A 57,671-nucleotide genomic window follows, 5' to 3' on the forward strand; every position below is an offset into this window, starting at 1 on the left:
CTGCTCAAAGGGCATGGTACTATCGGCCCCTATGGGATAAAGGTCATTGGAATTAAAAACAGCAATACTTTTTGGCTTCATTCTGGCCATAAATTTCTTGCGGTTCTTTATAAACAAGCTATTCTCAATTTGCTGATACTTCATTCTTATAATTTTGTGACCAAATTTAAGAAATAGGAAGTGTATTATCCACAAAGCGTTAAATGAATTTTAAAAGCTCCTCTTACCGTCCTACTAAATTCCAAAATAGCATATCTTCGCTCTATCATTTTGTGATATTACAAATGGTTTGCCACGGTATGTAACAATTTTAAGTACTCTCCAATATTATGAGTAAAAATCTACTCCTCCTATTTATAAGTACCTTTAGCCTAGGCTGGAGCCAAGTAAATATTTCTGCAGTTACTACGGAGGATTATTTAAATATCCTTAGAAGTAACATCTCTGGGGATAAGGCCTATGAGACCACGGCCTTCGTGGAGCAGTTTTGGCGTGTAGTAGGCAATGGGGGATACAACAAAAGTATCCATAAAATTGCAACCGATTTAGAGACCGCAGGATATGTCTTGGAAGAAAATGCCTCCAATATGGATCGCTTCACTTACAGGATTGAAAAAAGACCTTTACAGCTACCCACCTGGGAAATTGTAGATGCGGAGATTACCCTTATAGGAGACAAGGAGCCATTGCTTTCCTATACCTCCAACAGAAACATGGTTTACCTAAATTCGACTTCTACACCAAAAAATGGAATTACCACCGAAATAATCTATGTTAAGGACATAAATGACCTACAAAAGGAGTCCGTAAAGGGTAAAATTATTTTTACGGAATCCAATATTTTGGAAATATATAAGGAAGGTGTTTTAAAAAAGGGGGCAGTGGGCATTGTTAGTTACGATAATCCCGCCTATTTACAACCCGAAAAAAACGAAAATGCCATTCAATTTCGAAGCCTTCCCTATGATACAAAAAATACTTGGGGAATTGCGCTTTCCCATCAAGCCAAAGTAAGGTTGGTGTCGGCATTGGAAAAAGGCAAACTTATGGCCAATGTACATATTTCCACCAAAATATATCCCTCTGAAGAATTAACCATAGTGGCCAATATAAAGGGCTCCGAAATACCGGATGAGCGCATAGTCTTCAGTGCCCACGTGCAGGAGCCGGGCGCCAATGATAATGCCAGTGGTGTGGGTGTGCAATTGGAAATGGCAACAATTGCCGCCAAATTAATCGGGAATGAAAGTATTGATGCCCGGCGAACCATGACCTTCCTTTGGGGCGACGAAATTATATCCACCAAAAGGTATCTGCAAGAAAATGAAAAAAGGGCTGCCAAAATCAAGTGGGGCCTTAGTTTGGATATGGTTGGTGAAAATACAGCCATAACCGGAGGTTCGTTCCTAATCGAAAAAATGCCGGACCCCAGTGCCATCTGGACCAGAGGAAAAGATAAGCATACGGAATGGGGCGGTAAGTTACTTGGCTTGGAGGATATGAAACCCCATTACCTAAACGACTTTATGATCCATAGTTTCATGAAACAAGGTAAAGTGGCCCATTGGGAAGTAAATACCAATCCTTATGAAGGTGGCAGCGACCACACTCCATTTTTGGACAACAATATTCCCGGATTGTTGTTTTGGCATTTCACAGACCAGTTTTATCATACAGATAAAGATAGAATGGATAAGGTTTCACAAGAAACGCTTAAAAATGTGGGTATTGCATCATTGGCCAGTGCGTTGACCCTGGTAAATGGTGATTCCTATACAGCAATGGATATTGTTCAAATAGTGAAGGACGCGGCCACCAACCGTCTTGCTGAAGAGTTTTTGCTGAGTGAAAAATCTGTAAAAGGCGGGAATCCCGTGGAAAACGAGATTACTATTATAAAGGCTTGGGAAGATTGGTATATAAAAGCCATTGCATCTACAATAGACTTGGCATCCCCGGAAAACAAGGTAATTTTGGAAAAGGCTATTTTAGGGGCCCAAGCCATTATTGAAACCCAGTCAAAAGTGTTTATTGCGGAATTGGAAAAGTAGGATAGATGTGATATTTCCATATATCATGTAAAAGGCGGTAACGCCCTCCACCAATTACGGCTTAATTCCCCTGGGATATTTGGTCTATATGGACCATAATCCTCCAACACCATAGCAATGCGGCCCATAACCATAATATAAGTAGGTATGCGATAATAAGTAGCATTTTGGATTGGGTTATTTTTTGAATGTAGTACCAAGCTAACGCAGCAAACACGAATCCAAAGGACCATAACATCCCCACCATAATAACACTGGGCCACACCCAATCCCCACTCCAATCATCCAGTGAGGGATAAGATGCAAATAAAAAAGAAACCGGGTAATACAACAAACCTCCCAAAGCGCCCATGCTTACAAGGCCCAATATTGCAGTTATAAAAAAAGCAATTAAAGAGAATTTTATATTAAAAGACCAGTTTTTCCAGAATACCATCCAATTATTCCAATTTATATTACGGTTAGTTTCTAACGCATGGAAACCAATAAAAGTATGGATGCACTACCCTGAATTAAATAATTTAACACGAAAAAACTTTCATATAATACAGAAAATATGCTAAACATATTTTGATAGCAATACCTCTTATACCACCTTTTAATAGCGGAATTAAGCCGATTATCAGGACGCTTTGGGAATAGTGTATCAAGGAAAATATGCCGTTTCCCAACTATTATATCCACTGAACCAAGAAGATTTTCAAGTAATTTCCGATCTATTATTGTGGAATTCTTTAAATTGGTTCTAAATACTGTACATAAATTCAACAAAGTTTGTTAATAATTCGATTGTAGAGTAAATTTGCCATCAAAACAAATAAATAATGAGTGGATTTTTAAACTCTTCTATAGGCAGAAAGTACACTATGGCCCTTTCCGCCTTTTTTCTAATGATTTTTATCCTTCAACATTTTGCCATTAACATCCTATCCGTGTTTAGTCCGGATACCTTTAATGAAACCTCCCATTTTATGGGCACCAATGCCTTGGTTCAATATGCCTTGCAACCCGTACTGCTCTTTGGGGTGATCTATCACTTTGTAATGGGATTTGTGTTGGAAATAAAAAACAGGAACGCCCGTGCCATTAATTATGCCAAAAATAACGGTGCTGCCAATTCCACTTGGATGAGTAGGAATATGATCTGGAGCGGTGGCTTTATCCTTGTTTTCTTAATTATTCATTTCTTGGATTTCTGGTTTCCAGAAATCAACACTAAATATATACAAGGAGATATGTCCGGTCTATTGGCCGATGGGGAAGGTTTTCGTTATTATGAAGAACTTACCCATAAATTTGAACCTATATGGAGGGTTGCCCTTTATTGCTTAGGTTTCGTTTTTCTATCATTGCACCTACTACATGGCTTTAGTTCAGCATTTCAGTCTGTTGGTGCCAACAATAAATATGTAAAAGGGTTAAAAGGATTTGGAAAGGCATACGCTGTTTTAATTCCATTAGGATTTATTTTCATTGCACTTTTTCACCATTTTAACCATTAATAATACAATTCTATGTCTGTATTGGATTCTAAAATACCAAAAGGCCCATTAAAGGATAAATGGACTACCTATAAGGATAAAATAAACTTGGTAAATCCTGCCAATAAGCGAAACATCGACGTTATTGTTGTTGGTACCGGCCTTGCAGGGGGTTCTGCCGCGGCAACCCTAGCCGAGCTAGGCTATAGGGTTAAGGCGTTCTGCTATCAAGATTCACCACGTAGAGCGCATTCCATTGCTGCCCAAGGGGGTATAAATGCCGCAAAAAACTATCAAGGGGATGGCGATTCTATCTATCGTTTGTTTTATGATACAGTAAAGGGAGGGGATTACCGTTCCCGAGAGGCCAACGTGTACCGTTTGGCAGAGGTTTCGGCCAATATAATAGATCAATGTGTGGCACAGGGTGTCCCTTTTGCAAGGGATTATGGTGGATTATTGGACAACCGTTCTTTTGGTGGAGTATTGGTATCCCGAACGTTTTATGCCAAAGGGCAAACGGGCCAACAATTATTGTTAGGAGCCTATTCTGCCATGAACCGGCAGATTGCCCGTGGTAAAATTGAAATGTATAACAGGCATGAAATGCTCGATGTTGTAAAGGTGGATGGCAAAGCACGTGGTATTATTGCCCGTAACTTGGTTACCGGTGAAATAGAACGCCATTCGGCACACGCCGTAGTAATTGCATCGGGGGGTTATGGCAACGTATACTTCCTTTCTACCAATGCCATGGGGTCCAACGCCACAGCGGCTTGGAAAATACATAAAAAGGGGGCCTTTTTTGCCAACCCATGTTATACCCAAATTCACCCAACCTGTATCCCTCGGTCCGGAGATTATCAATCCAAATTGACCTTAATGTCCGAGTCATTGCGTAACGATGGCCGTATATGGGTTCCTAAAAACATGGAAGATGTATTGGCCATTAGGGAAGGAAAATTAAAACCAACCCAATTGAGCGAGGAACAAAGGGACTACTATTTGGAAAGAAGATATCCTGCTTTTGGAAACTTGGTACCACGTGATGTGGCTTCCAGAGCTGCAAAAGAAAGGTGTGATGCCGGTTACGGCGTTAATGCCACTGGAGAAGCCGTGTATCTGGATTTTAAATCCGCCATTGAAAGGTATGGCTTGGAACAAGCCAAAATCCATGGTATACAAAATCCAACCAAAGAAAAAATTACAGCACTTGGCGAAGCAGTAGTGGAGGAGAAATATGGGAACCTGTTTCAGATGTACGAAAAAATCGTAGACGAAAATCCATACAAGACCCCAATGATGATCTATCCCGCAACCCACTATACCATGGGGGGTGTTTGGGTAGATTACAATCTAATGACTACCGTAGAAGGCCTTTACTGTATTGGGGAAGCCAATTTTTCAGATCACGGTGCCAACCGTTTGGGAGCATCTGCCTTAATGCAAGGCTTGGCCGATGGTTATTTTGTGCTCCCGTACACTATAGGGGATTATCTTTCCCATGAAATTAGGACTGGAAAAATTCCTACAGATACGCCGGAATTTGATCAAGCCGAAAAGGAAGTAACGGATAGGATCAACTTCTTTGTCAACAACAATGGAACCCATTCAGTTGATTATTTCCATAAACGCTTGGGCAAAGTTATGTGGGACAAATGTGGTATGTCCCGTAACGCTGAAGGCCTAAAAGAAGCCATGTCAGAAATTAAGGCGATACGTGAAGAATTTTATAAGGAAGTAAAGGTTCCTGGATCAGCCAATGAAATGAATCCGGAATTGGAGAAAGCAGGACGCGTGGCGGATTTCTTGGAATTGGGCGAATTGTTTGCCAAGGATGCCTTAATGCGGGAGGAATCGTGTGGAGGACATTTCCGTGAAGAATCCGTGGAAATTGATGGAGAGCAAAAAGGAGAAGCAAAACGTAACGATAAAGATTATGCTTTTGTAGCTGCTTGGGAATTCAAAGGAGAACCTTCAGAGGCCGTTTTGCACAAGGAACAATTGGAATTTAAGGATATAGAATTAAAACAAAGAAGTTATAAATAGGCAAAAGACAATAGGCATTAGCCAAAAATAAATGGAGGTTGCCCATATGAATGAAGTAAGAACGTATAAAGACTTGCTGATCTGGCAAAAAGGAATAGATATCGTTAAGGAAATTTATTTATTATGCCAATAAATCCCAAATGACGAGTTATTCGGTTTACAAAGTCAAATTAAACGTTCCTCTATATCAATACCTTCAAATATTGCCGAAGGATGGGGTCGGAATTACACTGAGAATTATATTCAATTCTTAAAAATTTCAAGAGGATCTTTATTCGAATTGGAAACCCAATTAATAATTGCTAAAGAATTAAACTTTATTTCAACCGATAGTTATAATAGAATACAAGTTTTAATAACCGAAGAAAGTAAAATGTTAAACGCCTTCATTAAATCGATAGACAAGTAACTAATGCCTATTGGCTTTTGGCTAATAAACTATAAGAATGAATCTTACATTAAAAATTTGGAGACAGAAAGGACCACAGGACAAAGGTAAAATGGTCGAATATAAGGTGACCGAGATTTCAGAACATATGTCATTCCTTGAGATGATGGATGTTTTGAACGAACAGCTCACCAACAAAGGCGAAGAACCTGTTGCTTTTGACCATGACTGTCGCGAAGGTATTTGCGGTATGTGCTCCATGTACATCAACGGGGAAGCCCATGGTCCGGATAGAGGGGTTACTACCTGCCAATTACATATGCGAATGTTCAAGGATGGCGACACCATTACTATTGAGCCGTTTAGGGCAAAAGCCTTTCCGGTAATCAAGGATTTGGTGGTAGACCGTAGTTCCTTTGATCGGATTCAACAGGCCGGTGGTTTTATTTCCGTCAACACCTCTGGAAATACCCAGGATGCCAATGCCATTCCAATTGATAAGCACGCAGCGGATACGGCCATGGATGCCGCTACCTGTATTGGTTGTGGCGCCTGTGTAGCAAGTTGTAAAAATTCCTCGGCCATGTTGTTTGTTGGGGCAAAGGTATCCCAATATGCCCTACTCCCACAAGGACGTATTGAAGCTACGGACCGAGTGAAGAATATGGTCGCGCAAATGGATTTGGAAGGATTTGGAAACTGTACCAATACAGGGGCTTGTGAAGTAGAATGTCCTAAAGGAATATCCTTGGAAAACATTGCCCGTATGAACAGGGAGTTCTTTGCCGCAAGCATAAAAGGATAGTAGTATTAAAATATAATTTATATTCTACAGAAACAGACCCCATCCCTTTTCAGGAATGGGGTTTTTCTTTATCCAGTTCTGGAAAATCCAGTATCTTTAAATATGCCAAAAAAATATAAGGAAGAAAGGATAATCGTTCCGCGTTTTAATGAGGAGTCCGGTTTTTATACCACCCCTGAGCGTTCTAAGATCATGGGAAAAATTAGAGGTAAAAACACCATTCCCGAACTCAAATTTAGAAAAGCCCTATGGGCGGCAGGATATAGATATAGGGTAGATTACAAGAAATTGATTGGCAAACCGGACATTGTCCTAAATAAATATAAAACCGCCATCTTCATTGATGGCGAATATTGGCACGGGTATAATTGGGAGGAGCGGAAACAAAGGATTAAAACAAACAAAGAGTTCTGGATTCCAAAAATTGAACGCAATATTCAACGCGATAGGGAAGTAAACCAAGAATTACAACAAATGGGCTATACCGTATTCCGTTTTTGGGAACGGGAGATTAAGAAAGAATTGGATCTATGTCTAAATCAGGTAATTCAACATTTACAATCACAGCAAAACTAATTTGCCAATTACAAATTCAAACGCGCTCCAATGCCCAAATACAATCACAAAATATTCTCTAAGCTTCCTAATGTAAGAACTACGATTTTTACTACAATGGGGCAATTGGCTCAGAAACACGAGGCAATAAATCTTTCACAAGGGTTCCCCAATTTTGAGCCCGATCCTACCCTAATAGACTTGGTATCCCAAGCCATGAAACAAGGATACAATCAATATGCCCCTATGGCAGGGGTAATGGAACTTAGGGAAGGGATTTCAAAGAAGTTGGAGCAATTATATGGCCGGCGCTATAACCCAGATAATGAAATAACAGTAACCATCGGAGCCACACAGGCCATTTTTACCATTATCACAGCGTTTATTGGCCATGGTGATGAGGTTATGGTCATTAAACCGGCATACGACTGTTATGAGCCCGCCATTGAGGTCAATGGGGGCATTCCTGTATTTGTTCAACTAAGCAATACGGATTTTAAGGTAGATTGGCAGGAATTCCGTTCCAAGATTACCTCCAAAACCAAAATGGTCATCATCAACACTCCTCACAATCCAAGCGGTACAATCTTCTCCAAGGAAGATATGCTTCAATTACAGCAGAGCCTTGACAAAACAGATATAATCGTCATTAGTGATGAAGTCTACGAGCATATTATCTTTGATGGCCTTGTTCATGAAAGTGCCTCAAAATTTGACGGACTTGCCTCCCGTACTTTTGTATGTGGTTCCTTTGGAAAAACATTCCATATAACCGGATGGAAAATGGGATATTGCGCAGGCCCGGCCGAACTAATGCACGAATTTCGTAAAACCCACCAGTTTAATGTGTTTAGTGCGGATCATGCCGTTCAAAAAGCCTTAGCCTCTTATTTAAAAGAACCCCAACATTATTTAGGCCTCAACCAATTTTATCAAGAAAAGCGAAATCTATTCCTAGAAGGACTATCTTCTTCAAGGTTTAAAATAAAACCTTCCCAAGGAACCTATTTCCAATTAGTGGATTATAGTGGTATTAGCCAAGAACCTGACGAAGTCTTTGCCGAACGCCTGGTTACAGAACATCGTATAGCCAGTATTCCCATTTCAGGCTTTAATACCAAGGGAATTGACAAACATCTAGTACGATTCTGTTTCGCCAAGACCAACGAAACTTTGGAAAAGGCCACCGAAATACTATGTAAGCTGTAGTATATGGAATCTATATAGACACTCCCTCCTGTAGGTCCAATCGCATTAACCAATCCGTTTGCCCATCATTGCCAATAAAATAAGGATGACTACCAAACTTATAGAACCCCATTCTTTGATAAAATTTAATAGCTTTAGGATTGTCCTCCCAAACACCAAGCCACACATACAACCTATTTTTGGCTTTTGCAATGGACAATACCTGCCGTACTATCCACTCCCCAATTCCTTGGCCTTGAAATTCGGCCAGCACGTAGATCCGTTCCAACTCCATGGAACAACTATCCCTAATATCCGTTTGGGATTCATTTTCATTTAATTTTATATATCCCACCAAGCTGGAATCCTTATAAATAAAATAAAAGGAAGAATTAATATCCCGTAACTGCTTTAGAAGCGTATCCTCTCCAAAAGAAGTTTTAAGATATTCCTTAAAATCCTGCGGCTTATTGTCCTTTTCAAAAGCCTCTATAAAAGTCCTTCTGCCTAGTTTAGCCAAAACTTCCAAATCGCTGATGGAGCACGGCCTCAAATGTAGTTTCATTGCTTTGCTTTTCTTCCTAAAATACGACTTTTCACTAGGATGAAAACAAAAAAAGGAGCACTCCTCTAAAGAAGTGCTCCTTTTATAAGCTATTGATTTATGCCTACAGCATAAATAATTTTTTGGTCAATCGTACAATGCCTGTAAAAAAGTCATTGCGATAAACTTGAATTTCCTTTTGTGTACGGGTGTGGTTAATTTGGGCTTCCATAATAATTTAGGTTTAGTAGTTGTTAAATTTGGGGTTTAACTTCTGTTAATGATTGCAATATAAATCAGATTAACGCAACATTTAAAAAATTGTTGTGAAATATACAGTAATTGTTGTATGCGTATAAAAATAGTTAATTAGATCGATAAATAACCCTCTCCAAAATGTTAAATAGCGACTTTTCATTTTAGCGTATGATAAAATTCAATATAAGGTATTGTAACTAGATCCCGCCGAAAAATGCGGGATAGTGTCAACTTGCAATTTTAAGTGCGTATTACTGACTTCTCAAAATTGAGTTTCACTAATAAAATAGGAGATACTTAATTGAACAGACCCGTTAAATATCCATCACTGGGATATCGCCTTCTACAATTAAATTCCCTTCAGTAGCTTTCACTATCTCATCGACGCTAACACCAGGTGCCCTTTCCAACAATTTAAATCCGTCGGGAGTTACATCCAGTACGGCCAAATTGGTCACAATTTTTTTTACACACCCAACTCCGGTTAATGGCAAAGTGCATTTCTTTAACAACTTGGATTCACCAGCCCTATTGGTATGCATCATGGCAACAATGATGTTCTCTGCAGAAGCCACCAGGTCCATAGCCCCGCCCATTCCCTTGACCATTTTTCCCGGAATTTTCCAATTGGCAATATCCCCATTCCCAGAAACCTCCATGGCTCCCAAAATGGTGAGATCTACATGTTGACCCCGAATCATCCCAAAGCTCGTTACAGAGTCGAAAAACGAGGCTCCTGGCAGGGTTGTGATGGTCTGTTTGCCTGCATTGATAATGTCGGCATCCTCTTCCCCTTCATACGGAAACGGCCCCATACCCAACACCCCGTTTTCACTTTGAAATTCCACACTTATATCGTCCCTTACAAAATTGGCCACCAAGGTAGGTATCCCGATTCCTAGGTTTACATAATATCCGTCCTTCACTTCCTTTGCAATGCGTTTTGCTATTCCGTTTTTGTCCAACATAATTAATGTTATAATTTACCAATGAATCAATGTGTCAATGTGTCAATGTATTAATTCAACCATCTCACAATTAACCCTAGTAACTAATATACCGTTCTTAGGTTACTATCTTGAATTCCTCTTACTTGTACTTATTATTTTATACAAAATTAACCCCAACTCGTCAATACTATTTTTTAAATCGATATCAAAAGGATATGAATTAGACCGTTCGCATAAAACAAGCCAATATTTGGCTTCCTCCAGCTCCTTGACAGCAATTTTCATTTTATGTATAAAGTCGGCTCTACTTTCAGCGTTTTGTGCTTCATGAATATTAGCACCAATGCTAGTACCTGCCTTTAATAACTGTGTTGCAATGACGTACTTTCTATTCTCCTCTAACACTTCACAATATTCGATAATCCTAATGGCAAAATCGACTGACTTCTGAACAACAGCATTTTCCTTAATTATCATAAGTATTTGAAGTTAAAGTGGCCCATTTGCCATTGATCAACATTACACTTAAATAACAAAACCAGTACAGAACCTAGCAATTCATTAAAACTTCGTTTTACTTGCTTTCCTAATAAACGCCCATTAAAATAAAACCCAATTGTTACATTTTCAAATTAACTAATTGACTAATTGATTTTCCGTATTGTCAACTGTTCAATTCTTTTCTGGTAATCCTTACCATGGAAGATACGTTGCACAAAAATTCCAGGGACATGGATTTGGTTGGGATCCAACTGTCCTGCCGGCACCAACTCCTCCACCTCGGCCACGGTAATCTTGGCAGCGCCGCTCATGGCCGGGTTAAAGTTTCGGGCAGTTCCCTTAAATATTAAATTCCCCGCCTCATCGCCCTTCCAGGCCTTGACAAATGAAAAATCGGCTTTATAGGCTTCTTCCAGCACATACATCTTTCCATTGAACTCTCTGGTTTCTTTTCCTTCGGCCACTTCGGTACCATAACCGGCCGGAGTATAGAATGCCGGGAAACCGGCTTGTGCGGCCCTACATTTCTCCGCTAAAGTTCCTTGAGGAGTTAATTCTACGTCCAATTCCCCACTCAACATTTGCCTTTCAAACTCATCATTCTCCCCCACATAGGAAGAAATCATTTTCTTTATCTGTCTTTTGTGCAATAAAAGACCAAGTCCAAAATCGTCCACTCCGGCATTATTGGAAATACAGGTTAATTCCTTGACCCCCATCTTCACCAATTCCGCAATCGCATTTTCTGGAATACCACATAATCCAAATCCTCCGAGCATAAGAGTCATACCGTCCTTTACCCCTTCCAGGGCCTCCTCCACGTTGGCAACTGTTTTTCGTATCATATAAAACCTTCTTAATTTAACTTATTAACTTGCTCTTTCTAAAATACGGGTTTTTAACGAAAAATGCCCTTAACTTTTTGATAAAAGCAAGGGCATTTAGGCTATAATTTTTTTGTGGTACTAAAAATCCAAATCGTCCTCTATATCTATTTTATTGTCCTCCTCCATTGATGCTTTGGAGCAATCCACATTTATGGATAAATTCTCCGGCTTTTCAAATTCCCCATCGGAAATACCCAATTCCTTGTTGGCATAATTCTTTTTCATATACAAGCCCCAAATTGGCAAAGCCATGGAAGCTCCCTGTCCGTAGGTAATGGTCCTAAAATGAACGGCCTTGTCATCTCCGCCTACCCATACTCCGGTTACCAGGTTGGGGACCATTCCCATAAACCAACCGTCACTTTGGTTCTGGGTAGTACCCGTTTTACCGGCAATTGGGTTTTTAAATTCATAAGGATAACCTGTTATGATCTCCTTATATTCCGGCCTATATTTCTCTGCTCCTGTGGTTCTTAATCTTGTCCCAGATCCCCCTTGGGTTACCCCTGACATAAGATCTAGCATGGCATAGGACACATCCTTGCTCAATACATCTTTGGTTTCCGGCACATACTCATAGAGTACCGTACCATTCTTGTCCTCAATCCTGGTTACCATGACCGGTTTAACGTATACCCCTTGATTGGCAAAGGTACCATAGGCCCCCACCATCTCATATACATTAAGGTCTGCAGTTCCCAAGGCAATGGAAGGTACTTCCGGTATGTCCCCTGTAATTCCCAGATTTTTGGCTATAGATACCACTGCTTTGGGCCCCACCCTATCAATCAATTGGGCAGTGATAGTATTCACTGAATTGGCCAAAGCATTTTTAAGGGTAAGCATTTCCCCGGAATATTTACCATCTGAATTCTTTGGACACCAAGGATCTGGATTCCCGTGTTTATTAGCTTCAATACAATATTGATTGTCCGGAAGTATATCACAGGGCGAAAGACGCAATTGGTCAATGGCGGCAGCATAAACAAAAGGTTTAAATGTAGATCCTACCTGCCTTGCTCCTTGGATAACATTGTCATACTGAAAATGTTTATAATCTATACCGCCTACCCAGGCTTTTACATGTCCCGTTTGTGGTTCCATGGACATCATGGCCGTCTTTAAAAAGGATTTATAGTACTTAATAGAGTCCATGGGCGTCATTACCGTATCTTTTTCCTTGGTTTCACTGTTCCAATCAAAAACGGTCATCTCCACCGGCTCGTTAAAGGAAGCCCTTATTTCCTTTTCACTTTTTCCCTGATCCTTTAAGTTGTGCCATCTGTGCGAGGATTTAATAGCTCTCTCCATAATCCGATCAATTTCCCCATCAACCTCTTGGATAAAGGGTGCCGTTTTATTACGGTCAGGGGTGTTTTGATGAAAAAACTCGGCTTGTAGCCGCTTCATATGTTCTGCCACCGCATCCTCCGCATTTTTTTGCATGCGCGAATCTATGGTGGTGTAAATACGCAACCCGTCCAAATAAATGTTCCATTTATCACTTTCTCCTTTCAAGGCCGGCTTGGGGTTATCTTTAATCCATCTGTTCATAAACCCTTGAAGGTACATCCTAAAATAGGTAGCCAATCCTTCTCGATGGGATTCAGGGCTAAAATTAATATCCATTTTCAAGGCCTGTAAGGAATCCTTCTGCTTTTCGGTTATATAATCATATTTCGCCATCTGGGACAAAACCGTATTTCTTCGATTAAAGACCAATTCTTCACGTCGGATAGGATTGTAATAAGAAGAATTTTTAAGCATACCCACCAGAACTGCAGACTCTTCAATTTTTAGGTTTTTAGGCTCTTTACCAAAATAAATACGGGAAGCAGATCTAATACCATCGGCATTATAGTTAAAATCGTATATATTAAGATACATCTTAATAATTTCTTCTTTGGTATAACTGCGTTCCAACCTAATGGCAAGTACCCACTCCTTTATTTTTTGGGTAATAGTCTCGAAAATATTCTTGGAACGTACCCCTACAAACAATTGTCTTGCCAATTGTTGGGATATGGTACTGGCCCCACCCTTTTTACCCAAATAGGCAAAGGCCCTTAGTGTTCCCCTTGCATCTATTCCCGAATGCTCATAATAACGGGCATCTTCGGTAGCCACCAAAGCCTGTACCAAAGTTTTCGGCAACTCCTCATAGTCTACATCGGTCCTATTGTCGTCCAAATAGAATTTGCCCAATGTTTCTCCATCAGAGGAAATAATTTCACTGGCCAAGTTGGTCTGTGGATTTTCCAAGCGCTCATATTCCGGCATGGCTCCAAAGGCACCCCAGGAAGCTAAAAGGAAAATCATAACTCCGGAAAAAACCCCTATAAAAAAGAGAATCCAAAACCACTTAATGAACTTAAAAAAATTGTTGTTGCTTTTTTTCTTCTTTTTGGTAGCTGTTGCCATAAGCCTACTGATTACTTTTTTCGATTAGGTACCCCACATCGGTAATACCTTCCAATTCCACTATTCCATCTACTTGGCCATTTTTACGCATGGCATGGGAAATTTCTAATGTATATACGCCTGAAGCTGGAAAAACGACGTTTTCCTTATACCATAATTTGTTTTCCTTTAAACTGCCATAGCCCGTTCCCAACCACTCTCCGTCAGGTTTGGCCATTTCATATTCCAAAGTATCCCTTACCACATCGCCATTGGGAAACTTTAACTCCGCAATTAAAAAAAGGTTGCTGTAGGGGTATGTCCCATCATTTCTCAGGTTGATGAACATATTATACTTTTGGAGTGTATCCAGCTCTTGGAAGGAAAATTTTACCACACTATCCCTATTCCATCGTCCATTCTGTGTTGGACTATAATCGGACTTTACGGTTTGCATATCGCAGGAAACCATAAAAATTACTAAAAAAAATACCCCTAAACTCTTAAGCATTGTTGGTAGGCCTTTTTTTATAATTGCTTCGCTTTTTTTTCTTATTATTCCTATTGGACCTTCTCTTCTTTGGGGTATCGAATCGCGTTAGGCTATCCTGTCCTACCACATTCTCAAATACCTTTTCAACCTCCTGAACATTGTCAACCGCATATTCCTCCAAACTGGCTACTTTCTCCCGCTTCTTGTTCTTTTCCATGACCTCCAAAACCTGGTCTTTGGATAAGACATGCCAATTGGCAGGTTCGTCCTTATAGGAAAACCAAAGTGTAGCTTTAAAAATATCTACTTTCTGACAGAAGGCCATACCTTTTTCGGTGAAAAGTTTGGTATCCTGGCCTGGAAAATCCTTTAGGGCATCCAAATAAACGTCCAATTCGTAATTAAGGCAGCATTTAAGCTTACCACATTGCCCTGCAAGTTTTTGGGGATTAAGCGACAACTGCTGATAGCGGGCCGCCGAAGTACTTACCGACCTAAAATCGGTAAGCCATGTAGAGCAGCACAATTCCCTTCCACAGGAACCTATTCCTCCCAAACGTTGGGCTTCTTGACGGTAGCCAATTTGCCTCATTTCAATGCGGATACCAAAAGCCTTGGCCATGTCCTTGATCAACTGTCGGAAATCTACCCGTTCCTCCGCTGTATAATAAAAGGTAGCCTTGGAACCATCTCCTTGAAATTCCACATCCGAGATTTTCATCTGTAGTTTAAGAACAATGGCTATTTCCCTGGCCCTCTTTTTAATTTCCTCTTCCCTATCCCTACATTTTTGCCAAATATCGATGTCCTTTTGGGAAGCCTTTCGGTAAAGTTTGGGAAGTTCCGGATTATTGTAATCCTCTTTTTTCTTCTTCATTTGCACCCTTACCAATTCCCCGGTAAGTGTAACCATTCCCACATCATGACCGGAAGAAGCCTGTGTAGCCACTATATCACCAATGGAAAGTGAAAGATTTTCGGAATTTCTGAAGAATTCTTTTCTGCTATTTTTAAAACGGACTTCCACACAATCAAATGGTTTTTCCCCATTTGGCAGTGACATATTGGAAAGCCAATCAAATACCGTCAATTTATTACAGCCATCAGTGCCACAAGTACCATTGTTCTTGCATCCCTTTGGCTGTCCGTCCTTACCGGTTGAACAACTGCTACAACCCATATTTCGTATCTTGGTTTAGTAAAAATGTAACACTTTTACTAAAAAAGGTTCATAAAATTATTAAACGTAAAGATAGTGTTTTTTTAATGCGATGAAAAGAAAGAGTTCCATTGTCAACCTAAAGCTGCCATTAAACAAGGAAAAATAATCCCAAGTAGGAGATTTCCAACTTAATCTTTGACTAAATTATTTTAAAAATACTACTGTTTTTTTGAGGCAATTAATTCAGAAAAAATTAAATCACCCTTCAAAAAAACAATCTCTTCGTTATGGATAAAACTAAGCCTTTTTTGGCCTGAAACCTCAACAAAAAACTACTTCTTATACTTTAAAACCTCGGAACGACCCTTTTTAAAAATCTTATTGCTCACCACTTTTCCCTTTCTAAGACGTTTTTGTTCCTCAAAAGGGAGTTCATGTATTTCCTTACATTCCAAAGAACAGCAATGGTTCATGGCCTCGGCACAGTCGTCGCATTGAATAAAAAGCAAATGACAGGCCTCATTGGCGCAATTTACATGATTGTCGCATGGGTTACCGCATTGATGGCAGTTGGCTATAACATCATCTGTAATGCGTTCTCCCCTACGGTGGTCAAAAACAAAGTTTTTACCAAGGAACTTATTCTCCAAATTAAGATTATTCACCTGGCGGGTGTATTCGATAATACCACCTTCGAGCTGATATACATTTTTAAAGCCCTTGTGTTTATAATATGCACTGGCCTTTTCGCACCTAATACCACCGGTACAGTACATGACCAATTTTTTGTCCTCTTTATAATCTGCAAGATCCTTCTCTATGATATCCAAAGAATCCCTAAACGTATCCACATCCGGGGTAATGGCATTTTTAAAATGCCCTATTTCACTTTCGTAATGATTCCGCATGTCTACCAAAATGGTATCGGAATCTTCAATAAGTTCATTAAATTTTACGGCATCAACATGGATTCCCTTATTGGTAACATCAAAGGAATCGTCATTTAAACCATCGGCCACGATTTTTTCGCGGACCTTCACCTTTAGTTTTAAAAATGATTTGTTATCCTGTTCAATAGCGATGTTCAACCTAACATTTTCCAAAAAGGTGATGCTGTCCAAATGGGCCTTGAAGGCATTGAAATTAACGGCAGGAACAGATAATTGGGCATTTATACCTTCATGGGCCACATAAATACGGCCCAAAACGTCCAGTTCGTTCCAATGAATAAATAAATGATTACGGAAAATTGACGGATTGCCAATACGTGCATATTTATAGAAAGAAATGGTGAGGCGGTCCAATCCGGCCTCCTCTATTAGAGCCTCCCTTTCCTTTGCACTTAAGGTATTGTACAGTTGCATACTATACTAATATTTTAAGTTAAAGAATTGTTTTAAGGCCGCAAAAATAAGATTTATAGGGCGGGATTAAAAGGAATATGCCTGTTTTTTGAATCCCAGGAAGACATAAAACACTTTGTAACCTTACATTTAAGAAATATGAAACAAAAACATGGGCTTTAGAATTAATACAGGCTGTATATAAAACAAAAAAGGATCTCGATGTTATCAAGACCCTTTTTAAGGTCAATATTGATTTTTCTTTTTCATAGAATTACAATAAAATATTGACCCACAACCCTTATTGTTTTACCAGAACAATAAGCAACCTAATTTGAGTTAGTTACTTTTTAGATACAACAAATAAAAAAAGGTTGCGTCCAAAAGCTCCAATAATTTAGTCTTACTGTAAAAAAGCAGCTAAAATGGGCCATACAAATTCTGTAAGACCCTTTAAATAAAGGTGTTAAAATGAATTTCGGAAGATTCAAAAATCTTAGGCAGAACAAAATAATTGCCGAATATCTTCACATAAAATCCACTACATAGGTGGTTTAATGCAAAAAGAATTGGTATTTTAGCGTCCCTAATATGATATGTAAATGAGTTCCGAAAAAGACGCAAAATTAAAAGCACTTAAACTTACCCTGGATAAATTGGATAAAACTTATGGCAAAGGTGCCGTAATGAAGATGGGCGATAGTGTAGTGCAGGACGTAGAAGTGATATCATCGGGTTCTTTGGGCTTGGATGTAGCACTTGGTGTTGGAGGCTATCCACGAGGAAGGGTAATTGAAATTTACGGACCCGAATCCTCTGGTAAAACCACACTTACGCTTCACGCCATGGCTGAGGCCCAAAAAAATGGAGGTATCGCAGCTTTTATAGATGCGGAACATGCCTTTGACCGTTTTTACGCCCAAAAGCTTGGTGTAGATATAGATAACCTGATCATTTCCCAACCCGATCACGGTGAACAAGCTTTGGAAATAGCAGATAACCTTATACGTTCCGGTGCTATCGACATTGTTGTTATCGACTCGGTTGCCGCATTGACCCCTAAGAGTGAAATTGAAGGAGAAATGGGCGACTCAAAAATGGGGCTTCATGCCCGATTAATGTCACAGGCCTTGCGAAAGCTTACTGGTTCTATCAGTAAAACAAACTGTACCGTAATCTTTATTAACCAATTGCGTGAAAAAATTGGGGTTATGTTTGGCAATCCGGAAACAACCACTGGTGGTAACGCCCTTAAATTTTACGCCTCCGTCCGTTTGGATATAAGAAGATCTACCCAAATTAAGGATACCGATGGTGATGTACAAGGAAACAAGACCCGGGTAAAAGTGGTCAAGAACAAGGTTGCCCCTCCATTCCGGACCGCCGAATTCGATATTATGTACGGGGAAGGTATTTCCAAAGTAGGGGAAATAATCGACTTGGGTGTTGAATTTGAAATTATCAAGAAAAGTGGATCCTGGTTTAGTTACGGGGACACCAAACTGGGCCAGGGCAGGGATGCCGTAAAAAATTTGCTGCTGGATAATCCCGAACTACTCGAAGAACTGGAAGGCAAAATTAAAGAAGCCATTAAAACAGTAAAGTCATAAACCTAAAAATCCCGATCTCTTCGGGATTTTTTATTTCTACACGCAACCTTTAATTACCCTTTACATCTTAATAACAAAAGCAATTGTCATGAAACCTGCTTGTACCTAAAAATCAAAATATGTCCGTTCATATTTTTCAGGTAAAATAGGTTTCCAAAACCATTTTAAAACTAAATAAATATTAAGAACATGAAACGAGTATTCTTTTTGCTGCTTGTTGCCTCTTTTACACTATTCACATCGTGCGACATAGATGATGATGTTAACTATCATTTTGAAGCCCTACAGGTGAAATCTGTAGAAATGCCGGAGGCATTTGATTACGGTGAAATTTATAAAATAAAAGTTACTTACTTTAGGCCGAATAATTGTACCTTTTTCGAAGGTTTTGATGTTGTAAAGGAAGGTTTAACAACTAGAAAGGTGGTCACTATTGGTACCGTCATTGAAGAGGAAGAGGAATGTTCCGGTAGTGGGGAAGAATTAGTGGCAACATTTAACTTTGAGGTCTTATATGATGAGCCTTATTTGTTTAGATATTGGACAGGTGAGGATGCCGATGGGGAACCAACATATTTAGAAATTACAGTGCCAGTCAACGAAGATAGTTCGGCAATAATAGCACCCGAAAGTGTTATGGGCGCGACCAATTTAAAGAATTAGTAAATAACCCAATCCATATTTTGAGTAATCTGGTAGAGCTCATAAATAATTGCAAAAAAGGGAACAGACAAGCACAAGAACAGTTATACCGGGATTATTCCCGGATACTGTTCGGCATTTGTCTCAAATACTCTCGCAATAAAACGGAGGCCGAGGACAATCTGCATGATAGTTTTATGACTATCTACAGTAAAATAGATCAGTTTAAACACCAAGGTTCCTTTGAAGGCTGGATTAAGCGAATAACAGTAAATACGGTACTTCAAAAATATAGAAAAGAGGAAACCTTAACACTGGTTACAGATAATATAGAGGATGAAGTGCCAGAAGATTCAGGCTATTTAAACTTGGATTTGGCCACCTTGCTAAGTTATGTGCAAGAGCTTCCAAATAAATACCGCTTAACCTTCAACCTTTATGTGTTGGATGGTTATAGCCACAAAGAGATCAGTGAAATGTTAGGAACGTCCCTAGGGACTTCCAAATCCAATCTTGCCCGGGCAAGAATGATATTAAAGGAAAAAATTGAGGCAAATAAAGCTCGAATTATAATGGAAGGGTAACCTCCCATTTATAATCCCTGCTGAACAATTAAAAACATGAGTGAAAATAATTTAGACAAATTATTTCAAGAGAAGTTGGCCAACTTCCAAGAAATTCCCGACGAAAAAGTTTGGGATTCCATAGCCGCTTCCTTGGATAATAAGAAACGATCGCGAAAGCTTGTTCCCCTTTGGTGGAAAGTTGGCGGTGTGGCAGCAATACTTGCCATCCTATTTCTTGCGATCAATCCTTTTTCCACTTCCGAATCGGTAGCACCCATTATTACGGATGTAGAAAACAATACCCGAAATACCAAGGACTCCAACACCTTAAAGGAATCTTCCATTGAAGCCAGCAGCATCACCAATAATGAAGGAAAAACTTTAGAGGAAAATCAAATGGAAAAAACCCGCCAAACTGCTGTGGACAAAACCAACATTCCCCTAAACAACAATAAAAGCATAATTGCCGAGGAAAATGCAAAAAACCACGATCCAGAAGAAGGTTTAAAGAACACCACTGCCCCCACCCCTGTAACCAAGGAATTGGCAGAAAATAATAAAGACGCAAAACGTCTTGATAAAACAGTAAGCCAAAACCCTGCCCTTACTATTCAACCAGGGATAGGGAGCGATACATTACCCAAAAAAGACCTGTCCATTACCACTGAGGAAGCTATTGTACATCAGGAGAACAACAATGAAAACAAGCCCATTGGGAATACTCCGGAGGTAGTCTCCGAAGACCGTCCTTCAAATAAAAAATCAATTCTAGAGGCCATCGAAGAAAATGAGGTCGTTAAAGTTGAGGAAACCCGCAATGGAAGGTGGTCTGCAGGCCCAAGTATCGCTCCAGTTTACTTTAATGGTTTGGGTGAAGGATCGCCTATCAACTCTATTCTTGCTTCCAATAACAAAACGGGGGGCGTAAGCCTAAGTTATGGTATCACGGTAGCCTATGAAATTTCCAAAAAATTAAGCGTGCGTTCCGGTATCCATAAAGTTGATTATGGCTACGATACCAACGACGTCTCCTTTACATCCTCCTTTAATGCCTCAAATGGTAGACAAATAAGTAATATTAATTATTCCAATGACTCCCAATCCATAATTTTAAATAATCCAAATAGTGAGAATGTAATTCCCAAACCAGGAACCGTATTCGCCATGGACGTAACCGGTAAAAACCCTACGCGTTTAGGAACAATGGGGCAAGAAATGGGATATTTGGAAGTGCCCTTGGAATTAAATTATGCACTTTTGGACCGCAAATTTGGCATTAATATTATTGGAGGAGTAAGCTCCCTTTTTCTAACGGATAATTCGGTAGTACTGGAATCTAGTGGACAGACGACAGAGGTGGGGGAAGCCAATAATGTCAATTCCGTTAATTTTAGCACCAATGTAGGTCTTGGACTGGATTATAAGTTTACCCCTAAGCTAAAATTTAATGTAGAGCCGGTTTTTAAATATCAACTAAATACTTTTTCCAATACCTCAGGCAATTTCAACCCATATTCCTTGGGTGTATACAGTGGATTCACTTTAAAGTTTTAACTCCCAAGAAAGCAGCTACAACTGGCATACCGCCCCTGGGAATCATAGGTCTAGCTGGAATGTTTTAGCTCATTCAATATTACTGCCCTGACCGATTCCCGAAGCATAGTCTTGTCTGACTCCTTAATACTTTGAGTAGTAAAAAATTTATGCACCTTAACACGTAATCTTCCCGGACCTCCACTATAAAAAGTAAAGGAGAACCGTTTTTTGTTGTCCAAAAAGGTCATAGGTACGACCGGAATGTTGTGCGCAATGGCCATTTTAAATGCCCCGTCCTTAAAATCATCCAAAATAATATGTTCCTCGGGCACCCCGCCCTCTGGAAAAATACAAATACTCAACCCCTGTTGTAATCTCTTTTGCGCCCTTCTATAAACCGCAGTCCTACTTTTGGCACTCTCCCTATCCACCAAGATACATACCCTTTTATAGAAAAACCCGAACAGTGGAATCTTTACCAATTCCTTCTTCCCTATGAACACAAAAGGGTTTTTACTGACTTTTAACATCAGCATAATATCCAGCATACTGGTGTGATTGGATACCAACATATAACTTTCGCCCTTTTTTAGTCTTTGCTCCCACTTAATTTCTGGAAAACACCCCATACCATAGAGAATAGTGTTGGCCCATATATTACGAGCCATCCAGAAAAATTGTGGGTATGTCTTCTCGGAAAGGGTAAATAGCAACAAGAAAGGAAACATTAATAAAATAGGAAGGACCGCCAAAACATAGAACCAAATCCGGTAAAGCCCCTGGCCTAATTTTTTTAGGAATAATAGCATGTCGTCAAAAGTAATAATTTTAGTCCTTCTTTAGAATTTCTTTTACCTTTGTCCTTCTTTGAAAATAAAATAATGGCAAGAATCTTAACCGGTATACAAAGTACGGGAACCCCTCATCTAGGAAATATTTTGGGAGCGATTATCCCTGCTATAGAAATGGCAAACAATCCAGCAAACGAATCCTTTCTCTTTATTGCGGATATGCACTCACTGACCCAAATTAAGAATGGGGAACAATTGCGGAGCAACACTTATGCTGTTGCCGCTACATGGTTGGCATTTGGATTGGATATTGATAAAACAGCTTTTTATCGCCAGAGTGATATCCCCCAGACCGCTGAACTGGCATGGTACCTCAGCTGTTTTTTTCCTTACCAAAGACTAACCCTTGCCCACTCTTTTAAGGACAAGGCAGACCGACTCGAAGATGTAAATGCCGGCTTGTTCTTCTATCCTATGCTTATGGCTGCCGACATACTTTTATACGATGCCGAGATAGTCCCAGTTGGCAAGGATCAAATGCAACACTTGGAAATGACCCGCGACGTAGCTTCAAGGTTTCATGCCCAATTAGGCGAAACCTTTGTAATGCCCGAAGGAAAGGTGCAGGAAGAAACCATGTACGTCCCTGGCACCGATGGCACCAAAATGAGTAAAAGCAAGGGCAACTTAATAAGCCTTTTTCAAACCGACAAACAATTGCGCAAACAGATCATGGGTATACAGACAGACAGTACCCCTATGGAAGCTCCTAAAAATCCGGATACGGATAATGTGTTTGCCTTGTACAAAATTCTGGCTACGGAAAATCAAGTTGCCGAAATGAGGTCTAATTACCTAAACGGCAACTATGGCTACGGACATGCCAAGCAGGCGCTATATGAGGTGGTCTTGGAACGCTTTGGGGAGGCAAGGGAAAAGTTCGATTATTATATGAACCACCTAAATGAACTGGATGAAGCATTGGCTGTTGGCGCTAAAAAAGCCACAATAGTTGCCGATAGTGTTCTGGAAAGGGTAAGAATGAAGGTGGGGTATTAATTTTTGAAAAACATACCCCTTGGTCGGTCTATGCCATTCCCGGATGTCCTCTCAAAAAGATTAATGGGTTGAAGGGATATTGAAGTACGATGAAATACCCAAAGATCTTCATTGTTCAATTAAAAACGCCCTTTGACAAACTAGGTGGTTGGTAAATTTTGACGAAGACTCCCCTAAAAACAAGGTAGACCTTTGCCATTGCCACACTATTAAATGCAGTAAACAGGCTATTCACACCTTTTTTAAATGGCCTCGAACAACTTGCCGGGAAGTGGCCTTACCACTCCTTTCATTTCCATATTCAACAGGATAGAGGAAACCTTGAATATCGGCAATTTACAATCCAGTGCAATATGGTCCAACATTTGTTTGCCCCTTTGCTGTAAATAGTCATAGATTTCCTTCTCGGTATCGTCCAACTCCACAAATAATTGCTTTTGTATAATTGTCGGCTCCTTTTCTTCCAAATCCCAACCCAACATATAGATAAGATCGGCGGCCGACGTAAGCATCTGTGCCTTCTGCTGTTTTATGAGGTTATTGCAACCACTGCTGTACTTATCCTGGGTTCTCCCAGGTACGGCAAAAACATCGCGATTATAGCTGTTTGCTATATCGGCGGTAACCAGACTACCTCCTTTTTCCGCGGATTCCACTACGATAGTAGCTTCTCCCATTCCCGCAATAATCCGATTCCGCTTTAAAAAATTTTCCCTATCGGGTTGACTCGTACTCCAAAATTCAGTGAAAAAACCGCCATTTTTATTTATATCCTGCACATATTTTGCATGAGTCTTTGGATAAATCTGATTTAACCCATGGGCCAAACACCCTATGGTCTGTAAACCATGCTTTACGGCAGCCCGCTGTACGCAAATATCCACCCCGTAAGCAAACCCACTTACAATAATTGGATCCAGTGGTGCCAATTCCTCTATGAATTGCTCACAAAATGAAGTTCCATAACTGGTAATATTTCTAGTCCCTACAATACTTATGATCTTTTGGTGGCTCAAATTGATCTCACCTTGGCTAAAAAGTAAAATAGGGCTATCTATACAATGCTTTAAATAGGCGGGATAACTATCCTCCATAAAATAATGAAGGTTTATTTCCCCACTTCTTATAAATTCGTACTCCAACTCGGCGGCCTCCAAATGTTCCCTGTCCATAAGTCCTTTTAGGGTGCCGGAACCAATACCATCCAATTTCAACAACCGAGTCATTTTTTCCTCAAAAATTGCCAAAGGACTCCCACAACTGGATATTAATTTTTTGGCTGTTATATCACCAATATTTGGTACGTTCTGCAACCGAAGAATAGCAATTATTTCATCTCTAGACATTTATGGAAGCGGCTTAGTTGTTCACAAAATACATAAAATATAATGTTAATAAAAAGTTATGTGAAGAGTTTTGAACTTGTTAATTTTTTCCAATCTTTGTCCTTATGGGAACCGAACATTACATAGCGGAGCTGCTTTATAGATACAATTGTGTAATGGTGCCTGAATTTGGCGCTTTTTTGACACAGATGAAATCTGCCGTTATCAATGACGCCACAAATTCTTTCTACCCTCCTTCTAAAATAATTTCCTTTAACGAACAACTGACATCCAATGACGGACTATTGGTTTCGTACATGGCCGATGCTGAAAAAATGTCTTACGAAGACATGCAAAAGCAGATAGCCACTGTATCCTCGAAATGGAAAAAACTTTTAAAGGAAGGCAATCGTTTAAGTTTACCCAATATTGGTGAACTCTGGTTGAACAAGGAAGGCAAAACACAGTTTCAGCCTTCATATCAAGTGAATTACCTAACCTCGTCCTTTGGCTTATCCACTTTTGTATCCACCCCGGTCTCTAGGGAGATTTTAAAGGAGGAAGTAGTGGAATTGGAGGAAAAGATTCCATTTATGATTACTCCCGAGGCTAGGAAAGAATCCAAACTGAGGCCATATTTGAAGTATGCAGCTGTTATATTGTTGGCCGTTGCCACAGGTTTTACTGGTTATCGCCTTTATAATGAAAAGGTTTACGACCAAGAATTGGTGAGACAGGACGCGCATCAGCAAGTGTCAAAAAATATTCAGGAAGCCACTTTTTTCAATACAGCTCCCATTGAATTGCCTGCCATATCCCTGAATATTACCACAAACAAAAAAAGTGGTGTTCACCAAGTTATTGCCGGTGCTTTTAGAATTCAGGAGAATGCTGAAAAGAAAGTCCTTCAACTTAAAGAAAAAGGATACGACGCATCCTATCTTGGTGTTAATCAATATGGACTGCATATGGTAGCCTATGGCAGTTTTGACGATGCCAAGGAAGCCTTAAATTATTTAAGGAAAATAAAGCAGTCCGAATCTCCAGAGGCTTGGTTGCGCTCCGTAAAATAAATCCTTCTCTACTTTTTAGCTTAATATTACCAATGTATCTTTACCCAAAAGAAATTTATGGAGTCAAAGACGCCCAGTGAATCGCGTACCTTAATGACCGATATGGTCCTGCCCAGTGAAACCAACCCTCTGAACAACTTGTTTGGTGGTGAATTGTTGGCGCGAATGGATCGTGCTGCCAGTATTGCCGCCAGACGCCACAGCAGACGAATTACCGTTACGGCATCGGTAAATCATGTCGCCTTTAACCAGGCTGTTCCAGTAGGAAGTGTAGTTACTGTAGAGGCAGCCGTTTCCAGAGCCTTTAGGACCTCCATGGAAGTGTTTATAGATGTTTGGATGGAAGACCGGTTTAACGGCGAGAAATCCAAGGTAAACGAGGCTATCTACACTTTTGTAGCCGTTGACGATAGCGGAAAGCCTACGACAGTTCCCGAACTACGGCCAGAGACCGCATTGGAAATTAAGCGATATGAGGCCGCGCTGCGCAGAAAGCAGCTAAGTTTGGTACTTGCAGGCAAGATGAAGCCCAAGGATGCTACCGAATTAAAGGCCTTGTTTATGGATTAAAAATCGAAATTATTAGGGTCGGGACCAAATCTTTTTCCACGGTCCAATTGATCTAATTTTTTAACATCCTCGGCAACAAGTTCAAAATCAAAAATGTCGGCATTGGCAATAATTCGATCCCTTTTTGCAGATTTGGGAATCGTGATAACCCCTTTTTGCAAATCCCATCGCAGTACAATTTGGGCAATAGTCTTATTGTATTTTGCCGCTAGGTCCTTCATTATATCCATTTCAAAGATATGCCCTTGCATTAGAGGGGACCAGGCTTCATACTGAATGGTATTTTTATTGCAAAAATCGATCAACTCCTGTTGCACCAAATAGGGATGAAATTCCATTTGGTTCACCATTGGGACTATTTCCGAAGAAGTCATTAAATCTTCAAGATGGTGCTGCATAAAATTACTCACTCCAATAGCCCTAACGCCTTTATGCTTATACAAATATTCCATAGCACGCCAAGTCTCCTTATACTTACCATTTACGGGCCAGTGTACCAAGTAAAGATCTAAATAATCCAAATTTAACCGCTTTAAACTGGATTCGTATGCCTTTATAGTACTTTCATAACCCTGATCGCTATTCCACACCTTACTCACCACGAATATATCTTTGCGGTCTACACCGCTTTCCTTAATCCCTTGGCCCACACCCTCTTCATTCTTATATATGGAAGCCGTATCTATATGCCGATATCCTTCATCCAACGCCCATTTTACCGCATTGACCACTTCCTTTCCATCTTTGGACAAATAGACCCCTAAACCAAAATAGGGCATTTCCACGCCATTATGCAGCCTAAAACTTCCTTTTAAATCCGTTATATTTTTCAATTTTAAAATATTTTATAGTTGATATATCCATTCCTCTGGATTAAGTCGGGTAGTATCCTTGTACAGATAAAATTTCAATTGGGTAGTACCGCTGGATTTGCTGGTGTAAATATCCCCCAGATCCGACTTGGTGCTTACCTTATCCCCTTTTTTCACATAAACCCTGGAAAGATTGTAGTACGTACTTATATAATTTCCATGTTTAATCTGTACGCCCTTATTCCCTCCTGGAACTGACAGGATAGCGATAACCTCCCCTTCAAAGATGGCCCTCGCCTTGGATCCTTCATCGGTGGCAATGATTACCCCATTACTTTCGTGCTTTATACCGGGATAAACGGCGTCATTATAAACACCAAAACCCTGTCTTTTAATACCCTTTTCAACCGGCCAGATCAATTTTCCCTTGTTGGCCGAGAAATTATTGGCTACAATGGTCGCTTCGGGAGTTAAAACAAACTTACTACTACTTGTTGCAGTAGTACTGGTAGACTTAGTGGCCTCTCTGTTGGAGGCTGCAATAGCACTTCTAATTAATCTCTCTATCTGCTCGTCTATCCTCTTGGCCTCCTTCTTCTTATTTTCAATAGCCGTGGCATATTTGCTTTCGTTCTTTCTTATACTCTTGAGCAACTCCTTTTGTGATTGGATTTCTTTGTACAATTGATTTTTGATCTGGGTATTTTCGGCCACAAGTTTATCCTTCTCCTTACGCTGTTCCGAAAGATCTTTGTTCAATTGGGTAAGCTCATCCGTTTTTGCCACAATTTGTTCGCCCTGTTCCTTTCTGTATTGGGTATATTGCTTCATGTATTGAAAGCGCTTAAAAGCCTGTAGAAAATCCTCGGAAGACAACAGAAACATCAATCTGCTCTGCCTGGATTTATTCTGATATGACTTTTGAATCATATTCCCGTATTCCTCTTTAAGAAAAGCGAGATCATTTCGTAATTTTCCAATGTTCCTCACATTGGTATTTATCTGCCTATTGAGTAAATTGGACTGTTGATTGGTAACCCTGATCAACTGCTGGCGTACATTTATTTTATGGTCCATAGCCTCCATCTGCTCTAAGACATTTCCCTTTTCCTTCTTCTCCGCGAACAATAATCGGTTAATCTCCGAAATTTCTTTTTGGAGCTGTTCCCTCTTGGACTCCAAGGCTTTTTGTTCATTGGTCTGGGCCCTTGAAATATTGCCCATAAAAATGAACATAACTAAAAGAGAATAAATTACATAAGAGTGTTTACTTCCCATATTAATTTAATACAATTTCTTTAAAACCATTTGGTATGTTATATGGAAAATTCAAGGCCCTATTGAACTCCATATTCCTAAATTCTAAGGTAATATTATTGGTATGGTCTCCATCTATGGCCAGAATATCTATCTCCCCTGGCAAAATCCATTTATTTACTTTTTGATAGTTCCTATAATTGATTTCAAGTAGTCGTTTCTCCCATGGTTGCGACAACTGCTGCGTAGCCATTCTATAATTCAAAGGTTCTATTTGAAAAAGTGTTTTAAATAGATCTCCAACCTTTTTTGGTTTCAACTGATAGTTGTCGTTGGCGATATCCACCGTATACTTTTCTTCCCTTAAATCGAAAAGGGGCTCTCCCAAAAGAAGGTTTTGTACTTTTTGAAAATTAAGGTCGGTCCCCAATAATTGACTCAAATAGGAAAAATTCCCATCAAAATATTCGTTGTCCAACTTATTATAAAACGACACTCTTTCCGGAGTAATGTAGGCTTTTACGATTCCTAAGGGCGCGCTTAACCAAATGGCCTTATCCTTTTCCATCCTAAAACTAACACTTACGCTTTGTGTGCTCTCTCCGTCCGAATAATCTATCCTCATCTTTCCACTTAGGGTTTTAAAATTGAAATGGGTGTAATAGTGGTTTCTTATAACCGCCTTAGCGGTTAAATTCCCATCCACCGTACCGCTTTTAATTACACTTGTAGACTTACAAGAAAACACCAATACCACAAAAACGCCAAGTATAGCCCATTTTTGAAGTCTTTTAAAACTGTTTACCATAGATTTACGACCCGGATTTTAATTTACTAAGATACATATTTGCTTTGGAAGAATTTCCCAAAGCATTGTTAGCATCCACTAATTCTTTATACATTTTATTGGCTAAATCCACATCGTCCAATAAATAATCCAATCCCGACTCCAGAATAGCAACGGCCTCCTTATGTTTCTTGAGTTTATTTAAACTTTGTCCATAGGCGTAATAAAAATAAGCTTGAGCAGGAAAGTTTTCCAAGGCTTCCCAACTTACCGCCGCAGCATTTTTAAAGTCGCTCTTTGCCAAATAATCGGAAATTTTGGAGATAAAATTATCCATTGGGCCATATTTTGGAACCTCTTCAATAATTGTATCCTTTTCCATTACAGTAATTTCCTTTTTCTTAATAGCGTTGTTTACCCTAGTGGTTAGATCCTCTGAAAATGCCGAACCTTTCATACCGTTAAGTATTTTTAAGGCATTATCATAGTTTTCCCCAGCAAAATAGATCAAAGCCAAATTTTCCTGCAATTGGATATTTTTGTACGGAATCCTTTCCTGCACTTCCTCGAGGCCCGTCCCTTGACGTCGTGCAATATCCACCAGTGTACATAGCACCCAATAATTCCCTGGCCTCGCATTCACAGCAGAAATAGCATATTGCTGGGCCAAAACCATTTGTTTTGAAGCCAAATAGGCCTTGGCCAGTTCATGGTCCAAGACAGCGTTGCTAGGGTCCAAGCGTTTACATTCCAAGAAGAGATTAATGGCCCTATCGTAGTTTTCAATTCCTTTTTGCTTTAATGCCTCAAAGAATTTTTCTTGAAACTCATCGGTATATTCCTCCAAAAATAACTCGGCACTCCCTTCCTCCCCAACTTCATTTTCTTGGGCACAACTAGGACTTGGGGCCAAAACCACCCCCAGTGCAAAAATAATAATGTAGTCCCTCCTTCTCATATTACAAACTTCATATTAGCGGGAAACGGACCTTAATATATAAAACCCAACCGTTTCCCATATCAATAAAAAGACAATGGGAACAACCCCCACAAAATTAGTGATAATGCCATAGTCCACCCCGTTTATAGCAGGTGTTTATTTTACTCCCGTACTGCCAAATCCTCCTGCTCCCCTTGAGGTATTGGAAAGCTCCTCAACCAATTGCCACTCCGCCCTTTCGTGTTTTGCGATGACCAATTGTGCTATACGCTCCCCATTTTCTATAGTGAATGCTTCGCTGGAAAGATTAATCAGTATTACACCTACCTCCCCCCTATAATCGGCATCAATCGTGCCAGGGGCATTAAGGACCGTAATTCCTTTTTTCGCTGCCAATCCACTACGAGGTCTAACCTGTGCCTCAAAACCTAAAGGAAGCTCCAAGAACAGACCCGTCTTAACTATAGTTCTTTCCATGGGTTGCAACACAATGGATTCCAAAAGATTGGCCCTTAGGTCCATTCCAGCGGAAGCCAAGGTTTCATAGTTTGGTAAAGGGTGAGCTGATTTATTGATAATTTTTATAGTCATTTTCTTAGAAAAATTTGTTTTAGTTTATCACTTTCAAGCCTATAAACCATGCCCAAAAATAGAGTAAAAAATATACTGCCAATAATCAAATTACGATCGAAAACGTAAAAGGAGAGCATGGAAAACGAAATGGAGACCACTAGATAAAAAATTATTTTTCTGTGGTTGTAAGGTATAGGGTAATACATTCTACCAAAAAAGAAAGACAGTATTACCATAGTGGCATAGGCCACTAAAGTTGCCACAGCAGAGGCCACATATCCGAAATACGGAATAAAGGCAAAATTGATAATAATGGTTAGTATGGCACCGATCAACGAGATGTAGGCTCCAAATTTGGTGCGATCTGTTACTTTGTACCAAACTGACAAGTTGTGGTAAATTCCCAAACAAAAACTGGCCAAAACTACCAAAGGCACAATGGACATGGCCTCCCAATACGATTCGTCCCTGACCAAAAGCAGCTTCAGAACATCGGCAAATACCACTACCCCCAACAATATTATGCTGCCCAGTATAACAAAATAGTTGGTAATCTGGGCATAGGCCCTTTGGGGCTTCTCGGAAGTAGCATGACTAAAGAAAAAGGGTTCTATCCCCATTCTGAAGGCTGTAGCGAACAAGGTCATGAACATCGCCAATCTGTAACAGGCAGAGTATTTACCAATTTCACTTTCAGCGATATCTTCCGGCAAAAGATAGGAGAGCATAATTTTATCGAACACTTCGTTTATGGTAAAAGCAATTCCGGCCACCAGCACCGGTAAGGCATAATCCATCATTTTATACCACAATTTCTTATCAAATACATATGGCCTTCTAAAATATAGTCTTAGCATCAAAAGAAGCGTTATGGCACTGGCTATCAAATTGGATATGAAAATATACGATATTTCAAAATTTGGCCGGTACAGGGCACTAAAAGAAGAATCTGGGCTATCCACGACCATTTGTGGCAATACTATTAAAAAGAAAAGGTTCAATCCAAAATTTATGGCCACATTGGATATCTTCACCAAGGCATAGCGCATTGGCTTTTCATTGGCCCTAAGCCAAGCAAAAGGCACTATGACCAATGCATCCAAGGCAAGAATCCAAATAGCATAACTAATATACTTTTCGTCAATATTGGTAAAGCTAGCAACGCTATCCTTGAAAAGAAATGCCAAAACCACGAAAAGAAAAGTAGAGGCAATGATTGAAATCAGGGAAGTGGTAACAACCTTTTTACGGTCATCTGCCTTGGTGTAAAACCTAAAAAAGGCGGTTTCCATACCATAGGACAAAATGACATTGAAGATAGCAAACCACGCAAAAATAATACTAACCTCCCCAAAGCCTGCCGTTTCCAAAACCTCTGTATATAAAGGCAGCAATAAAAAGGATAGCATCCGGGGCAGGACCGTAGCCAAACCATAAATAAACGTCTGTTTGAAAAGTTTTTTTAGTGGATTCAAAGAAATCTATGAATTAGCTTTAAAATTAGGCATTTAATCGATGCGCGCAAAGTTAGTTAAATAGCTTATTCAACAAATGCCCTTTATAAATTCTTTATAAATGGAAAAGCCCCACATTCCTGTGAGGCACTCTCTATAATTTTCAAAAGGGTTAGCTAAATTACTATATACCTAATTGCTCAAATCTTCGCAATTAAAACATTTAAAAACTAACGGCTTTTCTAATTGTTCAACGCTTCCGCTCCACCTACAATTTCCAAAATTTCGCCGGTGATGGCAGCTTGCCTTGCTTTGTTATATGTAAGTTTCAACTGATTTCTTAGGTCCGTTGCGTTGTCCGTTGCCTTGTGCATAGCGGTCATACGAGCCCCATGTTCACTAGCAAATGAATCGCGCACACCTTTGTACAATTGGGTTTTCAATGATTTTGGAATCAATTGTTCCACAATCTCGGCCTTGGAAGGTTCAAAAATATAATCCGACACCGAATTGGCTTCACCTTCCACCGGAACAATTGGCAAAAACTGTTCTGTCATTACTATTTGTGTAGCTGCATTTTTGAATTTGTTATACACAATTTCAATCTTATCGTAAGCACCTGTGGTAAACAAGTCCATTAAATCCTCGGCAATGGCCGCCACATTATCAAAGGTCAGATCATCATAAACCGAACTGTGGTTTGCAATGACCTTGTTCTTTTTCTTTAAAATGTCATTGGCCTTTTTACCAATGGCAACAAAATCTACTTGTTTGCCAGCATAGGTTTCCTTTGCCAACAGCGCACTTTGCTTTAAAATGTTCGTATTAAACGCACCGCACAAACCACGGTTAGAGGTTATGGCAACGATCAACACCTTTTTTACTTCACGATTATCGGCAAACTTGCTTCCGGAATCTGCATCAAGGCTAGCGCTAAGGCTTTGTAAAAGCTCCGACAATTTATCGGAATAAGGACGCATTGCGGTAATGGCATCCTGAGCCTTCTTCAACTTAGCGGCAGAAACCATTTTCATGGCACTGGTAATCTGCATCGTTGAAGATACCGTAGCAATTCTATTACGTATTTCTTTTAAATTGGCCATAGGCTCCACTTAAGCTCCCCTTAGGAGAGGAATACTGTGTTAGACATTCATTTATTCAATTTTATCTGTCTTTTTGGATCAAAAAGACAGATAAAATACTTTATTAATATTTAGCGGATAGATCTTTGGCTACAGAGCTTAAAACATCTATTACCTCATCTGTTAACTTTCCTGCCTTAAGCTGATCCAAAACTCCCCTATGCTTGGCATTTAAGAACTCCAGATAGTCTCTTTCAAACTCTTTTACCTTCTCTACAGGAACCTTGTTCAACAAGTTCTTGGAACCAGCATAAATAATCGCTACCTGATCTTCAACAGTAAAAGGATCGTTCTGTGCCTGTTTAAGAATTTCAACGTTTCTGCGTCCTTTTTCAATAACATTCAAGGTCGCGGCATCCAAATCTGAACCGAACTTGGCAAATGCTTCCAATTCACGGAATTGTGCCTGATCCAATTTTAAGGTTCCGGCCACCTTTTTCATTGATTTTATCTGGGCATTACCCCCAACACGGGATACAGAAATACCCACGTTGATCGCTGGACGCACCCCTTGGTTGAAAAGATCCTGGGTCAAGAAAATCTGACCGTCGGTAATCGAAATTACGTTGGTAGGAATATAAGCGGAAACATCCCCTGCTTGGGTTTCAATAATGGGCAAGGCTGTCAAAGAACCTCCACCTTTTACCATTGGTTTCAATACCTCTGGCAAATCGTTCATATTTTTTGCGATAGTATCATCTGCAATTACTTTTGCCGCACGCTCCAACAATCTTGAATGAAGGTAAAAAACATCTCCAGGGTAAGCCTCACGTCCTGGTGGACGTCTTAACAATAATGATATCTCACGATAGGCAACCGCTTGTTTTGACAAATCATCATAGATGATCAAAGCAGGCCTACCCGTATCCCTAAAATATTCTCCAATTGCCGCTCCGGCAAAAGGGGCATATACCTGCATGGAAGCAGGATCGGAAGCATTGGCAGCTACAATGGTAGTATAGGCCAAAGCCCCTGCCTCTTCCAAGGTCTTTGCAATGTTTGCTACTGTAGAGGCCTTTTGACCTATGGCAACATATATACAATATACAGGTTCCCCTGCATCGTAAAATTCCTTTTGATTCAAAATAGTATCCACACAAACGGTAGTCTTACCCGTCTGACGGTCACCAATAACCAGCTCACGCTGACCCCTACCCACAGGAATCATAGCATCGATAGCCTTTATTCCTGTTTGCAATGGTTCTGTCACCGGCTGACGGAAAATAACTCCAGGCGCCTTGCGCTCCAATGGCAATTCATACAATTCACCAGTTATTGGGCCTTTACCATCTATAGGTGCTCCCAATGTATCTACAACACGACCAATAATACCTTCACCAACTTTAATGGAGGCAATGGTCTGGGTACGTTTTACAACCGAACCTTCCTTAATATTTCTGGATGGGCTCAACAATACCACACCAACGTTATCCTCTTCCAAGTTTAGAACGATCCCCTGAAGTCCACCTTCAAATTCTACCAATTCCCCATATTGGACATTAGATAATCCATAAACCCTAGCGATACCATCACCTACTTGTAGAACGGTACCCACCTCGTTTAATGAAGCTGATGCTTCAAATCCCGATAACTGTTTCTTTAATATTGCTGATACTTCAGCGGCTTTTACTCCTGCCATTTGTTATAGATATAAGATTAGGACTTCCTTGAAACCCAAGGCCGACCAAAAAAATTATTTATAGACTATTTGTAAACTCTCTCTTTAAATTACTCAATTTATTGGCAATACTTGCATCATACTGCAAATCTCCAACCCTCAAAATAAACCCTCCTATAATGCTCTCATCCACTTTGTTCTCTATGGTGGATTGGTTGCCGGTGAGTTGAACTATTTTGGTCAATATTTTTTTCTCAAGTTCGGCACTTAGGGGAACCGCTGTGGTAACCTTCGCAACCCCCTGCCCCTTTCTAGCTTCATTTAAAATGATGAACTTCTCTGCCACATCGTTCAGAATTGAAATTCTCTTATTATCCACCAAGGTGGAAATAAGTCCCTCGGTAACGCTATTGCTTCCCTTGAAGATTTCGGATAAGGCCTGCTTTTTAAGTTCGCCTTGCAAAACCGGGCTCCCTAACATTTCCCGAAGTTCATTGCTATCAGCAATAGTAGATAAAATACTGCGGAAATCCTTCTCCACCTGTTCGGTAGCTTTATTTTCTACCGCCAAGTCCATAATTGCCTTTGCGTAACGTACGGCTGCTCTAGCTTCGTTCATATCCAAATCCCTAATTTAACTTAATGTCCCCGATCATTTCCTCTACCAACTTCATTTGTTTGGCCTTATCGGAAAACTGATCTTTAATTACTTTTTCAGCAATCTCCAGGGACAAGGTAGCCACTTCGTTTTTAATATCGGCTACGGCAGCTTTCTTTTCACTTTCAATGGCAAGTTGTGCCTGCTTGATCATTTTATCTGCCTCTGCCTGTGCCAAATCTTTGGCATCGGCAACAATTTTCTCCTTCATTTCACGAGCCTCCTTTATCATGGCCTCACGTTCAACGCGTGCCTCTTGCAATAGCCGCTCGCTATCGGCAGTAACGTTTTGCATCTCCTTTTTGGCATTCTCCGCTGCGGCCAAGGCATCCTTAATTCCTGATTCGCGATCCTCAACGGCATCAAGAATAGGTTTCCACGCAAATTTACGCAACAAGAGAAGCACTGCTATAAACAATAACAATTGCCAAAAAAACAATCCAAATGAAAACTGCTCTATTAATTTTTCCATGTCCTAATATATGAAATGTAAACGTTTAACTTTTAATGGTAAAAGAACAGCTATAACCAACCGTTATAGCTGTTGCTTTGTTGTGTTTGATTAAGATGCGAAAAGCGCAGCAAAACCAATACCTTCAATAAGAGCCGCAGCAATCAACATTGCTGTTTGAATCTTACCGGAAGCCTCTGGCTGACGAGCGATGGCATCCATAGCAGAACCACCAATTTTACCAATACCTAAACCAGCACCGATAACGATCAAACCAGCTCCTACAATAGTTGGGATTTCCATAATATATATAATTAATTATTAAACATTCTACTCTTAGTGATCGTGATGTTCCTCAACGGCCGAACCAAAATACAGGGCGGACAACATCGTAAAAATATAGGCCTGTAAAGCCGCTACCAACAACTCCAACAAAGAAAGTGCGAATGCCAAACCAAATGACAACGGACTCCCTATCCAGTTTTTGAAGATAAACATCATTCCCAAAATACTCATTAAAACCACGTGACCAGCCGTGATGTTGGCATACAAACGAATCATTAGGGAAAAAGGCTTGATAAAAGTTCCCAAAAGTTCTATAGGAGCCAAGACTATCTTCATAAAGACAGGTACGTCGGGCATCCAAAAAATATGCTTCCAGTAATTTTTATTGGCCGTAAACGTAGTAATCAAATAGGTAAGGATGGCCAAAGCAAAGGTTACCGCTATATTGTTGGTAACGTTTACTCCTAGAGGGGTAAGCCCCAAAAGGTTAATGATCCATATAAAGAAAAATACCGTAAGCAAATAACTCATGTATTTCTTATAATGTTTCTTTCCAATATTTGGAATGGCAATATCATCACGTATATATAGAATAATCGGCTCCAACAACCGTCCAATTCCTTTTGGCAACGCGTTGGTTTTATAAGACTTGGCCATTCTGGAAAACAAGAAAAACATTAAAGCTGCCACTAAAAATATAAAAACCACGTTTTTGGTAATGGAAAAATCCAATGGTTTTGCATTGGTAGCATGATGATCTTCATCGTAATTGATAGTTCCTTCGGCATCGGTCTTCACTATTTTACCATGATACAGTGCATAATGATTCCCATCCACTTCGGCCACAGATTCCCCATGGTGAAACTTGGAAGATGAGAACACCTTTAGACCGTTATCCCATAAAATTACGGGGAGCGGAAATCCTACGTGTTCATTTTTTTCCTCATCTATGGTGAAAAGGGTGAAATCGTGGGAATCCAACAAGTGATGTCCTATAAATTCCTTGATTTCGTTTTTTAGGCTTCCTTTTTCCTCGCTGGACGAATGGTCCTTTTCCTGTGCGAAAGCATTGATACCCAGAAGAAGTGTAACAACTAAAAGAACTTTAACGTAAAATGGTTTTTGCATATCGCTTAAAATATCGGTCTCAAAAAATCCGTGCAAATGTACGCTTTTATCTCAAAAAGAAAAAAGCATTAAACGGTTTATTTTGGGCCATAACTTAAAAGTAATATGGAAAACAAAATTGAAGCTAACTATTTAACATTCTGGCAGTAAAGATTGTCTCCAAAAGGAGGCACACCAAATAGGGAACAAAAAAAGTGGTAAACTCCAAAGATTGCATGTTCCCGTCTGCGCTATAGAAGGGATAAAAAACGAGAAAGAAAAATAAAAACTTGAGCATGCTTCCCCCTAAAAAAAGAAATCCGATCTGATCTCTCCATTTCTCCCGAAACCAATAAAGCACCGAAAATATGATCAAGGCCAGTACTACATTTAGCAAATAGGCCAAAACGATCATATGGTCCAATAAAGGAAATCCGAACAAATACAGTATGAGGAGGTGAAGACAAAAAACCAAAAAGCTCAAAAGAACCAGGGAGAGGTAAAAAGTAAAAAGAAATTTATTCTTGGACATTAATATTTTATGCGTTTCAATTGCTGCAAAACCAAATAAATTGCAACCGCCACTCCCAATAAAGTAAGGACAATTACAAAGGTCTTTGACTCCATTTCAAAATATTCATCCAACCACTTTCCTCCCTGGGCAGCCAAGAAAATGATTCCACCCATTTCAATGGCAACACCTGTTAAGATAGCTGCATTTTTTAAACCATTGTTATTTTTAGGAGGCTTTTGCTGGCTCATTGGTATTTACCGAATGTTTTGTTGGGCTATTTACGGTGCCTTTCCCTTCCTTGCCCTTCATTGTACAGGATGCATTAAAGGTAGCACCGGGCTCAACCGCTAATTTGGATACTATAACAGTACCCTCAATGACAGCGGAAGATTTTAGGGACAAGAGATCGGCCACGATCAACTCTCCGTTAAAATTACCTTCAATATCGGCATTGACACATTCTACTTTACCATGAATATAGCCATCTATACCAATGACCACTTTTCCCGAAGTCTTTACGTTGCCGTCCAATTTTCCATCAATCCGAAAGTCGGCCTCGGAGACAATGTCCCCTTTTATTTTGGTATTCTTTTCAATTCTGTTGGGCTGTCCGCCTAATTCTGTCATAACACGAGGTTTTTTGTTATCTGAAAACATTTTGCTAAGGTTTTGGGGTTTATTGCTGGGCTTTATAATCTGCTATATTCTTATGTACTTGAATTATTTTGTAGTTGTTGGATAAAATTACGAAATTCTCATCATCGATCCTGTAATCCTTGTTGTTTTTTATCAATTCTGCGTAGCCTAGGGCAAAGTCCTTGGATTTAAAGCCATGAACCACTACAAATTGATCCTCCAAATTATAAATGTCTTTTGAGACCACATTCTTATACTTTAGATCCTCCAAAGATTTCTCCAAAAGTTCCTTGAGCCTAAGCGCTCTTTTATCGTCCCTGATTTTAAACGGAAATACGACTTTCCAATTTCCAGTTCCTGTAGATTCTGTTTCGGTGGAAAAAACCTTCGGTTCCAATTTTGGCAATTGCTCCGCCACCATGGTCTGAGCCTTTTTCCCTTCAGGATTATTGGGATAGTTTAGGGCCACATAGTTCAACGCCTCCTTAAAGTCTTCAAAACCCTGTAATCTTCCAATGGCATTGGCCTTTAACATTTCAAATTTTGGCACTATGGGATCCCCTGTGTATTTACTGATATTTTCTTCAGCCCCTGTAATTACCTGTAAAAATTCCTGGTTCTGGAACTTTTTGTACAAACGTTGATACTTGGCATCCGGACTATCGGCACTTCCCGTTAATACGGCTTGTGGGTTTAAAAGGATTTCTGCATATCTGGATTCAGGATGATTCCTAATAATGTCGTATTTCATATCTGTTGCCAGACTACTTCCGGACTCCTCGTATATCTTGTACAGGTTGTATTTGGATGGGATTATTAATCTCTCCTCTGGATTGGAATTTAGTACACTCTCCAATTTAGCCGCTGCCAAAAGATTTTCCTTAAATTTCTCCTTATAAATCAACCCCAATTGATAATTGGCGAAGTTGCGCTCGGTCCTTAAACTGTCTATCACCTCTGGGTCCGTTGGTAATTGATTGAGGTAAAACGCTACACTATATTTTTCCTCATCTCCCACCGAGGCAACACTATTCAATGCCGTATTGCCTGGATTCCCTGCATTTTCCTCCATATTTTGGGCTTTGGATTTGTTGGACCAGCGCCAATCGTCCTCCAGGGTTCTCTTCCCCCATCTAGTCCTAAAATCGTTCTTACCATAACCCAAGGTAGTTATATTATAAAAATAAAACTTGCCCTTGTTTTCCTTCCCTCCTTTCGATTTACTAAAACTGGCAAAACCGGCATTGGCCATATTTTCCTCTTTCTTTCTTTCTTTTTCAGCAACGGCCTTTAATTGGGCAATATGCTCTTCAAAATAGGATACCCTGTCATCAATTGAAAACTCGAACAAAGTAATTACACTATCCGTGTACTGAACCACCTCCTCGTATTTAATAACATCTTCCAAGTTGTCCAGTTTCTTTTTAACCTCCCTATACTTCTTGGTGTTTTCATTTAAATTTTGCAAAACACTGTCATAATAGGCCCCGGAAGGTTTGTATTTGTTATGATCAAAATTATAAATCGCCAAATTTTCATAGTTCAAGGCGTTCAATTGAGGCATATTTTGTGTGGCTCGCAAGGATTTATTGTAATATAGCAAGGCCAAACTATCGGATTTATTTGCCAAATGGAATTCTGCTATCTGTCTGTATATTTTATTTAGAAAGGGCCTATTTTCACGGTCTTCCTCCAATTCCGTAAGATACTCGAACATTTCCTCCCTATTGTCATCGGTAAGTTCTGTATTCTGAATTTTTTGCAAATGGGCATTGATCATATATACCCTGGGCGATTTCCTATTTAGGTCGATTACCTTATCGAAGGCATAATTGGCACTGTCCTTATACCCCAATTGATTGTACAACTGGCCAATAATATAAAGGTAGCGGCCCTTTTCCGGATTTTTTTTGGTGTATGCCGATGCAATCTTTAACTGCTGAATGGCGGTATCCGCAATCTTAAGATTGATGTAGGCCTGACCCATCATGGACCGGGCATCGGCATATTCCTGGTCGCTTAAATATTCCTGCTTAATTAAACGCTTTAAGTTCTTCAGTGCAAGCTCTTCATTTTCGAGCCGAATATTTACCTTCTCCCTCCAAATGGTTGCTTCGTTAAGCTTATCACTCTGTGTATATTTATTTAGAATATAATTAAAGGATTCCAAGGCAGGCATATAGCGCTGATCAAAATATCTGGCCTTGCCCAAAAGCAAAAAAGCTTCATCGGTCTGCGGATTTCGCTCCTCGTCCTTTATGTCCATACTGTGTTTTTGTATGGCTTTGGTCGCCTTTTCCTCAGCAATAAGGAAATTAGGGTTATTGTCTTCTGAATCCAATTTGATATCCTCTGTAACCTCCAACCGCTCCACTGGCAATATTTCCCAATAATTATCCTGATAAACGGCATTGAGACCCTCCCGCCCTTCCTCAAAGGCAATGTTACCGTTATACAGAGTATTATATTTGGTATTTAGGGCGTGCCAATTCCGGTTTAAAAAGGCATCTTTCTTGGTAGAACAGGCATTAAAAACCAATCCTCCAAAAACAACTGAAAATATAAGTCTATTGCGAAGCTTCAAAATTCTATGTATTCGTACGTATCCTTAACTTAAAAACGACCGGATTATTATGTAGTTGGTCGATAAAAACTGCATTATTTTTAGTTACTCGATAATTCCGAACCTGTCCAAAGAATTGATCAGGGGCCAAATACAGGATAAAAAGACAATTTAAGGTTGCCGTTCGTTAAACAGGCACAAAACTATAATGAAGGGAAATACTAAAATAGTTTGGATAGTTAATGGGCTCATAGGCTCAGAGCCCATTTATCCTCCAAAAAACACTTCCAGCTCATTCAGGGTTTCCATGGAGGTCTGGATATCCCTTACCACCTCTCCCTTGTTAAGCACAACTATCCGCTCGCAAACCTCCGTAACATGGATAAGATCATGACTGGACACCAAAACGGTAACTTCCTTACTGGCCGCCAAATCCTTGATAATACCTTTTAGCTTTATTTGGGTGGTTGGATCCAGGTTGGCAAAAGGTTCGTCCAATATGATTACTTCGGGATCACCAATGAACGAGGCTACAATTCCGACCTTCTTTTGATTTCCCTTGGATAAGTCCCTCAAATATTTCTTCTGACCCAAAATTTCATCGTGAAAAAAATCCTTGAACCCCTCCAGATGTATGTCCACATCGGCCTTGTTCCTACCTCTTAGTTCCCCGATAAAATAAAAATATTCCTCTGGGGTGAGGTATCCGATCAAAAACGTTTCATCTATAAATGCCGACGTAAAAGGTTTCCATGCCTCTCTGGCATCTATTTGCACCCCGTTATTAATGATATGCCCGGTAGTCGACTGGATAAGATCGAGCATTAAACTAAAAAAAGTAGTCTTCCCGGCCCCATTATTACCTACCAAACCAAAACTTTGACCCTTGGGGATTTCCAAATTTTCAATATTAAGTACAATGGATTCCCCGTACTTTTTGGTTAAATTTTGGACTGTGATCATAAATATATCCTTTTATGTTTTTTGTTTGTAAGCCGCTATGGTCTTATATTTTTCTTTTTTGTATATCCCCTCTATCAAGGCAAATACCCTATTCCTAAAACCAAATCCGATAATGCCTGCCATCCCAACAAAAATATAGCCCACAGTTGGACTGATCAGATAATGGCCCAGGGCATAAATCCCAAGGGGCAATAATAACTTAGGCAATGTCAATAGCAAGGTTTTCGCGTTAAAAGCCTGTTTATCACCAAACGCCTTTTTATTCGATGTTAGGTCAATGGGCGTTTTAATATAGGCCCCGCCCCATAGTACCAAATAAGAATTGACCCCAATATTGTAAACGGCCCCTACAATAACTGCTAAATAGGCATCCCAACCAAAGTATATATAAAAGGAGGCTAGAATAGTGCTTACCAAGGTAGCTATGATTATCAAATACCATTTGGAAGTTAAATACTCCCTGTACCTAATATTCTGACTCATCATTAAAGGATAATACGAACTGTCCCAACTGGGCACAAACTGTCCAAAACTGAATAAGAACCCGCCGGAAATAAAAATACCTGCAAATATCTTCCAAATCGGACCGTCATAAGCCTCTACAGCACCAGTAAAGAAGAAAAGTCCATAAAAAATAAAGAAAAAACTCATAATAACAGCGGTTTTGGACCGCTTGTTCCTTTTAATCAATTTTATATCGTTCTTTAAAAATGTACCCAGATTCCCAAAACGGTTCAACCAAACATAGTCTTCGGTTTTGGCCAAAGATTTCTTGCCGGCCAATCCGGCATCGAGATACATATGCCTTTTAAAATAAAGAAAGGCATTAGAAACCAATGCTATTAGCAATCCCCATGCTAACAAAGCCATCCATGGTAGCTGATAAAGTGCATTAAAAAATGGAGCGGTGTATACCGTAATATTGAACATTTCATAATACTGACAAATTCCCAAGAACGAGAAAAGGCCCAGCAGCATATAAAAAACATTATCCTTGTTATTGACCAGTACGTTTATAAAATTGTTACAGAAAAACAAGGCCATGATACCCAAATGCCAACCCATGGTGCCCAGAGGGGAATAGCCCTCTACCAATAGTACCACGGAAAAGGGAATAAAGAAAAAGGCATGTGACCAATTAAAAAAGGAAAATACCGTCTTCCCCAATGAATATGCCACCACTCTACTTTTTTTTATAGGAAGGTACAGCAAGGGTTTTATATTGGTAATTGGCATTTTTTGCAGCATATACCTAATGTAAAGATCCCCCACCAAATAATAGATCATGAACCGATTGACTACCAAGAGCGGGTCTCCCCATCCTTGCCTTTCAATAATATAAAAAGCCCCTATTCCAAGACCCAGGAATACGGCCATAAAATAAAGTGCCCCAAAAACCATAAAAATCTTTATAGCAAGGTTGGCTTTAAAAGAGGCAGATCTAAAAAAGGATTTCCATTCAAGCGTAAGAAAGAGCTTTAACATGCTTTTGGATAGTTTAACCTGTTAGGTTAGTGCCCAATTTAGAGTATTTGTTACAAACAGCTGGTATTTTTTTAATTTCACGTTTTAAATCCTCCCTGCTTTGCTTAATTTTGCATCAAAGATTTAATATGGCCCACTTTCATTCGCTTACCGTTCAAAAAATTAAACCGCTTACTCCAAACTCAGTTGCAATAACCTTTGCCATTCCTAAAGAACTGATCCAGACCTTTACCTTTACGGCAGGTCAGTACATCACCATTAAAAAGGAAATTAAGGGCAAGGAATTGCGCAGGGCCTATTCCATTAGTTCCTCTCCCAAGTGTGAGGGCATTACCATTGGTGTAAAGAAAGTGGACAAGGGGGGATTTTCAGATTTTGCACATAATAAACTTAAGGTAGGGGACGTATTGGAAGTAATGCCGCCGGAAGGCCGATTTGTTTTTAAACCCTCTCCTAATCCAAAAAACGTTGTGGCCTTCGCTGCGGGTAGCGGTATTACTCCGATCATGAGTATTGCCAGAACCGTATTGGAATCCAATTCCAAAAACAATTTTGTGCTGGTATATGGGAATAAATCCTATAAAGAAACCATGTTTTATACCGATTTGGTGAAGCTTCAACTAGAATATACCAATAGGTTTTACATCTATTTTATTTTGAGCCAAACCCAGGAGGACGAATCCATTTTTGGACGTATAGACGCCTCTACCGTAAACTATGTTTTAAAAAACAAACATAAAGATCTTGATTTTAACGATTACTATCTGTGTGGTCCGGAGGCAATGATACAGTTGGTGACCGAAAATTTAAAGGAAAAGGGCATCGCAGAGGATAAGATTCATTTTGAATTGTTTACCACCACGGAAATAAAGGATGAGCTTCCTGAGAAATTGGAAGGAAAAACACAACTAACCGTTATTGTGGACGATGAGGAATTTTCCCTGTCCATGGACAAAGGTACCTTGGTATTGGATGCCGTCCTTAAGGAAAATATAGACGCTCCCTATTCCTGTCAAGGCGGAGTATGCAGCAGTTGCATTGCCCGCATCAAGGAAGGAAAGGCCGACATGGTAAAGAACCAAATTCTAACGGACGGTGAAATAGCGGAAGGATTGATCCTCACTTGTCAGGCGCATCCCACAACCCCTACTCTAACAGTGGATTATGACGATGTGTAAATACTTAGGGTTGTTTGTTTATTGTCAAGTCCCTACTACATAAACGACTAAGTCTGCTTAAATACCTGTTCCATTACCCTTACGGCATGTTCGTAACCAATGGTATAGGCTTTTTCAATACCTTTTTTGTCCAATATGCCTATGAGCTCCAAGGCTTTTGGCTCAAACAACAGGTCGCATTTATTTACCTTGTTCCGATTTATGGCATAGATCATCAACGAAGTGGTTCTATTGGCCAACTGCAAGGACGATTTTATTCCTTCTTTGGGAATTTCCTTGATTCCGGAAACATTACTCCCAATAACAAAATCTGATGTAAGGGCAACCTCATCATAAGGGAAATTGTTCATTATACCGCCATCGGCATATAGGCGCCCATTAATGGCCACAGGACTAAAAACCGGGGGTAATGCCGCTGAAGCCAACAACGGTTTAATTAATTCCCCTTTAGAAAATATTTTCTCATCCCCTTTCTGCAAGTCGGTAGCCACTACATAAAGCTTGCGCTGTAAGGATTCAAAGGCATTTCCAGGAAAATAGCGTGCCAACAGGTCAAAATACCTGTCCGTATCCAACAAGCCGGGCTTCAAAATCGTCACAAAATGATAACGGAAGAGGGGGGTTTCCTTAAAGAACTGTAACATTTCCGCAACAGTATTACCATTGGCATACAAGGCCCCAACCAAGGCCCCGACACTAGTACCGGAAACGGCTCGCGTACTAATGCCAAATTCATTAAGGGCTTGAATCATCCCTATATGTGCCATACCCTTTACACCCCCTCCGGACAACACCAGCCCTACCGATTTTGATTTTATTTCCGATAAATCCATTTCTGTCAGAGTTTAACAGCACTAAAGTAACCACTAATCAGGCGCTCAAAATTACCTATATCACCTCATATTTTAAAATTTCAATCAGAAATAAAAGGTATTAAACCTCAGGGCAGGCCCTGAACCCCATAATGGGAATCGACCCTAGGGTCCAGGTATTGAACCTAGATCCCGCCGAAAAAGGCGGGATTAGTTCAACTTGCAATTTTAAGTGCGTCTTACCGACTTCTCAAAATTGAGTTTCACTAATAAATACTGATCTACAAACTACCCAGTTGGTAGGATGTTCCAGGTCGGGGCCAATTTTACTGGATTTCCACTTTTTATCGACCCTTTGGTTCCATAAGTCGGATTTATGGTCACAAAACCAAATCATTATCGGGAACAAAACAAACCGATCGGTAGGTTAGGCTTAAAAAGCAACACCCCCTACTTTATGGGAATGAACTATGCCAAAAGTCTATAGGAAACAAAATAAATCCAGCTAATTGATATGACTTTATACCCTTTATTGGCCCCGGTACAACAAGTAACCGTTAATCATTAAGTGTTCAATAGAAATACCAAAAAAATAGCCGGAATAAAGTAAATGGCTATGGTCCTTGCCCCGTCATAATCCTTGGCCACACGCTGCCCCAGTAGCAACATCAACAAGGCTATACATGAAAGAATGGCACCGGCCAAGGCAACAGATCCATTGCCCTGAACGATGAGCATATAAAATCCTATGGTGCAAAGAATCCCCGCCATAATTTCCGCAACCATGACAGTACCCATTAATAAGGGAACCACATTCTTAAAAGAGGTTTGGGAAAAATGCTCTTTTAACCATGATAAATTGCCTTTCCAATCCAATATTTTATCCAATGCACTTTGAAGAAAGGTAATGATCAAAAAAAGGAGAAGAAGAAGTTCTGTAGGATAAGTTAATACGTTGGTCATATATGTCGCTTTTTGTTATACCATTAATTTAAGCTGCCTTTTTGTGCAGCAATCGGGTTAATTTTATGGATAGATCCATGAGTATCAGTTTGGAATTGCCATTTCTTTCAATATGATAAATGGCGTCCTCCAATTCCTTCACAATGGGAACAATATTACCTTCATGAACAAATGGGGCAAATTTTTCCAATTGAAATCCCTCCACATGAATCCTCATAAAAGCCAGTTCGCGGGTACTGTAGTTGATCAAAAGAGCCTGCCTCATTACGGACATGCAGTAATTCAAAAACTTTTTCTGGGTCTCCCTACCCGTCTTTGCCACCACCTCGCTCCAAGAGATAAGATCATGGATAGCAGCCTTGTTGCCCTTGGCTTTAAAGGCGCTTCTGACCCATTGGACAAACCACTTCTCAAATACCAAATCCTCGGAATCGTTGTTCATGAAATCGAGGGCCTTATTAAAGTTGCCATTGGCTTCATGGGATATTCTATGGGCGTCCTCCCTGGAAACTCCCCTGTCTATCAAAGCCTGTGAAATAGCCTCATCTGCCAGCCTCGGGAAATGCAATATTTGGCATCTAGATCTAATTGTTTGAATTATTTGTTCTTCATCTTCTGCAATCAAAATCAATACCGTTTTGTCCGGCGGTTCCTCGATTAATTTCAGAAGTTTGTTGGCGGTCGCGGTATTCATTTTTTCGGCCATCCAAATAATAAGGGCCTTATATCCGCCTTCATATGATTTCAGGGACAGTTTCTTTACCACATCCTGAGCCTCGTCCACACCTATCTGTCCTTGTTTATTCTCTATCCCTATCAATTTATACCAATCGAAAAGATTTCCATAGGGCTGCTCCTTTACAAATTGGCGCCAATCTTCCATATAATGATCACTAACGGCATGGCTCTTTACCTTATCCGAATTGGATACCGGAAAGACAAAATGCACATCTGGATGTGCCAAGGAGTTAAACTTGGTGTTGCAGGCGCTATTGCCGTTAATATTCTCCCCATCAATATTGCCACAAAGCAGGTACTGTACATAACATATGGCCATTGGTAATGTACCACATCCTTCTGGGCCAACGAATAATTGTGCATGGGGTATACGCCCAGCATCTGCACTGGAAACTAGATGGTTCTTTATATGGGAAAGTCCTAAAATATCCTTGAATAGCATGACCCAAATATAGCGGTTTTTATCCGATAATAACTCGATGCAGGGTCTTTGAAAATTATAAGAAAGCAGGCCGTTCCTTTTTGAAAATCCAACTTAACATTTAGGTTGTCCATTAGGCACTTACAATTTTAAAATCAACATTGGCCCATAAGCCATGCAAATAAATGGAACAGTCTCTTTAAACACTACCCATAAATCTTTACATTTGTCATTCTCTAAAAATAAGTGGCAAATGAAAACCATCAACGATTTTAATTTTAAAGGTAAAAAGGCATTAATAAGGGTAGACTTTAATGTACCATTGGACGCGGATTTTAATGTAACCGACGATAATAGAATAGCAGCTGCAAAGCCCACAATCATAAAAATATTGGAAGATGGCGGAAGTGCCGTACTAATGAGCCATTTGGGAAGACCCGACGGAAAAGTAAATCCTGATTTATCCCTTAAGCACATTTGTAACAAGGTATCCGAAGTACTTGGTGTAAAGGTTAAATTCTCAACCGAAAGCGTTGGACCTATAGCCGAAAAGGCCGTGGCGGAATTAAAAAGCGGTGAAGTTCTTTTATTGGAAAACCTCAGGTTCCATGCTGAAGAGGAAAAAGGAGATAAAAACTTTGCCGAGCAATTATCCAATCTAGGGGATATTTATGTAAACGATGCCTTTGGAACAGCGCATAGGGCCCATGCCTCCACTACCATAGTTGCCCAATTTTTTCCAGAAAGTAAATGTTTTGGATTCTTGTTGGCCAAAGAAATAGAGGCCATAGAAAAGGTAATGCGAACAGGGGAAAAGCCTGTAACCGCCATTTTGGGAGGAGCAAAAGTGTCCTCAAAAATTACGATCATCGAAAACATTTTGGATAAAGTAGACCATCTGATTATTGGTGGTGGAATGACCTACACCTTTGTTAAGGCCAAAGGAGGAAAAGTCGGAAATTCCATATGCGAGGATGATAAAATGGAATTGGCCTTGGAAATACTTGACAAAGCCAAGAAAAAAGGAGTAGAAGTGCACATCCCAATTGATGTTTTGGCAGCGGACGACTTTAACAACAATGCCAACACCAAGGTGGTCAATTCCAACGAAATTCCGGATGGTTGGCAAGGTTTGGATGCTGGACCCAAAACTCTGGAAATATTTAAGGAAGTAATCTTAAAGTCGAAAACCATTTTATGGAATGGTCCTATAGGAGTTTTTGAAATGGAAAGTTTTGCCAAGGGTACCATTGCCATTGGTAATTTTATTGATGAAGCAACTAAAAATGGTGCCTTTTCGTTAGTGGGTGGCGGAGATTCCGTTGCCGCGGTAAAGCAATTTGGTTTTGAAGACAAGGTAAGCTATGTTTCCACCGGCGGAGGGGCTATGCTGGAAAGCCTAGAAGGTAAAACACTACCTGGAATAGCAGCAATATTGGCGTAAATACAACGTTATCCAATAAGGGTTATCTGCGTTTTGATCTGCTTTTAAAAATTAAATTTTAAAGTTTAGAAAAAAATCACGATTTTAGTCCGCCCCGCTTAAAAAAACAAACCTTATGTATACATCCAAATATATTGTATTGGGAGTTTTGTCTATGGGTTTCTTGGCTACAGGTGTAGCACAGGAATTTGATTCAATACCAAGTACCAAGCAAGGCCTTAATGTCCTAAAAACACAAGAAATTCCGGTGGATACCACTGCCATGGATATGGAAGGTGTAGAGCAGATGGAAACTATGGAAGCCAAGGATGATATTCAGGACAATCCGTTATTTCTGGTAAAAGGCCAAAAAAAATACGATTTAAAGGACCGTCCAGAAACCGCTAAATTTGATAGTCTATGGATGAAGGAACTGTACGACAGCTCCTCTTTATTCGATTCCATTTATCAGGACATTACCACCTTGGAAATAGATTCTGTATATCATTATAATGTAGACACGGATACTTTAAAGGCCAGATTAGAGATCCTAAATCAAAAGACACCCTTTAATATTGTATACAATCCTTCCCTGGAAAATGTAATACGATACTTTCTTACCCGTAAAAGGGATATGATGAGTAGGATGTTGACTATTAGCCAGTTTTATTTTCCCTTGTTCGAACAAGAATTGGACAATCAAAATGTACCCTTGGAACTTAAATATTTGGCTATTGTGGAATCGGCACTAAATCCGAGGGCCCGCTCCAGGGTAGGTGCCACTGGATTATGGCAATTTATGTATGGCACAGGAAAAATGTACGATTTGGATGTTAGCAGTTATGTTGATGAACGTAGCGACCCCATTAATTCGACCAAGGCGGCAAGTTTGTACCTTAAAAAACTACACGACATCTTTGATGATTGGGATTTGGCCCTGGCGGCCTATAATTCAGGACCCGGCAACGTAAACAAAGCTATTAGGAGATCTGGAGGATACAAGAATTATTGGAATATAAGAAGAAATCTACCTAGGGAAACTGCAGGATATGTACCAGCATTTTTAGCTACGATGTATATTTTTGAATATGCGGAAGAACATGGATTCACCAGACAGGTTACGGACCGTCCATATTTTGAGACCGATACCATACATGTGAAGAGCACTATTACCTTCAATCAAATTTCGGAATTGGTAGATGTTAGCGAAGAGGAATTGCTCTTTTTAAATCCTGCATACAAACTAAAGGTTATACCGTATGTAAAGGGGAAAAATTATGCCTTGCGGCTCCCAGTGGATGCATTGGGGAAATTTGTGGCCAATGAGAAGGCCATTTATGCACATGTACAGAATCAATTGAAATCCAAGGAAGAGCCCTTACCACAAATAGTGCAGTCGAAAGATCAAATTACCTACAAGGTTCGCAGTGGTGATTTCTTGGGAAAGATTGCGGAAAGATACGGAGTTGGTGTTAGCCAGATCAAAAATTGGAACGGACTACGAAGCAACAATCTTAGAATAGGCCAAAGATTGACTATTTACCCAAGAAAAATTCCTTCATCGATAAGTTCGGCAAGTACCAGAAAAAAATCAACAAACTCAGTGGCTGCGGCAGGAAACAAGGTACATACGGTTAAAAGTGGAGACTCCCTTTGGACCATTTCTAAAAAATATCCTGGAATTAGTATAGATAATTTGCGAAAATGGAACGGTATTAGTGGTAATGACATAAAACCGGGCACAAAGTTAAAATTGTGCGATTGTTCTTCGTAAATAAATAACTATATGAAAAAAATTGGCGCAGTAGTATTATTACTTTGTTTAATCATTGTCTCCTGTGGAGAAAAAGAAAAAAAGAAGTATCTACCAGAATCCATCGGTGCCATAAATTCCTTGGCCGTTGTTATGGACAATGAGTTATGGGAAGGGAAAGTTGGTGACCGGGTAAGGCAGCATTTTGCAGCACCTGTTCTGGGCCTTTCCTGGGAAGAGCCCTTATTTACCATTAATCAAATGCCCCAAAAAGTATTCTCCGGTACAATTATACAAACCCGTTCGGTACTTTTTGTTGCCAAGGACACATTGAGCCTCGCCCACATTAAAACCGATGTTTATGCCACTCCCCAAAAGGTTGGAGTCATCAAAGGGAGTACGGATGACGAAATTATTTCCAATTTAGATTCCAAAGCCGATGAGATTATTGCAGCTTTTAAGGAGGTGGAAATCCAAGAATCACAAAAGCGATTCTTAAAATCGCTTAGCAAGGAAACGGTATTGAACGACAAGTTGGGCATAACCCTGTCCCTACCCTCTATTTATAAAGTTGGTAAGCAAGAGAATAATTTTATTTGGATCGATAGACAAATTCAAAAAGGGAGCATGAATATTATTGCCTATGATATTCCCAATAATTATTTTAAAAACGATTCCACCTTTGTCAAGGATATTGTGGCCATGCGCGATTCTATAGGCAAGCAATATATTCCGGGACCCGATGTACCCGGAAAAACAACCTATATGATGACCGAGAAAGCTTTTGCCCCTTATGTTTTTCCTGTGGAAGTCGCCGATAGAAAGGCTGCCGAAGTTAGGGGAATATGGGAGATTAACGGATATCCTATGGCGGGACCTTTTCTGACATATATCATAAACGACGATAAAAATAATAGGAAAGTGGTCATTGAAGGTTTTGTTTTTGCCCCTGCTACGGAAAAAAGGGACGATATGTTTCAGCTCGAGGCTATTTTAAAAACAGTAAAGTTCCAGGATAGCAAATAATCATATTGCAAACAAATATTGTTTAGGGCCCTTTTAGGGGCCCTATTTTTTTTAACTCAACTTATCGTTCAATAGTATTACCAACGCCATAAAAACGCATTAAAACAGCATTGGCCCCAGTTTCCCGATTTGGTCCTAGTCTGTACAGGGATTAAAATGGCTTATAGGCAACAAAAAAACGCCCTCACGGGCGTTTTCTGGTTTGGTTGGTTTGTTGGTTTTAATCAAAGGCAAAACCCGTGGTAATTCTGAAAATAAAAGCATAGAGTACAATTAAAAAACTAGCGAAACAAAACCAGCTCATCACCTTAAAAAAGGATTTTATAAAAGCGTGACCCAAGTTTCTAAATGCCTCTAAATAAATTTCTCTGATTAATAGAACATTTTTCATAATATTTGGTTTGGTTAAATGGTTGGTTATTAGATATATATAACTCAAAATTTTATGATTAGGTATTTCATCGGACTTTTTTGTTGTAAATGGGCGTTTAAACGTTGTGAAAGTGGATTGAACCATTAATCAAAGCCGCTACGCCCAGCCAACTACAATTCTATAACCCAAATAATCCAACTAAATATATATGTAGATAGCTTACTACTTAAAGCCGACTGTAAAATTCAGTGGCTTGAACAACAAAAGAACCTCCAACCAAAATCAAAAATATCCAATAAATGGACAACCGGATTTTTAACCGGCATCTTTGAATGGAACTATATAATAATGAGTATTCTCATTAAATTGAAAGCACAAAAAACCGCCTGTTCCAAAAAAAGAAAGGCGGCTATAACCCTATTGTTTATGGGTATGTCTTAAAATTACATCTTTACTATTATAAATTCGGAACGCCTATTGAGTTCGTGTTTCTCCCTGCTACATCGAACTCCATTCCCACATTCATTGATCAAACGTTCCTCGCCGTACCCGATGGCACTTTCAATACGATCTTCCGAAATACCCTTGGAAATAAGATACGCCCTAGTTGACTTGGCTCTTTTATCGGATAGATATTTATTGTAGACATCGGGACCTCGGGAATCGGTATGGGATTCAATCTTAATGACCATATCCTTGTACTCGTTCATCACTTGAACCAATTTATCCAATTCCAGTGAAGCGTCCTTTCTTATATAGGATTTATCAAAATCAAAGAAAATCATATCGGTCTTAAGCTTTTTTATACCATCTTCAATTACTATGAGCTCCTTTAGCTTTTTCATGGTAATATCCACATTTACAACTTCATTTTTCTTCGTTTCTGCAGTAACCACATTTTCAAAGAATTCACTCCTCGTTGTTTTAATGGTGTATTTGGTATCGGAATCCAAATCTTCAAAGACAAAGGAACCGTCATCTTCTGTAACCATTTCCTTTAATTTAATATTATTTTCATCCAAAAGGGTAACCAAGGCCTTAGGCATTATATCGCCGGTAATCATTTCGGTAACTACCCCGGAAATAGCATTCTTTACCACTTCTTCAGGCACCAGTCTTTCGAAAGAATAAATATCGTCATCCCCTTTACCCCCACGTCTATTGGAGGCAAAATATCCTTTTTGACTTTCTTCATTCACGATATAGGAAAAATCATCCTTATTACTGTTAATGGGCTGGCCCATATTGCTTACCTCTTTAAATCCTTCCTCGTCATAAGCAACTTCGTAAAGATCCAATCCGCCGAGTCCTACATGCCCATTAGACGCGAAGTACAACTTTTTATCATTGATAAAAGGAAACATTTCCTTCTGTTCGGTATTTATTCCAGGGCCTAAATTCTTGGGCTCAGAGTATCTTCCGTTACCTAGGACATCAACCACAAAAATATCAGTATCCCCTATGGTTCCCGGCATATCCGAAACGAAAAACAGTTTTTTCCCATCCGGGCTCAATGCAGGATGTCCCGTAGAATATTCATCACTGTTAAAGGGTACTTCTTCGGCTTCTGTCCATTCCCCATCAATTTTCCTGGAAGTATATATCTTTAAATGGTTAACCCCATTTTTGTCCCTCTTTAATTTTTTACCATAATTATTTCTAGTGAAATACATAGTTGAATTATCCGGGCTAAACGTTACCGATGCCTCGTGATATTTGGTATTTATTTTCTTAGAAAACCTAATGGCCTCCTTGAGGTCTTGGGACTCCTTATTTATTTTGGACACATAAAGATCCAAATAAGGTTGATTATTCCACTTATACCGTCTGGTATTAAAGATGGAGGAGTCTTTGGCAGATGCAAATACAATCTCATCCTCATTGTAGAACATGGGCGAAAATTCCGAATACTTGGTGTTTATGGCTAAATTTTTAAGTCCAAATTTAAGTTCCATATTGAGGATATTGTCCAAGACAGTTTCTTTTTGATTTGCGCTTAAATTCAATTTGGAACCTACATTGCCTTTTTGAACCTCTTTGTCATAGAGTCTCATCATTCTCTTGGATTTGGCATACTTACCCGTACCCTTCAAGGTATGGGCGTATTTGAAAATTTGATCCGGTGATACCTCCTCTTCATATCTTTCAAAAATGATATTGTAATAATAATAGGCCTTTGCCATATTGGTATTGTAGTAATGGGCATCCCCTGCCTTTTGAAGTATTTCCAAGGAATAATTATTGGCATCCTTTTTTATAGCTTCTTCATATAATTCGGCCGCCTGCGCATACCACATTTTATTAAAATATTCATCCGCTTTTTTAATCAGCCGTGCCGCATTTGCGTTTAAGTTGGTGTTGGTATTACTTGCCAAGTCCACTTCCTCAATGGGGCTCAGCATATCATAAGTAACCTCTTCAACAGATAATTCCTCCCTGGACGAGGTTTTATTTTCCTTGGGCTCAAAATTCCTATCTTGATCAGGAGCATTGGCCCCTTTGGGATGATCCTTTACCTCTTGATCCAAATTCTTGTCCAATGCGGTATTGGGCAAAGGTAAACTTGAAATAGTACCAAGTCCGTCTATTTCTATTTTTTTGGATTTTCCACCGTTATCCACGTTCATCAACCAAAATGGATCGGTATAAGCACCATCCAACTTGGAGTTACAAGCAGCTATAGCACTATCCAGTGTATCATACCTACTCAGGTATACATAGTTAAGACCATTGCCGGAATTGCTAATATATCCCGCCTCAAAGCCTTTATCCTTCAATTTCTTTGCTAATTTTTGAGCATTGCCCACATCAGAGAATACTCCAGAAACAATATAAAAACCTTCGTCAGCCCCTTTGATGTTTTTAAACGTTCTACTTTTAATATGGTTTGCAGAGGCCCTTTTTCCAAACACCTCTGGGGAAACCCTATCGCTAGTGGAATTGAAATTATTATTGGTACTTATATCTATATTGGAAAACCGCTTATCCATATCGGAGGCAGCCTTATTCCTAATTCCTTGGGCACTGCCACTAATAGCAAAAAAGAGCAAGCAGGCTGTTAGAAGTTGTTTCATGTTTATTCTATTAAAAAATCTTGGGAATCCAATATTCAAAAAATAACGGCATATGTTATTATCATAGTAAACTACCCTAGGGAATTACAGATACCTTATATTTTATTACCAACGCTAAAACTAAAGCGGTTAGTGCCGCGAAAAAATTATTTGTTGTGAATCCTCTGTTTTCAATGGTGTAATGGCTGTTTAAAAGGATTTAAGTGGAAAAGTCAGAGCCTTACAAATAGGAATAATGAGTATAAAATCTTTAATAAATTCCATTTCCATCCAATGTTGACCCATGGCCGAAGGTAAAGGATTTGATTATTAGCCCTGTCACCCTTGTTGTGAAGAACGCCCTATATTAAAATTCCGATTGGTATTAGGTGTTTTTATGTAGAAATGAAAAAGGAATGTCCCTTTCAAGAAAGATGATCAGACCTATTTTGTAAAAACATATCAAATATTGATTCAGCAGTATGATTCTTCCAGCCAGCTCTATTTAAAGGACATGCCCAATTCAATTGGGTATAAAACAAAAAAACACCTACCCAACGGCAGATGTTCCTTGTAAATATTTCAGATAAAATCTAATTTTCCTTTTTCTCTTCCAATTTGTCGTCTTCCTTGGAAGCATCTTTAAATTCTTTAATGCCGCTTCCCAATCCACGCATCAATTCTGGAATTTTTTTTCCTCCAAACAATAGTAGGACGATGGCCACAACCAAGGCAATTTGCATAGGCCCAATGGCTAAAAATGTATTTAAAGTTATCATGGTATAATAATTTAAGAACAACAAATGTACTAAAAAAGATGTTAGAATGCTGTTAATTTTAACGTCGATAATATATTTTAATTATTCTAAATTAGAATATAATGTACTTATAGATACTTTTGCATTGAAATCAATGTGGAAAATCAATTTTCCCAATAAAGGAATTAAAGTTAAATACTAACCTTATCTTTGTTCATTATGGCCAAAAAGGTAAAGAAAAGAAAGGAAATTAAGCAGAAACTCCTACACAAGTATCGTTTGGTGATTTTGAATGAAAGTACCTTTGAGGAAAAAATTTCATTTAAACTAAGCAGAATGAACGTTTTTGTAACCGGTTCCCTGTTTATTATTGGATTGATAGGATTCACCATATTATTAATAGCCTTTACACCATTACGCGAATATATTCCAGGATACTCTTCCACTAAATTAAAGCGACAGGCAACCGAACTTACCTACAGAACGGATTCCTTGGTTGCCACACTAAATTATACCAATAGGTATTTGGAAAACATAAGAAAGGTGCTGCGGGGGGATATTGAGAATAATGAAATTAATAGGGATTCTCTATTTGACCAATACAAACTGGACCCTTCTACCATCGATTTAACCCCGATCAAGGAAGATTCCCTTCTGAGAGCACAGGTAGCCTTGGAGGATAAATACAATTTGTTCGAAAGAAACATAAATAGTCCCGGACAAGTACTTTTTTCTCCCCTTGCCGGAATTATTTCCCAAGATTTTAATACCGAAAATAAGCATTTTGCCGTAGATGTGGTTGCCCCAATGGGCAGTCCAATAAAGGCAGTTGCCAACGGCACCGTAATTTTTGCGGAATGGACAGCTGAAACTGGTTATGTAATAATCTTGGAACACATGGATGGACTATTAAGTGTTTACAAGCACAATGGATCTTTGAACAAAGGGCAGGGCGATGTGGTACTATCGGGGGAGGTAATTGCCTCGGTAGGAAATACAGGGGAATTGACCACAGGACCACATCTTCACTTTGAGCTGTGGAGCAATGGCAGCCCGATTGACCCCTTAAATTTTATAGATTTTAAATAATTCCAGATGAGTTTAAAATCATTTGCAGCAAAAATATTCGCTAAGAATATTGCGAAAAAAACTGCCAAATGGGTTAATAATCCAATTCAAACCCAAGAAGTGGTGTTCCAATCTTTGATATCCCGTGCCCAACATACCGACTTCGGTAAGGATCACCATTTTTCAGAGATCAAAACCCATTCACACTTTGTAGCCAACGTTCCCATTAGGGACTATGAAGAATTAAAGGGATATGTGGAAAAGGTGGTTGCCGGCCAGGGAGACGTATTATGGCCCGGAAAACCTGCCTATTTTGCTAAAACCTCAGGAACCACGTCCGGAGTTAAATACATCCCGATTACCCACGAATCCATTAAATACCAAGTCGAAGCATCGCGTAACGCCATCTTAAATTATATTCATGAAACGGGTAATGCCGATTTTGTAAATGGAAAAATGATTTTTCTCCAAGGCAGTCCTGAAATGAAAGAAAAAAATGGCATTAAGATTGGTCGATTATCAGGAATATCTGCCCACTATGTACCCAATTATCTCCAAAAAAACAGATTGCCAAGTTGGGAAACCAATTGTTTGGAAGACTGGGACACCAAGGTGAATAGAATTGTAGAGGAA

At 39.6% G+C, this 57,671-nt stretch carries 55 protein-coding genes (2 of these 55 cut by a window edge); 20 read left to right on the forward strand and 35 right to left on the reverse strand.

The genetic code is table 11. The annotated features are described in order from the left end of the window. Positions 1–144: the start of an aminopeptidase P family protein gene (locus tag C7972_RS10745; RefSeq protein WP_110356176.1), read on the reverse strand. Its footprint begins 1,155 nt before the window's first position; the window shows 144 of its 1,299 coding nt (coding positions 1–144); it begins with the start codon at positions 142–144; its stop codon lies off the left edge, out of view. 185 nt (positions 145–329) lie between these two features. On the opposite strand from C7972_RS10745, the gene C7972_RS10750 reads away from it, so the two are divergent. The 7 genes from C7972_RS10750 to C7972_RS10785 all read left to right on the forward strand — a co-directional run bounded on the left by C7972_RS10750 (position 330) and on the right by C7972_RS10785 (position 8,538). Next, positions 330–2,051, forward strand: coding sequence for a DUF4910 domain-containing protein (locus C7972_RS10750; RefSeq protein ID WP_110356177.1), 1,722 nt, complete (start codon positions 330–332; stop codon positions 2,049–2,051). 824 nt (positions 2,052–2,875) lie between these two features. After that, positions 2,876–3,553 carry a succinate dehydrogenase cytochrome b subunit gene (locus tag C7972_RS10760; protein ID WP_110356179.1) on the forward strand — a complete coding sequence of 226 codons (678 nt, stop codon included), beginning with the start codon at positions 2,876–2,878 and terminating at the stop codon, positions 3,551–3,553. 12 nt (positions 3,554–3,565) lie between these two features. Further along, entirely contained in the window at positions 3,566–5,581 is a 2,016-nt protein-coding gene (locus C7972_RS10765; protein WP_110356180.1) for a fumarate reductase/succinate dehydrogenase flavoprotein subunit, read from the forward strand. A 133-nt stretch (positions 5,582–5,714) separates the two neighbouring features. Further along, positions 5,715–5,990 (forward strand): four helix bundle protein, encoded by a 276-nt coding sequence (locus tag C7972_RS10770; RefSeq protein WP_309148924.1) that lies wholly within the window; start codon positions 5,715–5,717, stop codon positions 5,988–5,990. A 37-nt stretch (positions 5,991–6,027) separates the two neighbouring features. Beyond that, positions 6,028–6,774, forward strand: a complete 747-nt coding sequence (locus C7972_RS10775) for a succinate dehydrogenase/fumarate reductase iron-sulfur subunit (protein WP_110356181.1) — start codon at positions 6,028–6,030, stop codon at positions 6,772–6,774. Between the two features lie 102 nt (positions 6,775–6,876). Further along, positions 6,877–7,350 carry a very short patch repair endonuclease gene (locus tag C7972_RS10780; RefSeq protein WP_110356182.1) on the forward strand — a complete coding sequence of 158 codons (474 nt, stop codon included), beginning with the start codon at positions 6,877–6,879 and terminating at the stop codon, positions 7,348–7,350. A 30-nt stretch (positions 7,351–7,380) separates the two neighbouring features. Beyond that, positions 7,381–8,538, forward strand: a complete 1,158-nt coding sequence (locus tag C7972_RS10785; protein ID WP_110356183.1) for a methionine aminotransferase — start codon at positions 7,381–7,383, stop codon at positions 8,536–8,538. Between the two features lie 10 nt (positions 8,539–8,548). On the opposite strand, the gene C7972_RS10790 is transcribed toward C7972_RS10785, so the two are convergent. The 8 genes from C7972_RS10790 to C7972_RS10825 all read right to left on the reverse strand — a co-directional run bounded on the left by C7972_RS10790 (position 8,549) and on the right by C7972_RS10825 (position 17,076). After that, positions 8,549–9,082, reverse strand: a complete 534-nt coding sequence (locus C7972_RS10790) for a GNAT family N-acetyltransferase (protein WP_110356184.1) — start codon at positions 9,080–9,082, stop codon at positions 8,549–8,551. Positions 9,083–9,633: 551 nt separating this feature from the next. After that, positions 9,634–10,287, reverse strand: a complete 654-nt coding sequence (locus C7972_RS10795) for a 3-oxoacid CoA-transferase subunit B (protein ID WP_110356185.1) — start codon at positions 10,285–10,287, stop codon at positions 9,634–9,636. Between the two features lie 105 nt (positions 10,288–10,392). Continuing rightward, a complete protein-coding gene (locus tag C7972_RS10800; RefSeq protein ID WP_110356186.1) occupies positions 10,393–10,746 on the reverse strand; it encodes a four helix bundle protein in 354 nt (117 codons plus the stop codon). A gap of 167 nt (positions 10,747–10,913) precedes the next feature. Then, positions 10,914–11,615, reverse strand: coding sequence for a CoA transferase subunit A (locus C7972_RS10805; RefSeq protein ID WP_110356187.1), 702 nt, complete (start codon positions 11,613–11,615; stop codon positions 10,914–10,916). A gap of 120 nt (positions 11,616–11,735) precedes the next feature. After that, positions 11,736–14,078, reverse strand: a complete 2,343-nt coding sequence (locus C7972_RS10810) for a penicillin-binding protein 1A (protein WP_110356188.1) — start codon at positions 14,076–14,078, stop codon at positions 11,736–11,738. Between the two features lie 4 nt (positions 14,079–14,082). Continuing rightward, positions 14,083–14,568, reverse strand: coding sequence for a gliding motility lipoprotein GldH (locus tag C7972_RS10815; protein ID WP_110356189.1), 486 nt, complete (start codon positions 14,566–14,568; stop codon positions 14,083–14,085). Then, complete coding sequence (locus C7972_RS10820; protein ID WP_110356190.1) at positions 14,561–15,730, reverse strand: regulatory iron-sulfur-containing complex subunit RicT; 1,170 nt, start codon at positions 15,728–15,730, stop codon at positions 14,561–14,563. Before C7972_RS10820 ends, C7972_RS10815 begins: the two co-directional genes overlap by 8 nt. 314 nt (positions 15,731–16,044) lie before the next feature. Beyond that, a complete protein-coding gene (locus tag C7972_RS10825) occupies positions 16,045–17,076 on the reverse strand; it encodes a rhodanese-related sulfurtransferase (RefSeq protein WP_110356191.1) in 1,032 nt (343 codons plus the stop codon). Positions 17,077–17,657: 581 nt separating this feature from the next. Between C7972_RS10825 and recA the strand changes: the two genes are divergently transcribed. From recA to C7972_RS10845, 4 genes are all read left to right on the forward strand, one after another. After that, on the forward strand, positions 17,658–18,665 hold the full coding sequence (gene recA, locus C7972_RS10830; RefSeq protein WP_110356192.1) for a recombinase RecA: 1,008 nt from the start codon (positions 17,658–17,660) through the stop codon (positions 18,663–18,665). 189 nt (positions 18,666–18,854) lie between these two features. Next, positions 18,855–19,328 (forward strand): hypothetical protein, encoded by a 474-nt coding sequence (locus tag C7972_RS10835; protein WP_110356193.1) that lies wholly within the window; start codon positions 18,855–18,857, stop codon positions 19,326–19,328. 20 nt (positions 19,329–19,348) lie between these two features. After that, entirely contained in the window at positions 19,349–19,891 is a 543-nt protein-coding gene (locus C7972_RS10840) for an RNA polymerase sigma factor (protein WP_110356194.1), read from the forward strand. A gap of 36 nt (positions 19,892–19,927) precedes the next feature. Next, a complete protein-coding gene (locus tag C7972_RS10845; RefSeq protein ID WP_110356195.1) occupies positions 19,928–21,427 on the forward strand; it encodes an outer membrane beta-barrel protein in 1,500 nt (499 codons plus the stop codon). Positions 21,428–21,477: 50 nt separating this feature from the next. On the opposite strand, the gene C7972_RS10850 is transcribed toward C7972_RS10845, so the two are convergent. Next, a complete protein-coding gene (locus C7972_RS10850) occupies positions 21,478–22,218 on the reverse strand; it encodes a 1-acyl-sn-glycerol-3-phosphate acyltransferase (RefSeq protein ID WP_110356196.1) in 741 nt (246 codons plus the stop codon). 72 nt (positions 22,219–22,290) lie between these two features. Here C7972_RS10850 and trpS point away from each other — a divergent pair, with 72 nt between their 5' ends. Then, entirely contained in the window at positions 22,291–23,259 is a 969-nt protein-coding gene (trpS, locus tag C7972_RS10855) for a tryptophan--tRNA ligase (protein WP_110356197.1), read from the forward strand. A gap of 242 nt (positions 23,260–23,501) precedes the next feature. Here trpS and dprA read toward each other — a convergent pair whose 3' ends face one another. Then, on the reverse strand, positions 23,502–24,605 hold the full coding sequence (gene dprA / locus C7972_RS10860) for a DNA-processing protein DprA (protein WP_110356198.1): 1,104 nt from the start codon (positions 24,603–24,605) through the stop codon (positions 23,502–23,504). 104 nt (positions 24,606–24,709) lie between these two features. On the opposite strand from dprA, the gene C7972_RS10865 reads away from it, so the two are divergent. After that, complete coding sequence (locus C7972_RS10865) at positions 24,710–25,657, forward strand: SPOR domain-containing protein (RefSeq protein ID WP_110356199.1); 948 nt, start codon at positions 24,710–24,712, stop codon at positions 25,655–25,657. 57 nt (positions 25,658–25,714) lie between these two features. Beyond that, the gene (locus tag C7972_RS10870; protein WP_110356200.1) at positions 25,715–26,227 is read left to right on the forward strand and encodes an acyl-CoA thioesterase; all 513 of its coding nucleotides are present in this window, start codon (positions 25,715–25,717) and stop codon (positions 26,225–26,227) included. On the opposite strand, the gene C7972_RS10875 is transcribed toward C7972_RS10870, so the two are convergent. The 18 genes from C7972_RS10875 to C7972_RS10960 all read right to left on the reverse strand — a co-directional run bounded on the left by C7972_RS10875 (position 26,224) and on the right by C7972_RS10960 (position 43,472). Next, positions 26,224–27,060, reverse strand: coding sequence for an aldo/keto reductase (locus C7972_RS10875; RefSeq protein ID WP_286104432.1), 837 nt, complete (start codon positions 27,058–27,060; stop codon positions 26,224–26,226). The two genes, C7972_RS10870 and C7972_RS10875, sit on opposite strands and share 4 nt — an antisense overlap. Before the next feature lie 12 nt (positions 27,061–27,072). After that, complete coding sequence (locus C7972_RS10880) at positions 27,073–28,317, reverse strand: murein hydrolase activator EnvC (RefSeq protein WP_110356201.1); 1,245 nt, start codon at positions 28,315–28,317, stop codon at positions 27,073–27,075. Position 28,318: 1 nt separating this feature from the next. After that, positions 28,319–29,104 (reverse strand): DUF4292 domain-containing protein, encoded by a 786-nt coding sequence (locus C7972_RS10885; RefSeq protein WP_110356202.1) that lies wholly within the window; start codon positions 29,102–29,104, stop codon positions 28,319–28,321. 4 nt (positions 29,105–29,108) lie between these two features. Beyond that, positions 29,109–30,041 (reverse strand): lipopolysaccharide assembly protein LapB, encoded by a 933-nt coding sequence (locus C7972_RS10890; RefSeq protein ID WP_110356203.1) that lies wholly within the window; start codon positions 30,039–30,041, stop codon positions 29,109–29,111. A 138-nt stretch (positions 30,042–30,179) separates the two neighbouring features. Continuing rightward, positions 30,180–30,614, reverse strand: a complete 435-nt coding sequence (dut, locus tag C7972_RS10895; protein WP_110356204.1) for a dUTP diphosphatase — start codon at positions 30,612–30,614, stop codon at positions 30,180–30,182. Further along, a complete protein-coding gene (locus C7972_RS10900) occupies positions 30,611–32,071 on the reverse strand; it encodes an oligosaccharide flippase family protein (RefSeq protein WP_110356205.1) in 1,461 nt (486 codons plus the stop codon). Before C7972_RS10900 ends, dut begins: the two co-directional genes overlap by 4 nt. A 221-nt stretch (positions 32,072–32,292) precedes the next feature. Then, positions 32,293–33,153, reverse strand: coding sequence for an ATP synthase F1 subunit gamma (gene atpG, locus C7972_RS10905; protein ID WP_110356206.1), 861 nt, complete (start codon positions 33,151–33,153; stop codon positions 32,293–32,295). 103 nt (positions 33,154–33,256) lie between these two features. Next, positions 33,257–34,831: a F0F1 ATP synthase subunit alpha gene (gene atpA, locus C7972_RS10910; RefSeq protein ID WP_110356207.1), complete on the reverse strand. Its 1,575-nt coding sequence runs from the start codon at positions 34,829–34,831 to the stop codon at positions 33,257–33,259. 58 nt (positions 34,832–34,889) lie between these two features. Continuing rightward, positions 34,890–35,429: an ATP synthase F1 subunit delta gene (gene atpH, locus C7972_RS10915; protein ID WP_110356208.1), complete on the reverse strand. Its 540-nt coding sequence runs from the start codon at positions 35,427–35,429 to the stop codon at positions 34,890–34,892. A gap of 10 nt (positions 35,430–35,439) precedes the next feature. Then, complete coding sequence (locus tag C7972_RS10920; RefSeq protein ID WP_110356209.1) at positions 35,440–35,940, reverse strand: F0F1 ATP synthase subunit B; 501 nt, start codon at positions 35,938–35,940, stop codon at positions 35,440–35,442. 90 nt (positions 35,941–36,030) lie between these two features. Continuing rightward, positions 36,031–36,222, reverse strand: a complete 192-nt coding sequence (gene atpE, locus C7972_RS10925) for an ATP synthase F0 subunit C (RefSeq protein WP_031446173.1) — start codon at positions 36,220–36,222, stop codon at positions 36,031–36,033. A gap of 33 nt (positions 36,223–36,255) precedes the next feature. Beyond that, positions 36,256–37,332 carry a F0F1 ATP synthase subunit A gene (gene atpB, locus C7972_RS10930; protein WP_110356210.1) on the reverse strand — a complete coding sequence of 359 codons (1,077 nt, stop codon included), beginning with the start codon at positions 37,330–37,332 and terminating at the stop codon, positions 36,256–36,258. 124 nt (positions 37,333–37,456) lie between these two features. After that, entirely contained in the window at positions 37,457–37,843 is a 387-nt protein-coding gene (locus tag C7972_RS10935; protein WP_110356211.1) for a DUF6168 family protein, read from the reverse strand. After that, positions 37,843–38,073, reverse strand: coding sequence for an AtpZ/AtpI family protein (locus C7972_RS10940; RefSeq protein WP_072860080.1), 231 nt, complete (start codon positions 38,071–38,073; stop codon positions 37,843–37,845). Before C7972_RS10940 ends, C7972_RS10935 begins: the two co-directional genes overlap by 1 nt. After that, positions 38,051–38,482: a polymer-forming cytoskeletal protein gene (locus tag C7972_RS10945; RefSeq protein WP_110356212.1), complete on the reverse strand. Its 432-nt coding sequence runs from the start codon at positions 38,480–38,482 to the stop codon at positions 38,051–38,053. Before C7972_RS10945 ends, C7972_RS10940 begins: the two co-directional genes overlap by 23 nt. 19 nt (positions 38,483–38,501) lie before the next feature. Next, entirely contained in the window at positions 38,502–41,045 is a 2,544-nt protein-coding gene (locus C7972_RS10950; RefSeq protein WP_110356213.1) for a lipopolysaccharide assembly protein LapB, read from the reverse strand. 246 nt (positions 41,046–41,291) lie between these two features. Next, on the reverse strand, positions 41,292–41,987 hold the full coding sequence (locus tag C7972_RS10955; RefSeq protein WP_110356214.1) for an ABC transporter ATP-binding protein: 696 nt from the start codon (positions 41,985–41,987) through the stop codon (positions 41,292–41,294). A 12-nt stretch (positions 41,988–41,999) separates the two neighbouring features. Beyond that, positions 42,000–43,472: a DUF5687 family protein gene (locus C7972_RS10960; protein WP_110356215.1), complete on the reverse strand. Its 1,473-nt coding sequence runs from the start codon at positions 43,470–43,472 to the stop codon at positions 42,000–42,002. Positions 43,473–43,600: 128 nt separating this feature from the next. On the opposite strand from C7972_RS10960, the gene C7972_RS10965 reads away from it, so the two are divergent. Beyond that, positions 43,601–44,650, forward strand: a complete 1,050-nt coding sequence (locus C7972_RS10965; RefSeq protein ID WP_110356216.1) for a ferredoxin--NADP reductase — start codon at positions 43,601–43,603, stop codon at positions 44,648–44,650. A gap of 47 nt (positions 44,651–44,697) precedes the next feature. On the opposite strand, the gene C7972_RS10970 is transcribed toward C7972_RS10965, so the two are convergent. The 3 genes from C7972_RS10970 to C7972_RS10980 all read right to left on the reverse strand — a co-directional run bounded on the left by C7972_RS10970 (position 44,698) and on the right by C7972_RS10980 (position 47,605). Beyond that, positions 44,698–45,483: a patatin-like phospholipase family protein gene (locus C7972_RS10970; RefSeq protein WP_110356217.1), complete on the reverse strand. Its 786-nt coding sequence runs from the start codon at positions 45,481–45,483 to the stop codon at positions 44,698–44,700. 543 nt (positions 45,484–46,026) lie between these two features. Further along, complete coding sequence (locus tag C7972_RS10975; protein ID WP_110356218.1) at positions 46,027–46,425, reverse strand: DoxX family protein; 399 nt, start codon at positions 46,423–46,425, stop codon at positions 46,027–46,029. 28 nt (positions 46,426–46,453) lie between these two features. Beyond that, entirely contained in the window at positions 46,454–47,605 is a 1,152-nt protein-coding gene (locus C7972_RS10980) for an ATP-binding protein (RefSeq protein ID WP_110356219.1), read from the reverse strand. A gap of 232 nt (positions 47,606–47,837) precedes the next feature. On the opposite strand from C7972_RS10980, the gene C7972_RS10985 reads away from it, so the two are divergent. The 3 genes from C7972_RS10985 (at position 47,838) to C7972_RS10995 (ending at position 51,786) form a co-directional block, all read left to right on the forward strand. Then, complete coding sequence (locus C7972_RS10985) at positions 47,838–49,028, forward strand: phosphoglycerate kinase (RefSeq protein ID WP_110356220.1); 1,191 nt, start codon at positions 47,838–47,840, stop codon at positions 49,026–49,028. Between the two features lie 115 nt (positions 49,029–49,143). After that, positions 49,144–50,781: a lytic transglycosylase domain-containing protein gene (locus C7972_RS10990; RefSeq protein ID WP_110356221.1), complete on the forward strand. Its 1,638-nt coding sequence runs from the start codon at positions 49,144–49,146 to the stop codon at positions 50,779–50,781. A gap of 12 nt (positions 50,782–50,793) precedes the next feature. Beyond that, positions 50,794–51,786, forward strand: a complete 993-nt coding sequence (locus tag C7972_RS10995) for a DUF4837 family protein (protein ID WP_110356222.1) — start codon at positions 50,794–50,796, stop codon at positions 51,784–51,786. A 220-nt stretch (positions 51,787–52,006) separates the two neighbouring features. On the opposite strand, the gene C7972_RS24305 is transcribed toward C7972_RS10995, so the two are convergent. The 3 genes from C7972_RS24305 to C7972_RS11010 form a co-directional block, all read right to left on the reverse strand. Continuing rightward, positions 52,007–52,303, reverse strand: a complete 297-nt coding sequence (locus C7972_RS24305; protein WP_110356223.1) for a DUF6747 family protein — start codon at positions 52,301–52,303, stop codon at positions 52,007–52,009. A gap of 299 nt (positions 52,304–52,602) precedes the next feature. Then, positions 52,603–55,233, reverse strand: coding sequence for an OmpA family protein (locus tag C7972_RS11005; RefSeq protein ID WP_110356224.1), 2,631 nt, complete (start codon positions 55,231–55,233; stop codon positions 52,603–52,605). A 572-nt stretch (positions 55,234–55,805) separates the two neighbouring features. Next, positions 55,806–55,991 (reverse strand): twin-arginine translocase TatA/TatE family subunit, encoded by a 186-nt coding sequence (locus C7972_RS11010; RefSeq protein WP_110356225.1) that lies wholly within the window; start codon positions 55,989–55,991, stop codon positions 55,806–55,808. A gap of 198 nt (positions 55,992–56,189) precedes the next feature. Between C7972_RS11010 and C7972_RS11015 the strand changes: the two genes are divergently transcribed. Both C7972_RS11015 and C7972_RS11020 read left to right on the forward strand, forming a co-directional pair. Further along, complete coding sequence (locus C7972_RS11015; protein WP_110356226.1) at positions 56,190–57,059, forward strand: M23 family metallopeptidase; 870 nt, start codon at positions 56,190–56,192, stop codon at positions 57,057–57,059. Positions 57,060–57,065: 6 nt separating this feature from the next. Further along, positions 57,066–57,671, forward strand: the beginning of a protein-coding gene (locus C7972_RS11020; protein ID WP_110356227.1) for a GH3 auxin-responsive promoter family protein. Its footprint extends 906 nt past the window's final position; the window shows 606 of its 1,512 coding nt (coding positions 1–606); the start codon lies at positions 57,066–57,068; its stop codon lies beyond the right edge, outside the window.

Origin of the sequence: Arenibacter sp. ARW7G5Y1, assembly GCF_003201775.1 — a bacterium.
GTDB lineage: Bacteria > Bacteroidota > Bacteroidia > Flavobacteriales > Flavobacteriaceae > Arenibacter.

Excerpts from the sequence above, each read along its gene's own strand:
- C7972_RS10750 (WP_110356177.1), top strand. The coding sequence starts at position 330 with ATGAGTAAAAATCTACTCCTCCTATTTATAAGTACCTTTAGCCTAGGC.
- C7972_RS10760 (WP_110356179.1), top strand. The coding sequence starts at position 2,876 with ATGAGTGGATTTTTAAACTCTTCTATAGGCAGAAAGTACACTATGGCC.
- C7972_RS10765 (WP_110356180.1), top strand. The coding sequence starts at position 3,566 with ATGTCTGTATTGGATTCTAAAATACCAAAAGGCCCATTAAAGGATAAA.
- C7972_RS10775 (WP_110356181.1), top strand. The coding sequence starts at position 6,028 with ATGAATCTTACATTAAAAATTTGGAGACAGAAAGGACCACAGGACAAA.
- C7972_RS10780 (WP_110356182.1), top strand. The coding sequence starts at position 6,877 with ATGCCAAAAAAATATAAGGAAGAAAGGATAATCGTTCCGCGTTTTAAT.
- C7972_RS10785 (WP_110356183.1), top strand. The coding sequence starts at position 7,381 with ATGCCCAAATACAATCACAAAATATTCTCTAAGCTTCCTAATGTAAGA.
- C7972_RS10790 (WP_110356184.1), bottom strand. The coding sequence starts at position 9,082 with ATGAAACTACATTTGAGGCCGTGCTCCATCAGCGATTTGGAAGTTTTG.
- C7972_RS10795 (WP_110356185.1), bottom strand. The coding sequence starts at position 10,287 with ATGTTGGACAAAAACGGAATAGCAAAACGCATTGCAAAGGAAGTGAAG.
- C7972_RS10800 (WP_110356186.1), bottom strand. The coding sequence starts at position 10,746 with ATGATAATTAAGGAAAATGCTGTTGTTCAGAAGTCAGTCGATTTTGCC.
- C7972_RS10805 (WP_110356187.1), bottom strand. The coding sequence starts at position 11,615 with ATGATACGAAAAACAGTTGCCAACGTGGAGGAGGCCCTGGAAGGGGTA.
- C7972_RS10810 (WP_110356188.1), bottom strand. The coding sequence starts at position 14,078 with ATGGCAACAGCTACCAAAAAGAAGAAAAAAAGCAACAACAATTTTTTT.
- C7972_RS10815 (WP_110356189.1), bottom strand. The coding sequence starts at position 14,568 with ATGCTTAAGAGTTTAGGGGTATTTTTTTTAGTAATTTTTATGGTTTCC.
- C7972_RS10820 (WP_110356190.1), bottom strand. The coding sequence starts at position 15,730 with ATGGGTTGTAGCAGTTGTTCAACCGGTAAGGACGGACAGCCAAAGGGA.
- C7972_RS10825 (WP_110356191.1), bottom strand. The coding sequence starts at position 17,076 with ATGCAACTGTACAATACCTTAAGTGCAAAGGAAAGGGAGGCTCTAATA.
- recA (WP_110356192.1), top strand. The coding sequence starts at position 17,658 with ATGAGTTCCGAAAAAGACGCAAAATTAAAAGCACTTAAACTTACCCTG.
- C7972_RS10835 (WP_110356193.1), top strand. The coding sequence starts at position 18,855 with ATGAAACGAGTATTCTTTTTGCTGCTTGTTGCCTCTTTTACACTATTC.
- C7972_RS10845 (WP_110356195.1), top strand. The coding sequence starts at position 19,928 with ATGAGTGAAAATAATTTAGACAAATTATTTCAAGAGAAGTTGGCCAAC.
- C7972_RS10850 (WP_110356196.1), bottom strand. The coding sequence starts at position 22,218 with ATGCTATTATTCCTAAAAAAATTAGGCCAGGGGCTTTACCGGATTTGG.
- trpS (WP_110356197.1), top strand. The coding sequence starts at position 22,291 with ATGGCAAGAATCTTAACCGGTATACAAAGTACGGGAACCCCTCATCTA.
- dprA (WP_110356198.1), bottom strand. The coding sequence starts at position 24,605 with ATGTCTAGAGATGAAATAATTGCTATTCTTCGGTTGCAGAACGTACCA.
- C7972_RS10865 (WP_110356199.1), top strand. The coding sequence starts at position 24,710 with ATGGGAACCGAACATTACATAGCGGAGCTGCTTTATAGATACAATTGT.
- C7972_RS10870 (WP_110356200.1), top strand. The coding sequence starts at position 25,715 with ATGGAGTCAAAGACGCCCAGTGAATCGCGTACCTTAATGACCGATATG.
- C7972_RS10880 (WP_110356201.1), bottom strand. The coding sequence starts at position 28,317 with ATGGGAAGTAAACACTCTTATGTAATTTATTCTCTTTTAGTTATGTTC.
- C7972_RS10885 (WP_110356202.1), bottom strand. The coding sequence starts at position 29,104 with ATGGTAAACAGTTTTAAAAGACTTCAAAAATGGGCTATACTTGGCGTT.
- C7972_RS10890 (WP_110356203.1), bottom strand. The coding sequence starts at position 30,041 with ATGAGAAGGAGGGACTACATTATTATTTTTGCACTGGGGGTGGTTTTG.
- dut (WP_110356204.1), bottom strand. The coding sequence starts at position 30,614 with ATGACTATAAAAATTATCAATAAATCAGCTCACCCTTTACCAAACTAT.
- atpG (WP_110356206.1), bottom strand. The coding sequence starts at position 33,153 with ATGGCCAATTTAAAAGAAATACGTAATAGAATTGCTACGGTATCTTCA.
- atpA (WP_110356207.1), bottom strand. The coding sequence starts at position 34,831 with ATGGCAGGAGTAAAAGCCGCTGAAGTATCAGCAATATTAAAGAAACAG.
- atpH (WP_110356208.1), bottom strand. The coding sequence starts at position 35,429 with ATGAACGAAGCTAGAGCAGCCGTACGTTACGCAAAGGCAATTATGGAC.
- C7972_RS10920 (WP_110356209.1), bottom strand. The coding sequence starts at position 35,940 with ATGGAAAAATTAATAGAGCAGTTTTCATTTGGATTGTTTTTTTGGCAA.
- atpE (WP_031446173.1), bottom strand. The coding sequence starts at position 36,222 with ATGGAAATCCCAACTATTGTAGGAGCTGGTTTGATCGTTATCGGTGCT.
- atpB (WP_110356210.1), bottom strand. The coding sequence starts at position 37,332 with ATGCAAAAACCATTTTACGTTAAAGTTCTTTTAGTTGTTACACTTCTT.
- C7972_RS10935 (WP_110356211.1), bottom strand. The coding sequence starts at position 37,843 with ATGTCCAAGAATAAATTTCTTTTTACTTTTTACCTCTCCCTGGTTCTT.
- C7972_RS10940 (WP_072860080.1), bottom strand. The coding sequence starts at position 38,073 with ATGAGCCAGCAAAAGCCTCCTAAAAATAACAATGGTTTAAAAAATGCA.
- C7972_RS10945 (WP_110356212.1), bottom strand. The coding sequence starts at position 38,482 with ATGTTTTCAGATAACAAAAAACCTCGTGTTATGACAGAATTAGGCGGA.
- C7972_RS10955 (WP_110356214.1), bottom strand. The coding sequence starts at position 41,987 with ATGATCACAGTCCAAAATTTAACCAAAAAGTACGGGGAATCCATTGTA.
- C7972_RS10960 (WP_110356215.1), bottom strand. The coding sequence starts at position 43,472 with ATGTTAAAGCTCTTTCTTACGCTTGAATGGAAATCCTTTTTTAGATCT.
- C7972_RS10965 (WP_110356216.1), top strand. The coding sequence starts at position 43,601 with ATGGCCCACTTTCATTCGCTTACCGTTCAAAAAATTAAACCGCTTACT.
- C7972_RS10970 (WP_110356217.1), bottom strand. The coding sequence starts at position 45,483 with ATGGATTTATCGGAAATAAAATCAAAATCGGTAGGGCTGGTGTTGTCC.
- C7972_RS10975 (WP_110356218.1), bottom strand. The coding sequence starts at position 46,425 with ATGACCAACGTATTAACTTATCCTACAGAACTTCTTCTTCTCCTTTTT.
- C7972_RS10980 (WP_110356219.1), bottom strand. The coding sequence starts at position 47,605 with ATGCTATTCAAGGATATTTTAGGACTTTCCCATATAAAGAACCATCTA.
- C7972_RS10985 (WP_110356220.1), top strand. The coding sequence starts at position 47,838 with ATGAAAACCATCAACGATTTTAATTTTAAAGGTAAAAAGGCATTAATA.
- C7972_RS10990 (WP_110356221.1), top strand. The coding sequence starts at position 49,144 with ATGTATACATCCAAATATATTGTATTGGGAGTTTTGTCTATGGGTTTC.
- C7972_RS10995 (WP_110356222.1), top strand. The coding sequence starts at position 50,794 with ATGAAAAAAATTGGCGCAGTAGTATTATTACTTTGTTTAATCATTGTC.
- C7972_RS24305 (WP_110356223.1), bottom strand. The coding sequence starts at position 52,303 with ATGGTTCAATCCACTTTCACAACGTTTAAACGCCCATTTACAACAAAA.
- C7972_RS11005 (WP_110356224.1), bottom strand. The coding sequence starts at position 55,233 with ATGAAACAACTTCTAACAGCCTGCTTGCTCTTTTTTGCTATTAGTGGC.
- C7972_RS11010 (WP_110356225.1), bottom strand. The coding sequence starts at position 55,991 with ATGATAACTTTAAATACATTTTTAGCCATTGGGCCTATGCAAATTGCC.
- C7972_RS11015 (WP_110356226.1), top strand. The coding sequence starts at position 56,190 with ATGGCCAAAAAGGTAAAGAAAAGAAAGGAAATTAAGCAGAAACTCCTA.